The following is a 57,671-nucleotide window of genomic DNA, read 5'->3' as shown; positions in this document are numbered from 1 at the left end:
CTTCTTCGGCTCCAGATGCCAAGGCATCCACCGTTTGCTCTTAGAAACTTGAAATCACATGAGTTCGAATCGCGCACCCGAACCCGAAGGCCCGGATGCGAAATTGACCAGTGAAGACGCCAGCACAGGCACCCCGAAAGGCACCCACCTGGCGACTCACCTATTGTGAAACAGCCCGAAGGCTGCTTCTAAGATGCTCGCGTCCACTATGTAGTTCTCAACAGACGGCCAGAACCCCCACCCCACCAACCACCCGGTCGGCGTCATGAAGGCCTGAAGAGTCCAAACCGCCCCACCACGAACCCGCACCCGAAGATGCGACCCGCAGCAGGGGCTGCGCCCGGTCCCTCAGGACCCAACAGCGTGCACGTGCCCCGCCCGGCCGGCCCACACCGTTCCAACCCCCGAAGAGGCGTACTAGGTCCGAACCATTCAGACGAGCACCTATGTCAATGTTCCACCCATGAGCAGCCGACCAAGGACGTTCGCCTTGATGCCGGCATGCCTGGAACACCACCAGGGGTGTCCAGATGCTCCTTAGAAAGGAGGTGATCCAGCCGCACCTTCCGGTACGGCTACCTTGTTACGACTTAGTCCTAATCACCGATCCCACCTTCGACGGCTCCCTCCACAAGGGTTAGGCCACCGGCTTCGGGTGTTACCGACTTTCATGACTTGACGGGCGGTGTGTACAAGGCCCGGGAACGTATTCACCGCAGCGTTGCTGATCTGCGATTACTAGCGACTCCGACTTCATGAGGTCGAGTTGCAGACCTCAATCCGAACTGAGACCGGCTTTTTGGGATTCGCTCCGCCTTACGACATCGCAGCCCTTTGTACCGGCCATTGTAGCATGCGTGAAGCCCAAGACATAAGGGGCATGATGATTTGACGTCATCCCCACCTTCCTCCGAGTTGACCCCGGCAGTCTCACATGAGTCCCCACCATAACGTGCTGGCAACATGCGACGAGGGTTGCGCTCGTTGCGGGACTTAACCCAACATCTCACGACACGAGCTGACGACAACCATGCACCACCTGTATACGAGTGTCCAAAGAGTCCCGTATCTCTACGGTGTTCTCGTATATGTCAAGCCTTGGTAAGGTTCTTCGCGTTGCATCGAATTAATCCGCATGCTCCGCCGCTTGTGCGGGCCCCCGTCAATTCCTTTGAGTTTTAGCCTTGCGGCCGTACTCCCCAGGCGGGGCGCTTAATGCGTTAGCTACGACACGGAAACCGTGGAAAGGTCCCCACATCTAGCGCCCAACGTTTACGGCGTGGACTACCAGGGTATCTAATCCTGTTCGCTCCCCACGCTTTCGCTCCTCAGCGTCAGTAAGTGCCCAGAGACCTGCCTTCGCCATCGGTGTTCCTCCTGATATCTGCGCATTCCACCGCTACACCAGGAATTCCAGTCTCCCCTACACCACTCAAGTCTGCCCGTACCCACTGCAGGCCCGGAGTTGAGCCCCGGGATTTCACAGCAGACGCGACAAACCGCCTACGAGCTCTTTACGCCCAATAATTCCGGACAACGCTCGGACCCTACGTATTACCGCGGCTGCTGGCACGTAGTTAGCCGGTCCTTTTTCTGCAGGTACCGTCACCCCGAAAGGCTTCTTCCCTACTAAAAGCGGTTTACAACCCGAAGGCCGTCATCCCGCACGCGGCGTTGCTGCATCAGGCTTGCGCCCATTGTGCAATATTCCCCACTGCTGCCTCCCGTAGGAGTCTGGGCCGTGTCTCAGTCCCAGTGTGGCCGGTCACCCTCTCAGGCCGGCTACCCGTCGACGCCTTGGTGAGCCATTACCTCACCAACAAGCTGATAGGCCGCGAGTCCATCCCAAACCGAAAAACTTTCCACCCCACACCATGCGGTACAGGGTCCTATCCGGTATTAGCTCCGATTTCTCGGGGTTATCCCAGAGTCCAGGGCAGGTTACTCACGTGTTACTCACCCGTTCGCCACTAATCCCCCCCAGCAAGCTGGAAGTTCATCGTTCGACTTGCATGTGTTAAGCACGCCGCCAGCGTTCGTCCTGAGCCAGGATCAAACTCTCCAAAAAAAATGGTTCCCAACACCCCAAAGGGCATCAGGGAGTTCAAATCACTGACAGAGAAACAACTGACTCGAAAATCAAATTGTCCATCAATCAAAGGAAACCCATCCCCCACCCCCAAAAAGGGCAGGAAACACGGGGTTCAAAAAATTGGCATTGAACATAGTGCACGCTGTTGAGTTCTCAAGAAACGGACGCACCCGGGTCACGACCGCTTGACGCGGATCGATCAGCCGAGGCTGTTTCGTTGTCATCATCCGGGGATCCCGAGGGACCGAGCCGAACGCTTCGAACCAGGACGATCAGATCGTGAGGTTCGGGATCGTGCCGCTTGAGGAGGAGAAGCTCTTCGCCTCTCTCGCTCCTGTGGGGCAACGAATGAATACTTTACGGAGATCCCGGGGGCGCCGCAACTTGGCCCTGCATCCCGGGCGTGTCGCGCGTCATCCCGCCCATCCGGCGGGGTCCGACCCCAACGGATGCGGTGCCTCGCGCCACGCCATCGCGCCGCCCGGCGAGGCGATTGCGGGCAACGGGATCCGCTGCGATCCGGCGGCTCCCACGAGCGTCGTCGTGTGCCCGGCGCGCACCGCGTCGTCGATGCCGGCCGGCGACGGTTCTTCGCGCCGCGGCGTCGTGAGCAGCTCCGCGGCCGTCCGGCGCAGCGACATCCGCGCCAGCCAGGACCCGCCCTCCGCGCTGCGCCGGTGGAGCATCGTGGCCACGGCCGCGGCGACGAGGTAGCCCGTCGCATGGTCGAGCGCCTGGGCCGGCAACACCCCCGGTGATTCCGGGCCGCCTTCGACGAGCGCGATCCCGGATGCCGCCTGCACGAGGCTGTCGAATCCACCACGCTCCGCCGCGTCCCCGTCGAAGCCCCATGCCGAGAGCTGGGCGACGACGAGCCCCGGGTACTGCTCGAGCAGCGTGTCGGGGTCGAGTCCCAGTCGCGCGAGCGCGCTCGGCCGATAGCCGAGCACGAGCGCGTCGGCGGACGCGACGAGCTCATGGAGCCGCGCGGATCCGTGCTCGGTCCGGGCGTCCAGGATCGCGGTGCGCTTTCCCGGACCGGTGTCGAGGTGCTGCCAGCCGATCTCGGCGGGCGACGGCGGATCGATCCGGAGCACCTCCGCCCCGAGGAGCGCCAAGGTCCGGGTGGCCACGGGGCCCGCGATCACGCGCGTGAGGTCGAGCACGCGCACCCCGGCGAGCGGCAGCCCGAGACCGCGGCCGTGCGCGAGGCGACGCGTCGCGGCATCCCCCCGCCTGGTCACCTCGACGAGCGGCGCCGCGACCAGCGCGGCGTCGGCCGCCGGATCCTCGGGTGCGACCGCGACGCACATGCCGCCCGCCGCGGTCACGGCTCGTGCGAACTCGCCCGCATCCCACGCCGCGACCGCAGCATCGAGGATCGGCGGCGCCGCGGCATCCGCCTGGGAGAGCCCGAGCACGCGCCGCAGTGCCGCGGCATGGTGCGGATAGTTGCCGTGCGTGCGGACCCAGCCGTCCCGCGCGCGCCGGAATCCCGACAGCGGGGCCCACACGGCGGGCGCCTGGCCGTCGAACTCGACGACGCGCTCGCTCGTGAACGCGGTCGCGATGCGCGCGCCGTCGAGGCGCAGCGATCCGGGTTCGGCGGCGTGGGCCCAGCCGGCCAGGGTCGCGGCCGCGACGGATGCCGCAGCGAGCGATGACACGTCGAGCCGCGCGGGCAGCGGCACCTCGGGCAGCGCCGCGAGCCCGCGGAGCTCGCCGGGGTCACGGCCGAGCTCGGCCCACACGCGCGCGAGGAGACGGTCTCCCGCTCGCCCTCGCGCCACGGGGACCTACCGGACGAAGACGCCCGCGAGGGTCTTCTTGCCGCGGCGCAGCACGGCCATGCCGCCCGGCGGCACGCGGCCGTCGATCGTGGCGCCCTCGTCGTCGATCCGCACGTTGTCGAGCGAGACGCCGCCCTGCGCGATCGCCCGCCGGCCCTCGCTGAGGCTCGAGACGAGCCCGGTGTCGACGAGCAGTTGCACGATCGGGGCGCCGGGCGCGGCGTCGGTGTTCGGCAGCTCGCGCAGGGCGGCTTCGAGGGTGCCCTGGTCGAGCCCCGCGAGATCGCCCTGCCCGAACAGCGCCTGCGAGGCCGCGACGACGGCGGCCGTCGCATCCGCCCCATGCACCAGGGTGGTGACTTCGTGCGCCAGGACGCGCTGCGCCTCGCGCCGGAACGGCTCGGACTCGACCTTCGCCGCGAGCTCGTCGATGCGCTCGCGCGACAGGAACGTGAAGACCTTGAGCCGGTCGATCACGTCGGCGTCGTCGGTGTTCAGCCAGAACTGGTAGAAGCGGTACGGGCTGCACATCTCGGCATCGAGCCAGATCGCGTTGCCCTCGCTCTTGCCGAACTTGGTGCCGTCGGAGTTCGTGATGAGCGGTGTGCCGATCGCGTGCACGTGCCGGCCCTCGACGCGATGGATGAGGTCGGTGCCGCTCGTGAGGTTGCCCCACTGGTCGCTTCCGCCGGTCTGCAGCACGCACTCGTACTGGCGGTAGAGCTCGAGGAAGTCGAAGCCTTGCAGGATCTGGTAGCTGAACTCGGTGTAGCTGATGCCGACGTCGGAGTTCAGGCGTGAGGCCACCGCATCCTTCTTCAGCATGGTGCCGACGCGGTAGTGCTTGCCGATGTCGCGCAGGAAGTCGATCGCGGAGAGGTCGGCGGTCCAATCGAGGTTGTTGACCATGCGCACCGCATTGTCGCCCTCGGCGGAGAGGAATCGGCTGACCTGGGCGCGAAGCCGCTCGACCCACTCGGCGACGGTCTCCTTGGTGTTGAGCGTTCGCTCGGCGGTGGGTCGCGGGTCGCCGATGAGGCCAGTCGACCCGCCCACGAGCCCGAGCGGCTTGTGACCGGCGAGTTGGATGCGACGCAGCGTCAGGATCTGCACGAGGTTGCCGAGGTGCAGGCTGGGCGCGGTCGGGTCGAACCCGCAGTAGTACGTGATCGGCTCCCCCGCGAGCAGTTCCTTCAGGGCGGCCTCGTCGGTCGAGACGTGGACGAGCCCGCGCCAGCGGAGCTCCTCCCAGACGTCGTCGAACGTGGGGTCGTTCTGCTGTTCGGCGAGGATGGCGGGGTCGGACACGACAGCAAGGGTAGCAGCGGCCGTGGACCCGCCGTCCCGAAGGTATCCGGCTTGATCATCGCGCATGAAGGATTCATCCTTGATTTGTATTCGTGAAGGATGGTACCTTCAGCGTGACGTCGAAGGAGGGCACGTGTTCGTCATCACCGCCGACCAGGTCGGCAGCCGCACCGACATCGACCGATCCGCCGCGATGCAGGCCGACCTGCAGGAGCGATTCGGCGAACGCCTGCGACTGCCCGTCGACCAGACCGCCGGCGACGAGCTCCAAGCGCTGACCGAGCACGCCGACGCCGCCCTCGACCTCGTGCTCGCGCTCGGCCGCGACGGCCACTGGAGCACCGGGCTCGGCGTGGGCGAGGTGCGCACTCCCCTGCCCGACGCCGTCCGCAAGGCCGCTGGCGGGGCATTCATCGCCGCACGTGAGGCGGTCGATGCCGCCAAGCGCGCCGAGGGCAGGTTCGCGCTGCGTGCGGCGATCGATCCTGCGACGGCGACGGATGCCTCGGCGCCGGCGCTCGAGGCCGCCGAGCTCGAGCCGCTCGTCCGCCTGCTCCTGCTCGTGCGCGACCGTCGCAGCCCGCAGGGCTGGGAGGCGATCGACCTCGTCCGCGAGGTCGGCAGCCAGAAGCGCGCGGCCGAGACCCTGGGCATCTCCGACGCGGCGGTGAGCCAGCGCCTCAAGGCCGCGGTGTGGTCGATCGACGACGACGCCCGACCCGGCCTCGTGCGCCTGCTGGCCGATCTCGACCACGCGGCCGACCCCGCCGAGGCACGACTCGCCCGCACGGGACACGCGCGTGGTGACGGCGGCGATCGCTAGGCTCGATCGACGACGCCCGACCGATCCCGACGGTCGCGGACCCACCCCGAGGAGCGGAGACGACGTGAACCTGAACGATGCCATGTCGGCGTTCGGCTGGGCCGTGATCATCGGCTCGCTCGCGATCTCCGCCGTGTTCTCGGTGCTCGCCTATCACCGCCCTCGTCTGCCCTACCTGTACATCGCAGGCGGGGCCGTGGTCGTCGCGCTCGTCGCAGCGTCGACCGTGCGCGCCGACGTGCCCCCCGTCGCGGCGCCGCTCATCGCCCTGCTCGGGATGACCGTCGCGGTCTTCGGAGGCAGCCCCGCCGCGGCGACCGCGCTGCAGTTGGCGATGGGCGGCAGCGCGGCGCCCGGCGCGCACGGCGGCATCCTCGTGGCCGTGCGCTCAGACGAGCCGCGCGAGCCGGGCATCGCGCCGCCACGCCGCGAGGTGCTGCGGGGCGGACTGACGATCGGCATCCTCGAGCGCGTCGGCGGCGCGGGGTCGATCATCGCCGGCTTCCCCGAAGGCCTCGCCATCGTGGTGGCGATCAAGGGCGTCGGCCGGTTCACCGAGCTCGAGGCACCCGAGGCACGCGAGCGCTTCATCATCGGCACCTTCGCGAGCCTCACCTGGGCCTGCGCGGCCGCGCTGACGGTGCACATGGCGATCCGCTGACCGGTCTCGATGCATCGAACGCCGCGGTACCGGTCTCAGTGCGACTTCGGATGCCGCCGGTAGATCGAAACCCCCGCGTCACCCGGCAACCAGAACCGCCAGGGAAACGCCACCGCTCCCCCGGCACCGGCGATGCCCGTTCGCGGCCCAGTCTCGCGCGGCAGCGGCTCGACCGGCACCCGCAGCTCGAACGGCGGCGCCAGGAGGTCGCTGCCGTTGCGTGCGAGCGGCACGCCGAGCGCCTGTGCGAGCCGGGCCGGTCCGCGAGCGAGATCGCGCTCGGTCGACCGCGGTCGGCGCGAACGTGCGAGCTCGATCCCGTCGACGATCGTGCCCCCTCGCAGCAGCACGCCACCTGACGTGCCGGCGTGGTCGGCGACGATGTTCAGGCACGTGTGCATGCCGTACGTGAAGTAGGCGTACAGGTGACCGCCCTCGCCGAACATGACGGCGTTGCGCGCGGTCGGGCCGCGGAACGCGTGCGAGCCGGGATCCACGCCGACGCCGCGATACGCCTCGACCTCGGAGAGCCGCACGGCCACGCGTCCCTCGTCGGACTCGTACGCGAGCACGGCGCCGAGCAGCAGCGGCGCGAGCGCGACGGAGTCGCGGAGGAACCATGCGCGATCGGGGTGCACGAGCGTCGCGTCGTCCGCCCGCGCCATCCGCTCGCCCGTCGCCATCGTGCGCCGCCTCAGACGTCGCCGCCGGGCAGCGCCTGCACGAGGTGACGGACGCGGTCGGTCAGGGCCGCGAACTGCGCCTCGACGCGAGCGGGCGCGGTGCCGCCCACGCCGTCGCGGCTCGCGACGGAGCCCTCGATCGTCAGGACCTCGCGCACGTCGGGCGTGAGCTGCGGCGAGATCCCGGCGAGCGCCGCATCGTCGACCTCGTGCAGGTCGAGCGAATGCTCCTCGGCGTACCGCACGAGCTCGCCCGTGATCTCGTGCGCGTCGCGGAACGGCACGCGGCGCTTCACGAGCCACTCCGCGACATCCGTCGCCAGCGAGAAGCCGGCCGGGGCCAGCTCGGCCATCCGGTCGGCGTGGAAGGCGAGCGTCTCGATCATGCCGGTGAACGCGGGCAGGAGCACCTCGAGCGTCTCGACCGAGTCGAAGACGGGCTCCTTGTCCTCCTGTAGGTCGCGGTTGTATGCGAGCGGCAGGGCCTTGAGCGTGGCGAGCAGGCCCGTGAGGTTGCCGATGAGCCGGCCCGACTTGCCGCGCGCGAGCTCGGCGATGTCGGGGTTCTTCTTCTGCGGCATGATGGACGATCCGGTCGAGTAGCCGTCGTCGAGCGTGACGAAGCCGAACTCGCGCGTGTTCCAGAGGATGACCTCCTCGGCGATGCGCGAGAGGTCGATCCCGATCATCGCCGTGACGAACGCGAACTCGGCGACGACGTCGCGGCTCGCGGTGCCGTCGATGGAGTTCTCGGCCGGTGCGGCGAGCCCGAGGTGGCGGGCCACCGAGGCCGCATCGAGGCCGAGCGTCGAGCCGGCGAGCGCACCGCCCCCGTAGGGCGAGACATCCGCGCGCTTGAGCCAGTCGACGAGGCGCTCGAGGTCGCGCGAGAGCGCCCAGCCGTGCGCGAGCAGGTGGTGTGCGAGGAGCACGGGCTGGGCGTGCTGGAGGTGCGTGCGTCCGGGCATGATCGCGGTGCGGTGCTGGTCGGCCTGGGCCGTGAGCGCATCGATGAGGTGCACGAGCTGCCGGCCGATGGTCGCGGCGTGGTCCTTCAGGTAGAGGCGCACGAGCGTGGCGATCTGGTCGTTCCGGCTGCGGCCCGCGCGCAGCTTGCCCCCGAGCTCCGGGCCGACCTCGGCGATGAGCGCGGTCTCGAGGGCGCCGTGGACGTCCTCGTCGGAATCGGCGGCGACGAGGTCGCCCGACAGCACGCGCCCCTCGAGGGCATCGAGTCCGGTGAGCATGCGATCGAGCTCGTCGGACCCGAGGTAGCCGGCCGCGGCGAGCGCGCGAGCGTGCGCGCGCGACCCGGCCAGGTCGTAGGGAGCGAGCTGCCAGTCGAAGTGCGTGGACTTGGAGAGACGCTGCAGCTCGGGCGACGGGCCGCCCGCGAACCGTGCGCCCCAGAGCGAGCCTTCGTTGGTGCCGTGGCGGTCGTCGGTGCCGTTCGATCCGGCCATGCTCACGCGTCCTTCCTGGCGAGCAGCCACACGAGCAGGGCCTTCTGCGCGTGCAACCGGTTCTCTGCCTCGTCCCAGATGATCGACTGCGGCCCGTCGATGACGTCGGCGGCGACCTCGTAGCCGCGGTCGGCGGGCAGGCAGTGCAGGAACGCCGCGTCGGGCTTCGCGAGCGACATGAGCTCGGCGTCGACCTTGTACGCGCCGAATGTCGCGACGCGGTGCGCCTTCTCGTCCTCCTTGCCCATGGACACCCACGTGTCGGTCACGATCACGTCGGCGCCTGCCGCCGCCTCGGCCGGGTCGGTGTACAGGGTGACCGATCCGCCCGTTCCGGCCGCGATCCGGTCGGCGTCGGCGACGACGGATGCCGCGGGCGCGAACTCCTCGGGCGAGGCCACGCGCACGTGCATCCCGGCGGTCGCCCCCGCGAGCAGGTACGACTGCGCCATGTTCGAGGCGCCGTCGCCGAGGAACGCGACCGTGAGGCCCGCGAGGGTGCCCTTGTGCTCGCGGATCGTGAGCAGGTCGGCGAGCAGCTGGCACGGGTGGAAGTCGTCGGAGAGCGCGTTGACCACCGGGACCGTGGTGCCCGCGGCCATCTCGTCGAGGCCGGACTGCGCGTACGTGCGCCACACGATGGCCGACACCATCCGCTCGAGCACGCGCGCCGTGTCGGACGGGGTCTCCTTGCCGCCGAGCTGGCTCGATGCGGTCGAGATGATCAGCGGCGACCCGCCGAGGTCGGCGATGCCGACCGCGAACGAGACGCGCGTGCGCGTCGACGACTTGTCGAAGATCACGGCAACGGTCTGCGGACCGGCGAGCGGCGTCTGCGACCAGCGGTCGGCCTTGAGCTGCTCGGCCAAGTCGAGGATCTCGGCCTGCTCGGCCGGCGTGATGTCGTCGTCGCGGAGGAAGTGGCGGGTCATGTGGGCTTCCGTTCATGCGCGCCGCTGGCGCGCGGGCGGTCGGGTCAGTGGGCGGCGACGGCGACGGCCGCGAGCGCGCGTGAGAACCGCGCCTCGAACTCGTCGAGCTCGGCGTCGCCGATGTTGAGCGGGGGCGCGATCCGGATGGTCGCGTCGTTGGCGGCGTTCACGATGAGTCCGTGGTCGAGGGCCGCCGACGAGAGGGCCGCGGCGGCGGGCTCGGTGAGCGCGACGCCCAGCAGCAGGCCGCGTCCGCGGACCCCCGCGACGAGCGGTGAGCCGAGCCCGAGCACGCGTTCGCGCAGCTCGGCGCCACGACGCGCGGCGTTCTCGACGAGTCCGGCGCGCTCGATCTCGCCGAGCACGGCGTTCGAGACCGACGTGGCGAGCGGATTGCCGCCGAACGTCGAGCCGTGCTGGCCCTTCGCGTACAGGTCGGAGGCGTGGCCGAAGGTGACGAGCGCCCCGATCGGGAAGCCGCCGCCGATGCCCTTCGCGACGGTGATCGCATCGGGCAGGATCCCGGCGTGCTGGAAGGCGAACCATTCGCCCGTGCGGCCGGCGCCCGTCTGGATCTCGTCGACGACGAGCAGCGCCCCATGGCGACGGGTCAGCTCGCGCGCCGCCTGCAGGTACCCGTCGGGCAGGTCGAGCACCCCCGCCTCGCCCTTGATGGGCTCGACGATGAGGGCCGCGACGCCGTCGTCGAGCTCGGCCTCGAGCGCCGCGATCGTCGACGGGATGTGGTGCACGCCGCCGGGCAACGGCTCGAACGCCTCCCGCATGGCCGGCTTCCCGGTGAGCGCCAGTGAGCCCATCGTGCGGCCGTGGAACGCGTCGACGAGGGCGAGCACGCGCGAGCGCGCCCCGCCCGAGTTGTTGAGCCGGGCGAGCTTGAATGCGGCCTCGTTGGCCTCGGCACCGGAGTTGCCGAACCACACGCGACCCGCGTCGCCGGCGCCCGTGAGTCGCGCGAGCCGATCGGCGAGCTCGAGGGCCGGTTCCGTCGCGAAGTAGTTCGACACGTGCGCGAGGGTCGCGGCCTGGCGCGACACGGCCTCCACGAACACCGGGTGCGCGTGGCCGAGCGAGTTCACGGCGATTCCCGCCAGGAAGTCGAGGTAGCGCGTGCCCTCGTCATCCCAGACCCACGCGCCTTCGCCGCGCTCGAGCTTGCGCAGCGGCGTCCCGAGGGTGCGCATCATGCGGTGCTCGAAGCGATCGCGCCATCCGGTCACGCGATCACCTCCGCGGCATCCGTCGGGGCGGTCGCCGTCGGCACGACCTCGGTGCCGATGCCCTGCCGCGTGAAGACCTCGAGCAGGATCGAGTGCGGCACGCGCCCGTCGATGATCGCCGCCTTCGGCACGCCGCCGGCCACGGCCTCGAGGCACGCGGCCATCTTCGGGATCATGCCGGATTCCAGCGACGGCAGCAGGGCCTCGAGCTCGGCCGCGTCGATCTCGGAGACGAGCGAGTCGCGGTTCGGCCAGTCGCGATACAGCCCCGCGACGTCGGTGAGGATGACGAGCTTCGCGGCCCCGAGCGCGACCGCGAGCGACGCCGCGGCCGAGTCGGCGTTGACGTTGAGCGACTGACCCGGCTGGTCGAGGTCGGGTGCGATGGAGGACACGACCGGGATGCGGCCGGCATCCACCTGCGCGAGCACCGCCTCGGGCTCGACCACGACGACGTCGCCGACCAGGCCGAGGTCGACCTCCTCGCCGTCGACGACCGCGCCGCGACGGCGACCGCGGAACAGCCCGGCGTCCTCACCGGAGAGCCCGGCGGCCAGCGGCCCGTGCTCGTTGATCAGGCTCACGAGCTCGCGGTTGACCTGCCCCGACAGCACCATCCGCACCACGTCCATCGTCTCGGGAGTGGTCACGCGGTATCCGCCGCGGAACTCGCTCGGGATGCCGAGCCGCTCGAGCATCGAGGAGATCTGGGGCCCGCCGCCGTGCACGACCACGGGCCGGATGCCCGCGTACCGGAGGTACACCATGTCCTCGGCGAACGCGCGCTGGAGTTCGGGGCTCACCATCGCGTTGCCGCCGAACTTCACGACGATCGTCTCGCCGTGGAAGCGCTTCAACCACGGCAGCGACTCGATCAGCGTCTCGGCCTTGCGGGCGGCGGCAGCGGCATCCGTGCGGGCGTCGCCGTCGTGCGTCATCTGCTCCTCGCTCATGCTCAGCTCGAGTACGCGCTGTTCTCGTGCACGTAGTCGTGCGTGAGGTCGTTCGTCCAGATCGTGGCGGATGCCTCGCCCGCGTGCAGCTCGATGAGCACGTGGGTCGCCCGCGGTGCGAGGTCGACCTCGTCGCGCGGCCGATCGGGCCGTCCGGCGTGGCAGACGCGCACGCCGTTCATCGTGACGTCCACGAGGTACGGGTCGAACGGCGCCCGCGTGGTGCCGATCGCCGCGAGCACCCGGCCCCAGTTCGGGTCGTTGCCGAAGATCGCAGCCTTGAACAGGTTGTTGCGCGCGACCGAGCGCCCCACCTCGACGGCGTCCGCTTCCGTCGCCGCGCCGCGCACCTCGATCGCGATGTCGTGGCTCGCGCCCTCGGCGTCGCCCTGCAACTGGATCGCGAGGTCGCGGCACGCGGTCGTGAGCGCCTCGACGAACGTCGCGGCATCCGGCGTCACGCCCGAGGCACCCGATGCGAGCAGCGTGACCTGGTCGTTCGTCGACATGCAGCCGTCGGAGTCGAGCCGGTCGAACGTCACGCGGGTCGCCTCGCGGAGCGCGCCGTCGAGGTCTGCCGACGGCAGGTCGGCATCGGTCGTGAGCACGACGAGCATCGTGGCCAGGCCGGGTGCGAGCATGCCCGCGCCCTTGGCCATGCCGCCGATCCGCCATCCGTCGACCACGACCTGCGTCGTCTTCGGTCGCGAGTCGGTGGTCATGATCGCGCGGGCCGCGTCGGCGCCGGCTGCCTCATCGCTCGCGAGCCGGTTCGCCGCCGAGAGCACGCCCTCTTCGAGCACCTCGCCGTCGAGCTGGTCGCCGATGAGCCCGGTCGAGCAGACGAGCACGTCGCCGGCCGAGACGTGCAGCGCGGATGCCGCGGCCTCCGCCGTGCGGTGCGTGACCTGGAATCCCTCGGGGCCGGTGAAGCAGTTCGCGCCGCCCGAGTTCAGCACGACGGCCGATACCACGCCGTCCTCGACGGCCTGCTGGGACCACAGGATCGGGTTGGCCTTCGCGCGGTTGGACGTGAAGACCGCGGCACCCGCCTGACGCGGACCGCGGTTGACGACGAGCGCGAGGTCGAGCGCGCCGGTGCGCTTGATGCCGGCCGCGATGCCCGCGGCCTCGAACCCAGCCGGAGACGTGACGCTCACGGCGCGACCCCGTTCACGGGCAGGCCGGTCGCCTCGGCGAGGCCGAGCGCGATGTTCGCCGACTGGATGGCGGCACCGGCGGTGCCCTTCACCAGGTTGTCGACGGCCGCGACGACCACCACGCGGCCGGCGGCCTCGTCGACCGCGAGGCCCAGCAGGGCGGTGTTCGCACCGAGCACGTCGGCCGTGCGCGGGAACTGCCCGTCGGGCAGGAGCTGCACGAACCGCTCCCCCGCATAGGCGTCCTCCCAAGCGGCACGGACCGTCGCGGCATCCGTACCGGGCACGATGCGTGCGCTCGAGGTCGCGAGGATGCCCCGCGACATCGGCACGATCGTCGGGGTGAACGAGATGGTCGGCGCCGCCGCACCCGCCCAGCGGAGTGCCTGCTGGATCTCGGGGATGTGCCGATGCGTGCCGCCCACGGCATACGGGTTCGCCGAGCCGAGGATCTCGGAGCCGAGCAGGTGCGCCTTGAGCGCACGACCCGCGCCTGACGGGCCCACCGCGAGGACCGACACGATGTCGCGGTCCTCGATGACGCCGGCGCGGATGCCCGGTGCGAGCGACAGCGCCACGGTCGAGGCGTTGCATCCCGGCGCGGCGATGCGACGGGTCTTCGCCAGCCGCGTGCGCTGGGTGCCCGACATGCGCGGCAGCTCTGGCACGCCGTACTCCCACGTGCCGTGGAATTCGCCACCGTAGAAGTCGGCCCAGTCCTGTTCGGACTCGAGCCGGTGGTCGGCACCGCAGTCGATGACGAGGGTGTCCTCGCCGAGCTCGGCCGCGATCGCGCCCGACGCCCCGTGGGGCAGCGCGAGGAACACGACGTCGTGGCCGGCGAGCGTCTCGGTCGACGTCTCCTTGAGCGTGAGGTGCGTGTACCCGCGGAGGTGCGGCTGGACGGCGCTCAGGGGCTGGCCCGCGTTCGAGTGCGCGGTGACGGTGCGCACCTCGAACTCGGGATGGTCGGCGAGCAGGCGCAGCAGCTCGCCCCCGGCATAGCCGGACGCGCCGGACACGGCGACGGTGAACGTCATGGATTCCACCTTATGGGCTGATCGGTCGAGTGAGTCGGCTCCGGCGACGCCCAGGACGGCAGGCTCAGGCCGTCGCGGGAGTCGCCTGGATTCGGCGCTCGCCACGACGTCGGCGCACCACGACGACACGCGCGACGCGTGCGGTTCGGGGCTGCCGGGCGGTGGACATGCAAGCGACCCTATCGAGCCGTCGCGCCGACTCGCAAACCGGCGGCCACCGAGGCGTCACCCGATGTCGTCGCCGCGCGTACGCACCCAGGCTCGATCGACGAGATCCTCGAGCACGTGCCGGTCGACGGTCTCGAGCCGCCCGATCCAGAGGCACCCGGCGCCGATCTTGACCTTGCCGAGCCGGTCGATCAGTTCCTCGGCGCCCGGCGTCTGCAAGCCGTACAGCGAGATCGACGCCTTCCGCGGTGAGAACCCGACGACCATCCAGTCGCCCTCCCGACCGCTGGCGTACCGGTAATGATGCAGGCCGTAGCCCACGATCGACGGACCCCACATGACGGCATCGGTATCGGTGACGCGGTCGAACAGCTCGCGGAGCTCGAACCCGTCGGCGCGGCGCCCAGCGGGCTCCACGGCGGCGAGGAAGTCGGACACCGATTCGCCGGTCGGGACGGTCTTCGCTTCGGCCATGCCTCACGCTACCGCCGCGGGACGGGCGGCGTCACCCCTGCGACGACCTAGTCGCGGATGGCGGCGCCCGTGCGCTCGGCGGCCAGCGCGGCCCCCGCGAGCTTCGCCTCGCTCGCCTCGGCGGCGGTGAGCGTGCGGTCCGCGGCGCGGAAGCGCAGCGCGAACGTCAGGCTCTTCGCGCCCTCGGGCAGGCCCTGGCCGCGGTAGTCGTCGACGAGGCGGAGCTCCTCGAGCAGGTCGCCCGCACCCTCGCGCACCGCGTCGGCGACGCTCGCCGCCGGCACATCGGCGCCGACCACGAGCGAGAGGTCCTGCGTCGCGGCGGGCAGCGCACCGATCGGGCGGGCCTCGACCGACGGGTCGGTGAAGGCCAGGATCGCGTCGAGGTCGACCTCGGCGACGGCGACGACGCGCGGCAGGTCGGCCTCGGCCGTGAGACGCGGGTGCAGCTCGCCGGCGTAGCCGACGACCTGGTCGGCGACTCGGACCTCGGCCGTGCGGCCCGGGTGCAGCGCCTGATGCGCCCCCTGCGCGAACTCGACTTCGGCCCCCGCCGCCTGCGCGATGCGACGCACGGCGTCGAGTGCGTCGGCGATTCCGGCGGGTTCGGCCGCGCGACCGGGCTGCTTCGGGCTGAGGTCGCCTGCGAGCAGCACGGCGACGTGGCGAGGCTGCCGCGGGATCCCGGCGTTCAGCTCCTCGAGCACCGCGTCCGACGGGCGCTCCCACCCGATCGGCAGCGCCGCCGTGCCGTAGGCTCGGCCGGTCTCGGGCAGGAAGACGAGTCCGAGCTCGAACACGTCGAGGTCGGTCAGCCCGCGGGACAGGTTGCGCCGCGCGACACCGATGAGGCCGGGCAGCAGGGAGCGACGGAGGAACGGCGTGGAGGCGTCGAGCGCGTTCGCGAGCTTCACGCTCGCCACCGGCGACCCGTCGACCGAACCGTAGACGCCGTTCTCGTTTTCAGTCACGAACGGGAAGGCGAGCACCTCGGTCGCGCCGGCCGCCGCGAGCGCATCGGCCACGCCGCGACGCACGCGCTGCGAGCGCGTGAGGCCGCGCCCGGGCGGCGCCACGGGCAGGACCGACGCGATGCGGTCGTAGCCGAGCAGGCGCGCGACCTCCTCGGCGAGGTCGGCCTTGCCGGTCAGGTCGGGACGCCACGTGGGCGGGACCACCTCGAGGCCGCCGTCGACCCGCGTGACGCGCCCGCCGACCTCGGCGAGGGCGTCGTGCACCTCGTCGGCCGTGTACTCGACGCCGATGAGCTCGGTCACGTAGCCGTCGGGCAGCGGGATGGGCTCGCGCTCGGGCGCCTCGTGGATGAGCGAGCCGCCGGGCTCGGCGGTGCCGCCCGCGAGGTCGACGAGCAGCTGCGCGACACGGGCGGCCGCCGCGCCGGCGATGGCGGGGTCGACGCCGCGTTCGAAGCGCTTGGACGCCTCGCTCGGCAGCTTGTGACGGCGAGCGGTGCGGGCGATCGACACCGGGTCGAAGTTCGCGGCCTCGATCAGCACGTTGCGGGTGGCGTCGCCGATCTCGGTCTCGGCGCCGCCCATGACGCCCGCGAGGCCGATCGCCCCGCGGTCGTCGGTGATGAGCAGGTCTTCGGGGTCGAGCGTGCGCACCTTGCCGTCGAGGGTCTCGAGCGTCTCGCCGGGCTGCGCGCGCCGAACGACGATGCCGCCCTGCAGCGCGTCGAGGTCGTAGCCGTGGATGGGCTGGCCGAGCTCGAGCATGACGTAGTTCGTGATGTCGACGGGCAGCGAGAGCGAGCGGATGCCGGCGAGCTTGAGTCGCGCGATCATCCACGCCGGTGTGGGCCGGGTGGGGTCGATGTCGCGCACGATGCGCGTCGCGAAGACGCTCGCGCCGACGCGCCCGCGGATCGGCGCCGAGTCGTGGACGCGAACGGGGAACGCGTCGCTCGCAACATCCGCTGCCTCGACCTGACCCGCCGGATCGCGGAACACGGCCCCGGTCGCGTGCGCGTACTCGCGCGCGACGCCCCGGATCGAGAAGGCGTACCCGCGGTCGGGCGTGACGTTGATCTCGACCGCCGCGTCGTCGAGCCCGAGCAGCGCGATCGCGTCGGTGCCGACCGGCGCGTCGATGCCGAGCGTCGACAGCCGCAGGATGCCCTCGTGGTCCTCCCCCAGCCCGAGCTCGCGCGCCGAGGCGATCATGCCGTCGGACACGTGCCCGTAGGTCGTGCGCGCGGCGATCGGGAACGGGCCGGGCAGCACGGAGCCCGGCAGCGTCACCACGACCTTGTCGCCGACGAAGAAGTTGCGCGCACCGCACACGATGCCGTGCACGGCGTCGCCGCCGTCGGCGGCCGTCTCGCCCTCGGGCGCGACGCGCACCTGGCACCAGCGGATGGTCTTGCCGTTGGACTGCGGCTCCTCGACGAATTCGAGCACCTCGCCCACGACGATCGGGCCCTCGAGGTCGAACGTGTGCACGTCCTCCTCCTCGAGCCCGACGCGCACGAGCGCGGCGTGCACGTCCTCGAGGGACGTGCCCGGGGGCAGGTCGACGTACTCGGCGAGCCAGCTGAGCGGCACTCGCATCGTTAAACCACCATTCCGAACTGCTGTGAGAAGCGGATGTCGCCCTCGGCCATGTCGCGCATGTCCTGGACGTCGTTGCGGAGCATGAGACCCCGCTCGATGCCCATGCCGAACGCGAAGCCCGTGTACACCTCGGGGTCGATGCCCGCGGCGCGGAGCACGTTGGGGTGCACCATCCCGCAGCCGCCCCACTCGATCCAGCGCGCGCCGCCCTTGAACGTCGGGTGCCAGAAGTCGAGCTCGGCGCTCGGCTCGGTGAACGGGAAGAAGCTCGGGCGCAGGCGCACCTTGGCGTCGTCGCCGAAGATCGACTTCACGAAGTGGTCGAGCGTGCCCCGCAGGTGCGCCATCGTCAGGCCCTTGTCGACCGCGAGCCCCTCGAACTGCATGAAGACGGGCAGGTGCGTGGCGTCGAACTCGTCGGTGCGGTAGACGCGACCGGGCGCGAGCACGTAGATCGGCACCTCGCGGTCGAGCATCGAGCGCACCTGCACGGGGCTCGTGTGGGTCCGCAGCACGAGGTGCGCCTCGGGCGGGTCGACGAAGAAGGTGTCCTGCATCGCGCGCGCCGGGTGGTCGGCATCGAAGTTCAGCGCGTCGAAGTTGAACCACTCGCTCTCGACCTCGGGGCCCTCGGCGATCTCCCACCCCATGCCGGTGAAGACGTCGCACACGCGGTCTTGCAGCAGGGTGAGCGGATGGCGCGCGCCGGCCGTGAAGCGCGAGGGCAGCGCCGTGACATCCACCGCCTCGGCGGCGAGCTGCGCCTCGGCCTCGGCTTCGACGATCTCGGCCTCGCGCGCGGCGAACGCCTGGTTCACTCGGCCGCGCGCGGAGCCGACGAGCTTGCCGAGGGCGGCCTTCTGGTCGTTCGGCACGTTGCGCAGCGATGCGTTCAGCCGCGCGAGCGTCGACTTCTCGCCGGTGTGCTCGGCGCGCACGGCCTTCAGGGCCGCGGAGTCGCCGGCCGCGGCGATCGCCGTGAGGGCCGCCTCGACGGCGGCCTCGACGGCCGGTTCGGTGATCTGGAGGGGCTCGGACACGAAGAACGAGTCTAGTGGGCGAGCCGCGCTCGCTAGAACGACCCCTGTCCCATCTGCTTCGAGTCCGCGACGGCCCGAGCCATGAGCATCGCCTGGTCCTCGTCCTCAGGGCTCGGCGGCTTCTGCCCGGTGCGGCGGGCGGTGCGCTTGGCGACCCAGCGCGCGAACCACGACAGCGACAGGTTCATCGCGAGGTAGAGCACGAGCGTGACGACGAAGAACGAGAACAGGTAGTAGTTGCCGTAGAAGCTCGCGAGCTGGTTCATGTTGACCCGCAGGAGCTCGACGTAGCCGACGATGTAGCCGAGCGACGTGTCCTTCAGGAGCACCACGAGCTGGGCGATGATGATCGGCAGCATCTGGCGGAAGGCCTGCGGGAACTCGATGAGCATCTTCGACTGCATCGGGCGCATGCCGAGGCTGAGGCCGGCCTCGCGCTGGCCCTTGGGCAGCGCCGCCAGGCCGGCACGGAGCGCCTCGCCGATGAGCACGCCGTTGTAGAGCGAGAGCGCGGCGACGACCGCCCAGAACGACCCGGTGTTCAGCACGAGCAGGATGAACAGCATCATCAGCAGCACCGGCATGCCGCGGATGAACTCGAGCACGACGGCCGTCGGGATGCGGATCCACGGGTTGTGGGCGCTGCGGAGGAGCGAGAAGACCACGCCGAGGATGAGCGCGAGCACGGCCGCCGTGAGGGCGGCGCGGAGCGTGCCCCACACGCCGGCGACGAAGATGTACCGCCACACGGTCGGGTCGGCGAAGATGTCCCATCGCGACGGATCGAAGTAGCCGGGCAGGTCGCCGCGTGGCGCGTTGAGGGTGAGGAACATCCAGAACAGGCCGCCCGCGATAGCGAGGGCGCCGATGACGGACGCGATCAGGGAGCGTCGACGGGCCACCGGGCCCGGGGCGTCGAAGAGGACGCTCGATCCGGTCATCGCTGCACCACCCAACGTCGTTCGAGGCGCGCTGCCAGCAGGCCGAGCGGCACCGTGATGATCAGGTAGAAGGTCGCCACTCCGAGCAGGATCGGGATGACCGCATCACCGTTCGCATTGGAGAGGGTGCGCCCGACCGCGAACAGCTCGACGACGAAGAACCCGCCCGCGACCGACGTGTTCTTCGTGAGGGCGATGAACACGTTGATGAGCGGCGGGATGGTCATGCGGAAGGCCTGGGGCAGCACGATGAGGCCGACGGTCTGCGAGAACCCGAAGCCCACGCTTCGGGCTGCCTCGGCTTGGCCGACCGGCACGCCGTTGACTCCCGAGCGCAGCGCCTCGGCCACGAACGGCGACGTGTAGACGGACAGGCCGATCATCGCCGCGACCGCGTAGTCCAGTCGCGAGCCCAGCTGCGGCAGCACGAACGCGCAGAAGAACAGCACGAGCGTGAGCGGCGTGTTCCGTACCAGCTCGGTGTACACCGTCGCGAACCACCGCAGCGACCCCACCGGCGAGATGCGCATCGCGGCGATCAGCGTGCCGATCACGAGCGCCGCGATTCCCGAGACCACCAGGAGCAGCAGCGTCATGCCGAAGCCCCGGAAGTACATCGGGAGGTTTTCGATGACCGCGTCCACCTCGGTCCTTCCTGTCCATCCGGGTCGGTCACCGACCCGGCGGGTCCGGACGCCTCACGGCGCCCGGACCCCCGTGTCGATCAGTACCGGTCGACGGCCGGCGGATCGCGGAACTCGAGCACGGTGCCGGCGGTGGCGTCCCAGGCCTCCTCGTACGTGCCGTCCTCGTAGGACTCCTCGAGCACGTCGTTGATGAAGGTGCGGAACTCGTCATCGCCCTTCATGAGGCCGATGCCGTACGGCTCCTGCGTGAACGGCTCGCCCACGAGCTTGAACTCGCCCGGGTTCTGGTCGATCAGGCCCGCCAGGATGACGTTGTCGGTCGACACGGCGACCGCCGCACCGCTGCGAAGCGGCTCGAGGCAGTTGCTGTACGTGTCGGTCTCGATGACCTGCGCGCCGAGCTCGACGAGGTTCGCGGCCGGCGTCGAACCGGTGACCGAGCACACGGGCTGACCGACGAGGTCCTCCTCGCTCTCGATCGTGTCGTTGTCCTCGAGCACGAGGATCGACTGGCCCGCCTCGAAGTACGGACCGGCGAAGTCGACGACTTCCTTGCGCTTGTCGTTGATCGTGTACGTCGCGACGACGATGTCGACCTGCCCGTTCTCGATGAACGGCTCGCGGTTCGCCGACACGGTCTCGACCCACTCGATGTTCTCGGGCGCGATGCCGAGCTTGCCGGCGATGATCTTGCCGATCTCGACGTCGAAACCGACGGGCACGCCGTCGGGACCCACGAGGCCGAAGAGCGGCTGGTCGAACTTGGTGCCGATCGTGATGGCGCCCGCCTCGGCGAGGTCGGCCATCGTCGTGCCCTCTTCGAACTCGGGCGTCTCCTCGACGCTCGGCTCGGCCTCGTCAGCGCCCGGAGCGCCGGCGTCGCCGGCACATCCGCTGAACAGGAGCGCGGTCGCGGCGGCCGCGGCCACCAGGGCGATTCTGCTGCGTCTCATCTCTCGTGCCTCATCTCTCGTGAATCGTTCGGGTGCTCCGCGGCTCGTGGCCCCGGAGGTCTAGTGCTCGAGGATCTTCGACAGGAAGTCCTTCGCGCGATCGGACTCGGGGTGGTCGAAGAACTGCGCCGGGGTCGCCTCCTCGACGATGCGACCGTCGGCCATGAACAGCACGCGGTCGGCGGCCTTGCGGGCGAAGCCCATCTCGTGCGTGACGACGATCATGGTCATGCCCTGCTCGGCGAGGCCCACCATGACGTCGAGGACCTCGTTGATCATCTCGGGGTCGAGCGCGCTCGTGGGCTCGTCCATGAGGATGAGCTTCGGGTTCATCGCGAGCGACCGGGCGATCGCGACGCGCTGCTGCTGGCCGCCTGAGAGCTGGGCGGGCATCTTCTTGGCCTGATTCGCCACGCCGACGCGTTCGAGCAGCTCCATCGCCTTCGTCTCGGCGTCCTTGCGCGACATCCGCTTCACCCTGATCGGCGCGAGCGTGATGTTCTCGAGGACGGTCTTGTGCGCGAAGAGGTTGAACGACTGGAAGACCATGCCGACGTCGGCGCGGAGCTTCGCGAGCCCTGCCCCCTCTTCGGGCAGCTTCTCGCCGTCGATCGTGATGGTGCCGGAGTCGATGGTCTCGAGGCGGTTGATCGCACGGCACAGCGTGGACTTGCCCGAGCCGGACGGGCCGATCACGACGACCACCTCGCCGCGGTTGACCACGGTGTTGATGTCGTTGAGGACGTGGAGATCGCCGAAGTGCTTGTCGACGTGGTCGACGATCACGAGCGGTTCGCCGCGACGGACCGAGATGTTCGACGTTGCTGGTGCGGTGTCGGCCGGTGGCATACCCCCCAAACTAGGGCTCGGAGGCATCACTCGGCCACCGCCCATGCGGGGGGTTACCGTTTCGTGATTTCAGTCGCGCTGCGCGAACGCACTCTCGTAGAGGCAGACGGATGCCGCGGTCGCGAGGTTCATGGACTCGGCGTGCCCGTAGATCGGCACGGTGACGACGCGGTCGGCGAGCGCGAGCTTGTCGGCGGGCAGGCCGTGCGCCTCGTTGCCGAACAGCCACGCCGTCGGACGCGCGAGCACGCCGTCGCGTCGCGCCTCGAGCAGGTCCTCGCCCTTGACGTCGGCGGCGAGGATCGTCAGGCCCGCCTCGCGTGCCCGCGCGAGCACGTCCTCGAGCTCGGCGCCGACCGCGACCGGCAGGTGGAAGATCGAGCCGGTCGACGACCGCACGACCTTGGGGTTGTACAGGTCGACCGCCCGCCCGGTGAAGACGACCGCGTCGGCGCCCGCGGCATCGGCGGCGCGCACGATGGTGCCGGCGTTGCCGGGGTCGCGGACCTCCTCGAGGATCGCGACGAGGCGCGGCTTCGCGGCGAAGACGTCCTTCACGGCCGTCGGGAACTGGTGGCACACCGCGACGAAGCCCTGCGGCGTGACCGTGTCGGCCATCGCCTGCAGCACCTCTTCGGAGACGTACTCGACGTCGACCCCGGCGTCGATCGCCGTGTCGCCGATGTCGCTGTAGCGCTCGAGCGCCGTCGGCGTCGCGTACAGCTCGACGACGAGCTGCGGCCGGAAGGTGAGCGCCTCGGCGACCGCCTGCGGACCCTCGAGCAGGAACATGCCCGTCTCGACGCGCGCGGGCTTCTTCGCGAGCTTCGCGACGGCCCGTACGCGCGGCGACCTCGGGTTCTCGAGCATGGGCCAAGTCTATTGACGAGACGCGAAACGGCCCGGCACCCACTCGGGGTGCCGGGCCGTTCGTCGAAACGAAGGTTGCGGACTAGGCCGCGTTCTTCGGAGCGTTGACGTCGCTCGGGAGCGCCTGCTTGGCGGCCTCGACGAGACCGGCGAAGGCGGCCGGCTCGTTCACGGCGAGCTCGGCGAGGATGCGACGGTCGACCTCGATGCCCGCGAGGCCGAGGCCCTGGATGAGGCGGTTGTACGTGATGCCGTTCTGGCGGGCAGCGGCGTTGATCCGCTGGATCCAGAGGCGACGGAAGTCGCCCTTCTTCTTGCGGCGGTCGTTGTAGGAGTAGACCAGCGAGTGGGTGACCTGCTCCTTCGCCTTGCGGTAGAGGCGCGAACGCTGGCCGCGGTAACCCTCGGCACGCTCGAGGATGACCCGACGCTTCTTGTGCGCATTGACTGCGCGCTTCACTCTTGCCATGACTCTGTTACTTCCTTATCGGGTCGCGTCGCTCAGCGACCGAGCAGCTTCTTGATGACCTTGGTGTCGGGCGCCGAGGCGACCTTGTCCTGGTTCAGACGGCGGGTGCGCACCGAGGACTTGCCCTCGAGGTTGTGCCGCATACCGGCCTGCTGCTTCTTGATCTTGCCGCTGCCGGTGACCTTGAAGCGCTTCTTGGACCCGGAGTGGGTCTTCTGCTTCGGCATCTCGTGTATCTCCTTGGTTCTGCCGCCACCGGGGTGGCGGACGGGGGTGCTGGCCTTACGCCTCGGTGGCCTCGGCCGTCTCCGGCGAGTCGCCCTCGGCCTCGGCCGCCGGGCGCTGCTTCGCCGCAGCACGCTGTGCATTCGCCTCGGCCTTGGCCTCGGACTTGTTCTTCAGGGGAGCGATGACCATGACCATGTTGCGGCCGTCGATCGTGGGGTTGTGCTCGACCGTGCCGTACTCCGCCACATCTTCCGCGAAGCGCTGCAGCAGGCGCACGCCCATCTCGGGCCGCGACTGCTCGCGACCGCGGAACAGGATCATGGCCTTGACCTTGTCGCCGGACTTCAGGAAGCCGACGGCGCGCTTCATCTTGGTCTCGTAGTCGTGCTTGTCGATCTTGAGGCGGAAGCGAACCTCCTTGAGGATCGTGTTCGCCTGGTTGCGCCGGGCTTCCTTCGCCTTCTGCGCAGCCTCGTACTTGTACTTGCCGTAGTCCATGATCTTGACGACCGGCGGACGGGAGTTCGGCGCGACCTCGACGAGATCGAGGTCGGCCTCCTGCGCGAGCCGCAGTGCCACCTCGATCTTCACGACGCCGACCTGCTCTCCGCCAGGGCCCACGAGGCGGACCTCGGGGACGCGGATACGGTCATTGGTACGCGGATCGCTGATGCGTGTCTCCTCTACTCGAACTGTGTTCCCAGCTCATCGGGAGACGGATGCCGCCCGATGACGAGAGCGGAAATCCACGCGATGACACCCCGCGGAATTCTCACCGCGGGCTCATGCGGCACCCTTGCTACTCCCCCGCCGGAGCGGGGAAGCGGAGTGCGAACGACCCGGTAACCTTGATGAAGCGGTATGCGCGGGTGGGAGTCTCTCCACTTTCGTACCGGGGACTGGCCCCGGAGCCCGCAGTAGTCTAGCAGAGGAATCCCCCGGTGAGCGACACATCGCCCGAGCCCACGCGTGCGCCCGAGCACGCCGACCACACCGCCGCCGGCGAGGCCGAGCAGGCCGTCGCCGACGCGACCCGCGACATCGCCGAGGTGCCCGCGGTCGAGGTCATCACGACCGCGGCCGTGCACCTCATGAGCGCCGCCGCGGTGAAGGTCGGCCTCGCCGACGACCCCGACGAGCAGACCGACCTCGACGAGGCGCGCAAGCTCATCAACGCCCTCGCCGGACTCATCACCGCGGGTGCGCCCGAGATCAGCGACATGCACGCGCGTTCGCTGCGCGACGGGCTCCGCTCGCTCCAGCTGGCGTTCCGCGAGGCGTCGCTCATCCCCGACGAGCTCGGCAAGGGCCCGGGCGAGAAGTGGACCGGGCCCGTTTCGTAGTCCTCTCGCCTCAGGGCTGGCAGTGCGGGCACCAGTAGGTGTCGCGCAGCTCGACGTCGTTCCGGCCGAGGCGGGTGTGGCGGATGAGCGTGCCGCATCGGCGGCACGGCTCGTCGGCGCGTCCGTAGACCCAGAGTCGGCGTCCGGGTCGGGTGTCGCCCGTCGTCGTGCGCTCGAAGCGGTCGCGGTTGGCATGGATGACCCGCCGGGCTAGATCGACGGTCGCCGGGAGGTCGACCTCGCCGACGGGGCGGTCGGGCCGGATGCCGCGCAGGAAGCAGACCTCGTTGACGAGCACGTTGCCGAGCCCCGCGAGGTTCCGCTGGTCGCCGAGCGCCACGACGGCGGCCGTGTCGGGCGCGCCGGCGAGGCGACGTACGGCCTCCTCGGGATCCCAGTCGGGCCCGAGCAGGTCGGGGCCGAGGTAGCCGAGGCGCTCGCCCTCCTCGGCTGCGGGGAAGACCTCGACGAGTCCGAGGTCGAAGCCGATGGCCGTGACATCCGGGGTCTCGATGATCGCGCGGGCGCGATGTGCCGGTCGGGGCCACTTCTGGCCGGGGCGCAGCACCCGCCACTCCCCCTCCATCTTGAGGTGCGTGTGGAGCACCTGGTCGCCGATGCGCATCAGCAGGTGCTTGCCGCGGCTGCCCACCGAATGGATGGTCTCGCCCGCGAGGTCGACGGTCGCGTAGGCGGGCACGCGCAGGTCGCTGCGCGTCACGACGCGGCCCGCGAGTGCGGCGTCGAGGCGATTCGCGGCATGGAAGACGGTGTCGCCCTCGGGCATCGGGTCACGCCCTCGCGTCGAAGCGGAGCCCCTGGGGGGTCTCGCGGAAGCCGGCCGCGCGCAGCGGCAGCTCGAGCACCGAGCCGTACACGCCCACGCCGTTGACCGTCTCGACCCGGAACCTCGCCCCGCGCGCCCGGGCCAGCGACGCGGCGAGGGCCGTCGCGCCGGCGGCGAGGGCCGCATCGTCGTCGGTGAAGACGAGCGCGGTCCGGCCGCCCCGCTCGAGGTAGAACACCGCCTCGCCGTCGACGATCGCCACGAGTGCGCCGGCCTTGCGGGCCGGACGATGACCGAGCTCGGCAGTCGGCTCGGGCCAGTCGAGCGCGCCGCCGAACGGGTTCGCGGGATCGGTCGCGGCGAGCGCGACCGCACCACCCGCCGGTGCCTGGCGGAGCCGGTCGACCGCGGCGCTGGTGCCGAACTGCGCACCGCCCTGCCCGTCGATGAAGTAGCCGCGGCGCACCCGGCCGGTCTCCTCGAACCCCGCGAGCGTGCGGTAGGCGAGCGCGAAGCCGCCCAGGATGTCCTCTGCGACCACGGACCCGCGCGTCACGACGCCGTATCGCTCGAGCAGCGTCTCGCCGAGGGCGTGGGCGCGGGGCGTCGCGGCATCACTCGGGACGGGCAGGATGGACCAGCGGCCGGCGGCGCGGGGCGGCACCGCGCGCGTCGCGCGCACGCCGTCGGCCGCGACCGACGCGGCGAGCGCGCGTCGCGACAGCGACCGGCCGCGCAGGCGCGCTCGCGGCGTGGGCGCCTTCGTCTTGTGCGCACCGCCGCCCAGGAGCAGCCCTCGGACGGGGGCGAACGTGTCGTTGGTCACGAGTCCGGCCCAGGCGAGTCGCCACAGCGCCTCGAGCACCGGCGCCTCGTCAGTCGCGCCGACGGCGTCGACGAGCTGCCGGAAGAAGTAGGCGCCGCCGCCGCCGAGGGCGGCGAGCAGCTCGGTCTCGAGTGCGTCGAGCGGCTGGTCGACCGGCGCCGGCATCGTGAGCTTCGCGGTGTCGGCGAGGTGCAGGCTGACCCAGCCGTCGTCGCCCGAGAGCGACCCCTGCCCGACCCACAGCACCTCGCCGCTCGCGGTGAGCTCGTCGAGGAGGTCGGGCCGGTAGTCGCCGACGCGCGCGGGCAGCACGAACGACTCCCACGCGGAGGCCGGGATCCGCACGCCTTCGAGCTGCTCGATCACGGCGGCGACGCCGTCGACGCCGCGGAGCCGACCGCCGACGTGCTGCCAGTCGGGCAGGAACCGGGCGAACTCGCGCGGGGCGACGGGCTCGACCTCCTCGCGGAGGGCGGCGAGCGATCGACGCCGCAGTCGCCGGAGGACCTCGGGGTCGCACCATTCGGCGCCCGACCCGTGCGGCAGGAACGCGCCCTCGACGAGCCTGCGTTCACCCGCGAGCCGGCCGAGGGCGGCGTGCGCGACCGCCACGCCGATCCCGAAGCGGTCGGCCACGGCGTGCGTGGTGAACGGCCCGTGCGTGCGCGCGTAGCGGCTCACCAGGTCGCCGAGCGGATCGCGCACGGCCTCGCCGAACGCTTCGGGAAGCCCGGGCGGGACGGGCACGCCGAGCGCGTCGCGCAGTCGGCTCACGTCTTCGACGGCGACGACCCATTCGGATGCCGCGAAGCGGACCCGGGCGGCGCGGCGGGCGGCGACGAGGCCGTCGACGGCGGCCGCGGCATCGGTCAGCTCGTCGACGCGTTCGGCCACCTCGGCCCCGGTGAGCGGCCCGAGTTCGCGCAGGAGGTCGGCGACCCCTTCGTCGCCCTTCGCGCGCCGGTCGGGATGCGTGCGCTGCAGCATCCGCTCGGTCTCGTCGACGATGCCCGGATCGAGCAGCTCGCGCAGCTCGACCGTGCCGAGCAGCTCTGCCAGGAGTCCGGGGTCGAGCGAGAGCGCCGCGGCGCGACGCTCGGCGAGCGGCGCATCGCCCTCGTACATGAACGCGCCGACGTAGCCGAAGAGCAGGCTCGCCGCGAACGGGCTGGCCGTCTCGGTCGTCACATCGACGAATCGCACCCGGCGCGCGCGGATGCGCTCGGCGATCGCCGTGAGGGCGGGGAGGTCGTACACGTCTTGCAGGCACTCGCGCACCGCCTCGAGCACGATGGGGAAATCCGGGAAGTCGCGTGCGACCTCGAGCAGCTGCGACGCCTTCTGCCGCTGCTGCCATAGCGGCGACCGCTTGCCGGGGTTCTGTCGCGGCAGCAGCAGCGCCCGCGCCGCGCACTCGCGGAACCGCGAGGCGAACAGTGCCGAGTCGCCGACCCGCTCGGTGGCGAGTTGGGCGAGCTCGGCCGGGTCGAACTCGAACAGCTCACTGCCAGGCGGCTCGTCGGCGGTGTCGGGCAGGCGCAGCACGATGCCGTCGTCGCTCGCCACGGCGTGCGACTCGATGCCGAACCGCTCCTGCACGCGCGCGTCGACGGCGAGTGCCCACGGCGCGTGCACGCGCATGCCGTAGGGCGAGTGCAGCACGACGCGCCAGTCGCCGAGCTCGTCGCGGAAGCGCTCGACGACCAGGTTCACCGCGTCGGGCACGACGCGCGTGGCGTCGCGCTGGTCGGCGATGAAGCGCACGAGGTTGGCGCCCGCACGCTCGTCGAGGCCCGCCGCCTCGCATCGATCGAGGGCGGCGGATGGCTCGGCGCCCGCCAACTCGCCGATGAACCCGCCGATCGCCTCGCCGAGCTCGGCGGGCCGGCCGATCCCGTCGCCTTTCCAGAACGGCAGGCGCCCGGGTTCGCCGACCGCCGGGGAGACGAGCACGCGGTCGTGCGTGATCTCCTGGATGCGCCAGCTCGTGGCGCCGAGCGCGAACACGTCGCCGACGCGCGACTCGTACACCATCTCTTCGTCGAGCTCGCCCACGCGTCGGCCGGGCCCGGCCTCGCCGATCATGAACACGCCGAACAGCCCGCGGTCGGGGATCGTGCCGCCGCTCGTCACCGCGAGCCGCTGGGCGCCTCGACGCCCCGTGATGGTGCCGGCGTCGCGGTCCCAGACGAGGCGCGGTCGCAGCTCGCCGAAGCGGTCGGACGGGTAGCGCCCGGCGAGGAGGTCGAGGGTCGCGTCGAACGCCGAGCGCGGCAGGGTGTGGAACGGGGCCGCGCGGCGCACGACGTCGAACCAGTGCTCGACCTCCCACTCGTCGACCGCGGCCGCCGCGACGGTCTGCTGGGCGAGCACGTCGAGCGGGTTGGTCGCGATGCGCATGGGCTCGATGCCGCCGGCGATCATGCGCTCGGCGACGACGGCCGAGTGCAGCAGGTCGGCCCGGTGCTTCGGGAACATCACGCCCTTCGACACTTCGCCCACCTGGTGGCCGGCGCGGCCGATGCGCTGCAGGCCGCTCGCGACCGACGGCGGCGATTCGACCTGCATGACGAGGTCGACCGCGCCCATGTCGATGCCGAGCTCGAGGCTCGAGGTGGCGACCACGCACTTCAGGCGACCCGCCTTGAGGTCGGCCTCGACGAGCGCGCGCTCCTCCTTGCTCACGGAGCCGTGGTGGGATCGCGCGATGATCGGCTCGGCTCCCGCGGTGATGCCGGAGGCGCCCGGCAGTTCCGCCGGCGGGCGGCGCACCCCGATCGGCAGCGATGCCGACCCGTCGGAGGCCTCGCGTGCGGGACGCCGCGCGACCGCATCGACCGCGGCCGCGGCGACGAGCGCCGCGGCATCGCGATCGCCCTCGACCTCGGCCTCGTCGGGTGCGGTGCGCTCGGCCCACAGCTCGTTGAGCCGGGCCGTGAGCCGCTCGGCGAGCCGGCGGGAGTTCGCGAACACGATGGTCGACCGGTGCGCGAGCACCTCGTCGAGGATCGCCTCTTCGACGTGCGGCCAGACCGAGCCGCCCGGTTCGCCCGAGAGGTCGGCCAGGTCCTCGACGGGCACCGTGACCGTGAGATCGAACTTCTTGCCCGAGGGCGGCGCGACGATCGACACCGGACGCGTGCCCGACAGGAACCGCGCGACCTCTTCGTGGGGGCGCACGGTCGCCGACAGGCCGATGCGCTGGACGGGGTTCCGGGTCAGCTCGTCGAGCCGTTCGAGCGAGAGCGCGAGGTGCGCGCCGCGCTTGGTGCCCGCGAGCGCGTGGATCTCGTCGACGATGACCGTCTCGACGCCGGCCAGGGTCTCGCGGGCCTGCGACGTGAGCATGAGGAAGAGCGACTCGGGCGTCGTGATGAGGATGTCGGGAGGTCGCTTCACGAGCGCGCGCCGGTCGGTGGACGAGGTGTCGCCGGAGCGGACGCCGACCGTGACCTCTGGCACCTCGACGCCGATCGCCGCGGCGGTGCGGCCGATGCCGACCAGCGGTGCCCGGAGGTTCCGCTCGACGTCGACGCCGAGCGCCTTGAGCGGCGAGAGGTAGACGACCCGAGTCGTGCGCGGAGCCGTCTCGACGACCTCGCCGGTCGCCGCGTCGGCGATGGGGGTCGGGCCGTGGTGCAGGCGGTCGATCGCCGAGAGGAACGCCGCGAGCGTCTTGCCCGACCCGGTGGGGGCGACCACGAGCGCGTGCTCGCCCTGCGAGATCGCCCGCCACGCCGCATCCTGCACGGGAGTGGGCTCGCGGAACGACTCGGTGAACCACGCCCGCGTCGCGGGCGCGAATGATTCGAGCGCCCCGGTCATCCCTCCATCCAAGCGGATGCCACCGACATCGTCACCGGGTCGCGTCGCGCCTCGACCGGCAGTGCGCCCGCGTCACGCGCCGCCCGAGCGCACCGCGGCGAGCGCGCGCTCGACCGCGGCGACCGTGCGGCGCGCCTGCGCGGCATCCGTGCCCCAGTTGCTGACCGAGAAGCGCACGACGGCGCGATCGTGCCAGCGCGACGTCATCGCGAGCACCTCGCCGTCGGCCCACAGGCGCGCGCTCAGCGCCTCGGTCGCCGCATCGTCCTCGAGCGCGACGCACACCTGCGTGAACACCACGTCGTTCAGCACCTCGACGCCGGGGAGCGCGCCGACGCCCTCCGCGATGATGCGAGCCGAGTCCACGAGCCGGTCGATGAGGGCGGCGACCCCCTCGCGCCCCAGGTGCCGCAGCACGGCCCACGTCGGGACCCCGCGAGCGCGACGGGAGAGCTCGAGCACCTTGTCGTGCGGATCGGCGACGACGCCGTCGGCCTGCAGGTAGCTCGCGTGCATGCTGAGCGCGTTCGTCATCGCGCTCACGTCCCGCACGATGGCGATGCCGCAGTCGTACGGCACGCTGAGCGTCTTGTGCGCGTCGGTCGACCACGACTCCGCGTGCTCGAGCCCCTTCACGAGGTGCCGGAGCCGCGGCGACGCGGCCGCCCACAGGCCGAACGCACCGTCCACGTGCACCCACGCGCCGGCCTCGTGCGCGACGCCGATCGCCGCTCCGAGGTCGTCGAACGCGCCGGAGTGGATGTTGCCCGCCTGCAGCAGCACGATCGCCGGACCCTCGCCCGATGCGAGTTCATCCCGCAGCGCATCGACGCGGATGCGCCCCTGCGCATCGCTCGGCACGACCGTCGGCTCGCCGAGGCCCGTGTACCGGCCCGCCAGGTCGACCGTGCCGTGCCGCTCCTCGCCGACGATGAACCGCACGCGAGGCCCACCGGCCAGCCCGTGCCGCGCGCTGTCCCAGCCGACGCGTCGCAGCACCTCGTCACGAGCGGCGGCGAGGCTCACGGCCTGCGCGGTCGTCGCGCCCGTCGTGAACCCCACGCCGCTTCCCACCGGCAGGCCCAGCATGTCGACGAGCCAGGCGCCCGCGATCTCCTCCGCCGCGATGACGCCCGGCATGACCGAGCGCAACACGGTGTTCTGGTCCCACGTCGACACGAGCCAGTCGGCGGCGAGCGCGACGGGCTGCGTGCCGCCGATGACCCAGCCGTAGAACCGCGGCGACCCCATCGCCATGAGCCCGGGCTCGATGCGCTGGGCGAGCCGCTCGATCACGGCGTCCGCGGGCTCGCCCCGCTCGGGAAGGTCGCGGCCGAGGGCCTCGAGCATCTCGTCGATCGTCGCGCGCGGTGGGATCCGACGCTCGGGCAGCGCCTCGAGCCATCCGCCGGCGTAGCGCCGCGCGAGGTCGAGCAGGGCCTCGTCGTGCGGCCGGAGGGCCGCATCCGGGACGGCGTCGTCAGGCCGCTCGAGCATCTTCCACCTGCATTCCGCGCGCCGGCGCGCATCCCGATCCTGCGCTCGTCCGGCCGGCGTCGTCAATGCGCGGCGACGACCTCACGGCGCACAGGTCACGTCGGCCGGCGGCACCGTGCCGTCGACGAGGTACTGCTCGACCGCGGCATCCACGCACGCGTTGCCCTTGTTGAACGCCGTGTGGCCGTCGCCCTCTCGGGTCACGAGGACCCCGCTCTCGAGCTGCGTCGCGACGGTCACGGCCCACTCGTACGGGGTCGACGGGTCGTTCGTCGTGCCGAGGACGAGGATCGGCGCGGCGCCGCTCGCGGCGATGGCGGCACGAGGCTGCTCGGGATGGTACGGCCAGGACAGGCACGAGAGATCGCCGTAGGTCAGGAACACGCCGAGGTAGGGAGCAGCGTCGTTCAGCTGCCGCGCCTGCTCCTTCATGACCTCGACGTTGTTCTGCGCCGGGTAGTCGATGCAAGTGATCGCGCGGAGCGACTCGGCGAGGTTGTTGGTGTACGCACCCTCGGCATTCCGTCCGTAGTAGCCGTCGACCACTGACAGCGCGAACTCGGCCTGTCCCGACACGACCGTCGCGAAGACCTGGTCGAGCACGGGCCATGCCTCGCGGTCGTAGAGCGGTGCGGCGATCGCGATGAGCAACGTGTCGGAGGTGAGCGGCCGCCCGTCCGTGGAGGGGATCGGCGTCTTGCCCAGCGTCTCGAGCAGTTCGCGGATGATCGTCAGCGCGTCGTCGGCCGTGCCGGCGAACGGGCAGGTCGCGGCCGGCATGCACGTGGCGAGGTACGAGCGCAGCGCCGTCTCGAGGCCCTTGGCCTGGGCGAGGGCGATCTCGGGCTGTCCGAGCGTCGGGTCGATGGGACCGTCGAGGACGAGTCGGCCGACCTTGTCGGGGAAGGTGCCGGCGTACACCGTGCCGAGGTACGCACCGTACGAGTAGCCCAGGTAGTCGAGCTCCTTCTCACCGAGCGCGGCCCGGAGCATGTCGAGGTCGCGTGCGGCGCTCAGCGTGTCCACGTGGCCCAGCAGGGCACCGCTCTCGCGTGCGCACGCCTGGCCGAAGGCGTGCGTCTGCTCGTTCTGGTTCGTCAGCCAGGTGTTGGTGCCCCGCACGGCGTTCGGGACGCCGAAGATCAGGCGGTCGAGTCCTTCGTCGTCGTAGCAGTCGACCGCCGATGAACGCCCCACGCCGCGAGGATCGAACCCCACGATGTCGTATCGCTCCTGGAGCGCCGCGGTGACCGTCAGGTCGAGCGAGCTGGCGACCGCGTCGAACCCCGATACCCCCGGCCCGCCGGGATTGACCAGCAGTGAACCGAGACGGTCGGATGCCGCGGGCTTCCGGATGAGCGCGAGCTGGATGTCGCCTTCGGTCGGTGCGTCCCAGTCCAGCGGCGCCTGCGCCGTCGCGCACTGGAAGTCGCCGCAGTCCTCCCAGCGGAGCACCTGCCCGTAGTACGGCTCCAACGCCGCATCGACCTTCTCGCCGGTCGGTTCGGATTCCTCGACCGTCGGGAAGAACACGGACAGGCCGCAGCCGCTCACGGCCAGGGCGATGCCGGCGATGCCCGTGGCCGCGAGCACCACGCCCCTCTGCGCCCGCCTCATCGGACCCAGTATCACTGCCCATCCGCCACATCGAGTACCCCCGTTCTGGGGTACTCGATCCCACCTGCCGCCTGTCCCCCGGTGGTCAGTCCGGAAACGCTGCCGATACGCGATTCACGTGCGATTTGTACCCCGAATCGGGGAGCGCAACCCCCTTGCCGCCCCTCCGGCGCCGCGGGATAGTAGACGGGTCGTGGCACGACTCGAACGGCGGCGTCGCCGATGCCACGCGAGGGGGGCGAGTCCGTGGACTCATACGCACTCGGAATCGACATCGGAACGACCTACACCGCCGCCGCGATCGCCCGGCCGGCGGCAGGCGGCACGCCGGTGAGCGAACCACTGGAACTCGGGACGCGCAAGGCCGCGGTGCCCAGCGTGGTGTACCTCGGCGACGACGGGACCGTGATCGTCGGGGAACCTGCGGAACGTCGCGCGATCGACCGGCCCGAGCGCGTCATCCGGGAATTCAAGCGTCGGATCGGCGACGAGACGCCGATCATCGTCGGCGATCTCGTGCTGGCTCCCGAGGACCTCTTCGCGCTGGTCGCTCGATGGGTCGTCGACCGAGCCGAAGCACAGGCGGGCGGGCCGCCCGCAGCGATCGCCATGTCGCATCCGGCCTCGTGGGCCGGTCACCGCCTCGACCTGATCCGCACGGCGCTCGCGGGCGTCGGGCTCGCGGATGTCGCGCTCGTCAGCGAACCGGAGGCGGCCGGCCTGCACTACCTCGCCCAGCACGATCTCGATACGTCGCGGACGCTCGCCGTCTACGACCTGGGCGGCGGAACCTTCGATGTCGCGCTGCTCCGCCGCGACGAGGCGGGCGAGCTCGAGGTGATCGGCACGCCGCGCGGGATCGACCGCCTGGGCGGATCCGATTTCGACCAGCTCGTCTTCGACCACGTGCGATCGCAGGCCGATGAAGCGTTCGCCCGTGCCGACGAGGCGGATGCGGACCTGGCCGTCGCCCTCGCCCGCGTGCGGAGCGACTGCACCGATGCGAAGGAATCGCTCTCGTTCGACACCGACACGACCGTCCCCGTCATGCTTCCGGGCGCGCACGCGCGCGTGCGGCTCGTCCGCTCGGAGTTCGAGCAGATGATCGAACCGGGCCTGCGTCGCACGCTCGACACGCTGCGCGCCTCGCTCGAGGACGCCGACGTGGACCGCGAGGACGTGGCGGCCGTGCTGCTCATCGGCGGCTCGTCGCGGATCCCCGCCGTCACGCAGCTCATCTCCGCCGACCTCGAGCTGCCGCTCGTGATCGACGCCGACCCGAAGGCGACCATCAGCCTCGGCGCGGCCGTGGCGGCGGCCCGGGTGCTCGAGCCGGCCGGCGTGGTCCGAGCCGCACCCGAGGACGAGCTCGTCGCGGGGGCATCGGTGGTCGGCGCGGCGTCCCGACCGGGGACCGACGACGATCCGCCGGTCATGGACGCATCGAACGGCTCGACCGCTCGGATGTCGCTCGGCCTGCGCGCGACGATCCTCGCCGGGGTGGCGGCCGCACTGCTCGCGGTCGTGGTGCCGATCACGCCGCTCGGCGCCGGCGGCAGCCCCGATGAGGCCGCCGATGGAGCCGAGGCTCTGGATGCCGCCGGCGCGACGCTGGACGGCCGCTATGTCACGGGCGGCCCGATCGCGCAGAACGCGCCCGATCTCCCGCCACCCGCCGACGACCCGTTCACGCGGACCGACGAGTCGGAGGCCGACGCCGCGCCCGGGCCGCTGAAGGTCGGTCGATCCGCGGCGAACGAACCCACGAGCGGCAGCGCCGCGCCCGCGCCGGTCGACACGACGGATTCCTCGGCGGTGGCGGAACCGGAGACGCCGGGCTCGGTCGATCCCTCGCCGGAGCCGTCGCCGGAGCCCTCACCCGAACCGTCGCCCGAGCCCACTCCCTCGCCCGACCCGGTACCCGAGCCGACTCCAGATCCGGTGACCGACCCGACACCCTCACCGGATCCGGTCCCTGAGCCCGCGCCCGAACCCGAGCCTGTCCCCGAGCCCGAGCCCACGACGGCACCGGAACCCTCGCCCGAGCCGGCACCGGAGCCGTCGCCGGAGCCCACGGATCCGGCGACCCCATGATGCATCGGGACTCTCCGGCCGCTGCACGGCCGGACCCGGATGCCGACGCGCCCGGATCGAACACGACGAGCGCCCCGCGCGCGCTCGGACCGGACGCCGTGCGTGCACGGGCGTCCGCGCTGCTCGGCGACGCGTCCGACGTCGATCTCGCTTACGTGCGTGAACTGACCGGCGGCCACTCCCGGCTGGTGGACCTCGTGCTGATCCAGCTCCGCGACGACGGCGCGGCGCTCGATCGCGACGCGGACCTCCCCGACGCGATCGTCGTCCGAGTGGCTGAGGGGCTGGAGACGCTCGACCCGGATGTGCGCGAGTTCCTCCTCGCGCAGGCGGTCGGATTCTCCGCGGCCGCCTCCGCCCTCGCGACCGCGCCACGCTTCGCCGCCACCGACACGCGCGCGCTCCTCGCATCCGCGCGTGCACACGGGCTCGCGGCATCCGACGGCTCGTTGCCGCCGATCGTCCGGCTCGCCGTCCTGCGGACCGCCCTGCCCGATGAGGCGTGGACGCTGCGACGCGAGCTCGTCGACGCGGTCGAGGCCTCGGGCGAGCCGCTCTCCGGCATCGCGGACCTGCTCGCGCGGGACGGCTACTCGGACCCTCGTGTCGCCGGGGCGCTGGAGGCCCGCGCCGATTCGGCGCTTCCCACCGCTCCGCGGACGGCGACGCAACTCTACGAACTCGCGATCGCCGCGGGAGCCGATGCATCCGGGCTCGACGCGCGACGCGCCACCGCGGCGTGGGCGATCGGAGACATCCGGACCGCCGAACGACTCGTGGACGGCCTGCTGAGGCAAGCCGACGGCGCGGACCTCTGCCGCGCCGTGCCCGTGGCCGCGGCCGTGTGGGCGCGAGAGGGACTGCTCGAGCGCAGTGCGTCCGCCTACGAGCGGCTGGCGGGAGCGGAGTGTGCGCTCGGACCGCTCGCCGCCACGTGCCTCGCCCTGGTGGGCGATGTCGAACGGTCGCGATCCGTCAGGCTGCGCACCGACCCGGTCCCCTACCCCGCGTCATCGCACGTGGCGACGGAACTCGCCGCAGACGGGGTCGTCGCAGCCATCGAGGGCGACGGCGACCGCGCGCTCGCCCTCCTGCTGCGCGCGTCGAGCGTGATGACCGATTCGGCCGAGATCGTCCCGTTGCCCGAGGCACCCGCGGTGCTGGCGGCGCTCGTGGCATCGAACCTGGGTGAGGTCGGCATCGCCGACGAGGTCGTCGAGACCGCCATCGACGGTGGGCAGGGCGGCCCCGCCTTCCGGGCGCGACTGCTGCTCACCCGTGCGCTCGTGGCGCTGCGCGCCGACCGTCCACTCCACGCGCGCGCCCATCTCGACGCCGCCGAGGCGGATTTCGCGACCTGTCCGCCGGGCCTTCGGGATGAGCTGCTCGCCGCGGCCGTGCGGGTCGCGCTCGCCCGCCACCAGGGCGAGATCCCGCTGCTCATGCGCGCCTGGCAGGCTGCGCGACCGGCGATCGCGTCGATGCAGGTGGATGTCACGACCCTGCCGGTCCTCGCCGAGCTCGCCGTCGCCGCCGCGCGGGTCGGCGAGATGCCGCTCGTGCAGCCGCACCTCCAGGCGGCATGGGGGCTGCTGGACCGCATGGGACATCCCGCATCCTGGTCCACGGCGCTCCATTGGGCGGAGATCGGCGCCGCGCTGCTGCGGAACGAGCCGACCGCCGTCGAGCAGCACGCCGCAGCACTCGAGGCGATCGACGGGAGCCGCACTGCCGGGCGTCTCGCGCGGGCAGGCCGGACCTGGGCTGCCGCACTCGCCGGCGAGGTCACGGTGGACGCCGTCGAACGCGCCGTCGAGGACCTCATGGCTGCCGGGTATCCCTGGGACGCGGGTCGGCTCGCCGGCCACGCCGCAGCTCGCGCGGCCGAGCACCGCGACACGTTGCACCTGCTCGCCCTCGCGCGCAGCCTGCATGCGGACGAATCGGACGAACCGATGGACCGGCCGGATGCACCGGCGGCGCAGGCGGATCGATCCGGCGCGACAGGGCCCGCCGCCGGGGACGGCATCCGCCTGAGCGCGCGCGAACGCGAGGTGGCCCGCCTCGTCCTCGCAGGCAAGACGTACGCCGAGATCGGTGCTGCGATCTTCATCTCGCCGCGCACCGCGGAGCACCACATCGCGCGGATCCGGCGCCGCCTGGGTGCCTCGAACCGGTCCGACCTCATGGCGAGGCTGCGATTGGAGCTCGAGGACGACTGAGCGGGGCCCCCGCACCATCCGCATCGCACGCCGGCCGACGGCGGATCCCCTATCGGGCCCCCGTAGGGAGGGGGATTCCCCCCGATGCACTTCCTCCACCCCGCGGAGCACGCTGGCAAGCGGGGGGCCGGCGTGGGATCGGCCATCGACCTCACTGAAGAGGAGCAAGGATCATGGCGAACATCACCACGGCACTGCTGGACTTCCTCATGGGCCTGCTGCGCAGCCCTGAGGCGAGCGCGGAATTCGCGGCCGACCCGGACACGGCGCTCACGAACGCCGGCCTGAACGGCATCTGCGCGGCCGACGTCGACGCAGTGCTCCCGGTCGCGCTCGACTTCGCGCCGGTCGGCGACCGCGAGTACAACACCGGTGGCAACAGCATCGACAGCAGCGCGTCCGGCTCAGTCGGCGGCGGCTGGGGCGGTTCCGGCGGCGGCTGGGGCGGCCACGGCAAGGACGACGACGACGACTGGGGCGGCAAGGGCAAGGACGACTGGGGCGGGCACCACGGCGACAAGGGCGACCACGACGTCGCCGTCCAGAAGCTGCTCAACATCGTGAACAACTACTCGTACATCGACGACCGCGACATCATCCAGGACCAGTCGGTCAACCAGACCATCGTGGCCGGCGGCGACGTCACGCAGTCGTTCGACAACGAGGCCAACGCCATGGGCGACGGCAACATCGTCGCCGGCGGCAGCGTCGCAGTGGGCAACACCGAGTTCGACCTGGACGTCGACATCGACGACTCGTTCAACGAGGAGACCGAGGTCGAGATCGAGGACTCGTTCAACGACAACTCCGACAACTCGACCAACGACAATTCCGACAACTCGACCAACGTGGCGGTCTCGGACTCGTTCAACGACAACTCCGACAACTCGACGAACGTGGCCATCGAGGACTCCTTCCAGGACAACTCGGTCGAGATCGAGGACTCCTTCCAGGACAACTCGACCGAGGTCGACATCGAGGACTCGTTCAACGAGACCGACACCGACGTGGACGTGGACGTCGACATCGAGGACTCCTTCAACGAGGACAACTCGGTCGACAACTCCACCGACAACTCCACCGAAGTCGACATCGAGGACTCCTTCCAGGACAACTCCACCGACAACTCCACCGAAGTCGACATCGAGGACTCCTTCCAGGACAACTCCACCGACGTCGATGTCGATGTCGAGGACTCGTTCCAGGCGAATGACAACAACGTCGCCGTCGACTCGTTCAACGACAACACCGTCGTCAACGATTCGCTCAACGACAACAACGTCGCCGTCGACTCGTTCGACGACAACGTCGAGATCGAGGACTCGCTCAACGACAACAACGTCGAGACCGGCCCCGGCGACCAGACCGACGTGGACGTCGAGATCGAGGACGTCACCCTCTGATACACAGCAGGCACCAGACCGGCCCGGCGCGGATCTCCTCCGCGCCGGGTCGGTTCGTCCTGCCATCTGGTTGGATGAGAGACGCATGATGGAGGGGGCTTCCGGATGCAGCAACTGATCGGACTGATGCAGCAGGGCATCGCACTCGCAGGAAGCGGTGACCGGGCCGATCTGCGCCGGCGCCTCGAGCAGGCGCTCGAGCGCCTGCAGGCGCCGGACATCCGGGTCATCGTCGTGGGCGAGTTCAAGCAGGGCAAGAGCCAGCTCGTCAACGCCGTGGTCAACGCGCCGGTGTGTCCGGTCGACGACGACATCGCGACGGCGGTGCCGACCACCGTCCGGTACGGCGAGCGCGCCGCGGCCTCGGTCGTCTCGACGACCGCGATCGGCGGCACGATCGAGTCGGATGGCCGGTCGCAGCGCACCGACGTGCCGATCGCCGAGCTCGCCCGGTACGTGTCCGAACGCGGCGGCCGGGGTCCCGACGGTGACGTCTCGGGCGCCGAGGTCGTCCTTCCGCGGAAGCTGCTGAAGAGCGGGCTCACGCTGATCGACTCGCCTGGCGTGGGCGGGCTGAACTCGGCGCACGCCTTGACGACCCTCGCCGCCCTGCCATCGGCCCACGCCATGCTGTTCGTCTCGGACGCCTCGCAGGAGTACACCGAGCCCGAGATCCAGTTCCTGCGCCACGCCATGCGCATCTCGCCGAACGTCGCGTGCGTCCTGTCGAAGATCGACCTGTACCCGCAATGGCGGCGCATCGAGGAGCTCGACCGGTCCCACCTCGAGGCGATCGACGCGGACATCCCGATGTTCCCCGTCTCGTCGACCCTGCGACTGGCCGCCATCGAGGCGTCCGATCACGAACTGAACACGGAGTCGGGATTCGCCACGCTCATCGCGTACCTCCGGAGGGACGTCGTCGGGCAGGCCGAGCTGCTGCAGCGACGAGCGGCCGCCGCCGACCTGGTGTCGGCCATCGACCACCTGCGACTCGCGATCGACTCCGAGCTCGACGCGCTGCTGAACCCCGAGAAGACGCCCGAGCTGCTCGCGCGCCTCGAGGCCACCAGGACCCGCGCCGACGAGCTGCGCCGCAACTCCTCGCGGTGGCAGGTCACGCTCAACGACGGCGCCACCGACCTCATCGCCGACATGGAGCACGACCTGCGCGACCGGCTCCGCACCATCCAGCGCGAGGCCGAGGACGCGATCGACGAGGGCGACCCGGGCCCCGTCTGGAACGAGCTCGTCGAGTGGTTCGAGCAGCGCGTCTCCTCGGCCGTCACCGACACGTTCGTCTGGACGCAGGAGCGCGCCCAGTGGCTCGCGGCGAAGGTCGCCCGGCACTTCACCGAGGAGGAGATCGCACTCCCGCGCATCCACGTCGACGACACCCACGGCGTGCTCGACCCGGTCGACGACATGTCCAAGCTCGACTCCGGGCGGATGGGGGCGATGCAGAAGTTCTACGTCGGCCTGCGGGGATCCTACGGCGGCGTGCTGATGGTCGGCATCATGACCGGGATCGTCGGCATGTCGATCATCAACCCGCTCTCGCTCGCCGCCGGCGCCGTCATCGGCCGCAAGGCCTACAAGGAGGACCAGGAGAACCGGTTGCAGCGCCGACGGTCCGAGGCGAAGACGCTGATCCGGCGCCAGGTCGACGAGATCATCTTCCAGGTCGGCAAGCAGTTGCGCGACCGGCTCAGGCTGGTCCAGCGGGTCACGCGCGATCACTTCACCGCGATCGCCGACGAGCACCACCGCTCGCTCGCCGACTCCGTGATCGCGGCGCAGAAGGCCGCCAACACGTTCGCCAGCGATCGCGACCGCCGAGTGCAGGAGCTCAAGCGCGACCTGCAGCGGGTCGATGCGCTCTCGGCGAAGGTCGTCGCGATCGACGGCATCGGCACCCCGCCCGTCGAGCCCGGATCCGGCCGGTCCGGCGCCGCGTCGGCGATCGGCGGCGACCCGGCGTGAGCGCGCGCCTCCTCCAGCAGACACGCGATCTCCTCGAGGCCGCCGCCGACCACTACGCCGGCGACGCGCTCGCACTCGAGCGCATCCGCGGCATGCGCGATCGGCTCGAGGAGCCGCTCCGCGTCGCGATCGCGGGCATGGTCAAGGCCGGCAAGTCCACCTTGCTGAACGCCATCATCGGCGAGGAGGTCGCTCCGACCGATGCCGGCGAGTGCACCAGGGTCATCATCTGGTACCGCCACGGCGCGACGCCGCGCATCACGATGCAGCTCCGCGACGGCGAGTCGCAGTCGCTGCCCATCCGGCGGATCGACGGCCGCCTCCAGATCGAGCTCGGCGAAGCGACCCCCGACGAGATCGAGCGCATCGTCGTCGAGTGGCCGTCGAGCCGGCTGCGGGACGTCACGCTGATCGACACGCCCGGCATCGGCTCGCTCTCGACCGACATCTCGGCGCGATCCGCGAGCTTCCTCGCGCCCGAGACGTCCGCGTCCTCCGCCGACGCGATCGTCTACCTCACCCGCCACATGCACTCGGCCGACCTCGGGTTCCTCTCGGCGTTCCACGATCCCGCCGTGACGCCGTCCCGAACGGTGAACGCGATCGCCGTGCTGTCGCGCGCCGACGAGATCGGGGCTGGGCGCATTGACGCGCTGCTGTCCGCGCGCGGCATCGCCGAGCGGTACCGGAACGATGGGACCCTGCGCTCGCTCGCGCTCGACGTGGTCCCGATCGCCGGACTGCTCGCCCAGTCCGCCCGGACGCTCCGCGAGCACGAGTTCGATGCGCTCCTCCGGCTGGCGCGGCTCGGGCGCACCGCCCGGGAGCGGATGCTCGTGTCGGTGGATCGATTCGTCCGCACCGACGCGCTCCCGGACATTCCGCCCGAGGAGCGCACACGACTGCTCGAACGCTTCGGCATGTTCGGGCTGCGGATGGCGGCGGCGTCCATCAGGGCCGGGCATGAGGACGCCTCCGCACTCGCAGACGAGCTGTACCGGCGTTCCGGCATGGACGAGCTGGTCCACCTCGTCGGCGGCCAGTTCCGCTCGCGCGCCGACGTGCTCAAGTCCAGTTCCGTGCTGACCGCCCTGCGAGCGCTGATCGTCGAGCGCCCGCCGTCGGCCGCCGGGTTCCTCGCCGGCGCGATCGAGCGCCTCGAGGCGAACGCGCACGAACTGCGCGAGCTCGCCGTGCTCGCCGCCGCTCGCACGAGCGGCATCGGCCTGCCGCGGGAGCAGTCCGAGGACGCCGAGCGCCTCATCGGCGGTTCCGGGACTGACCTCCCTTCGCGATTGGGACTCGACGCGGACGCCTCCGCCGAGGAACTGCACGGCGCGGCCACCGAGGCCCTGAGGCGCTGGCGCGCCCTGGCCGGCAGTCCCCTGCTCGATCGGGCCGCGGCCGAGGCCTGCGACGTGGTCGTGCGCACCTGCGAGTCGCTCGTCGTGGCCGCCGGGCCCGAGTCAGTCGGTCGGCGTGGTGTGCGTCTCGCCCTTCGTGCGGAACCAGCGATGGGCGGAGGGCAGCAGCGGGAAGACCCACGCGATGACCGCGAGGGCGAACCCGCCGAGCACGAGCGCCTCGACGAGGAGGCCGAACTCGGCCACGGTGAGGAACGCGAGGGCGGCCGTCGCCGCGACGGCGTGCACGACGAGGACCGGGATCTGGACCCAGCGCGCGCCCCCGCGCCGGTTGACCAGGAACGCTAGGAGCACGGCCTCCAGCGCGATCACGATGCCGAGCGCGGCGATCGAGGCCCAGTAGATGCCGTCGACGAGCGAGCCGATCGAGGCCGCGTCGTAGTTGGGAGCGACGCGCAGCAGCGTCTCCTCGAGCTCGGCCTCGATCGCGTCGCGGCCGAGGAACGCGACGAGCATCGCCCCGGCGTTCAGGGCGAAGCTCAGGAACCAGAAGATGCGCGCGGTTGGGATGGGCCACGGCGGCGGCACCGGCTTGCGAACGGGCGGCCGGCGCCGGTCGGACATCGCCGGCCGCTCGGGCGGCGGCGGGACCTGGTCGTCCTCGTCGAGCGCGTCGGTCGGTCGCGGGCCGGCATTCCCCGCGGAGGCGTCGGTCATGCCAGCAGACTATGCCAGCCTCAGCGCCCGGCTGCGTCCGACGCGTCGGCGACGAGCCGCACGGTGAGCGAATCCACTCCCGTCGCGATCGCGTCCTCCTCGGACCAGCGGCGGGCGAGCCGGGCCGTGGTGGCGTCGAGCTCGCCGCGCGTGAGCCCGGCGACGAGCCGCAGCCGCACGACGAGTTCGGGTCCCGCGAGTCGCGCGTCGGGGTCGCCGGCCTCGAGGTCGACGCCGAGCACCGCGAGCTCACCCGCCACGGAGCGCTCGAATGCGTCGCGCACGGCGTCGGACTCGTACGCCGGGCGCCACGCGACCTGTTGCGCGACCGACCACACCGCCGGGCGTCGCAGTACGAACTCGGTCTCCGACGCCGGATCCAGGACCACGAGCTCCGTGCCGTCGTCCGCTGCGGCGAGCGCGACGCGCACGCCGTCGGCGGGCACCGGTCGCGCCGCGGGATTCCACCGCGACATGGCTTCGACGGAACCGAAGACCGGCAGCACGCGACGACCGTCGGGTCCCTCGACCGTCACGATCGAGAGCTCCTGGCTCTTGTCGACGGCGTGGCCGTGCGCGCCCAGCTCCGTGCCGCCGTCGCCGAGCTCGGCGAGCAGCGGGATCAGCAGGCGCGAGCGCCCGAAGGCCGCGACGACGTCGGCCTGTCCGCCGTCACCCGAGCGGAACCGGGCGAGGGCAGCGCCCAGCTCGGCCGGCATGCGTCCGTCGTCGGCGGCGTGCGGGTTCGCCTGGAACGACCGTCCTCCCCACGGTCGGCCCGCGGAGTCGGCGGCGGGGTCAGTGGGATGCGACATCCAGCGCCTCGGGCAGCGTGAACGCGCCCGCGTAGAGGGCCTTGCCGATGATGGCGCCCTCGAGGCCCTGCGGCACGAGTTCGCGCAGCGCGGCGATGTCGTCGAGGTTCGAGACGCCGCCCGACGCGATGACGGGCCGGTGGGTGCGATCCATGATCTGCCGGAGCAGGTCGAGGTTGGGCCCCTGGAGCGTGCCGTCCTTGGTGACGTCGGTCACGACGTAGCGGGCGGCGCCGGCCTCCTCGAGCCGGTCCATGACCTGCCACAGGTCGCCGCCGTCCTTGGTCCAGCCGCGCGCGGCGAGCGTGGTGCCCCGCACGTCGAGCCCGATCGCGATGGCCTCGCCGTACTGGGCGATGACAGAGGCCGCCCACTCGGGGTTCTCGAGCGCGGCCGTGCCGAGGTTGATGCGCTTGGCGCCGATCTCGAGCGCGTGCTCGAGCGACGCGTCGTCGCGGATGCCGCCTGACAGCTCGACGTTGACGCCGCGCACCTGGCGGATGACCTTCTTGAGCACGCCGGCGTTCGAGCCCCGCCCGAACGCGGCATCGAGGTCCACGAGGTGGATCCACTCGGCGCCCTGGTCGGCCCAGTCGCCCGCCGCGTCGACGGGGTCGCCGTAGCTCGTCTCGGTGCCCGCCTCGCCCTGGGTCAGGCGGACGGCCTTGCCGCCGGCGACGTCGACCGCGGGAAGCAGCACCAGGCGGGGGGTCTTACTGAACTCACTCATCACTGTCCTCGAATCGGATGCCGCGACCGCGGCTTCGGCACAGTCACAGCATCCTAGTCCGCACGGTGCCGGTCGCGACGAACCAGGGGTCGACCGGCGTCACCCGAGCGAGCGGATCCAGTTCGACAGGAGTCGGATGCCGGCCTCCGCCGACTTCTCGGGGTGGAACTGCGTCGCCGACAGCGGCCCGTTCTCGACGGCGGCCAGGAACCGTCCGCCGTGCTCGGCCCACGTGAGCGCGGGCTGCGGGAACGGCGGCATCACGTCGAGGTGCCAGTCCTGCGCCGCGTACGAGTGGACGAAGTAGAACCGCTCGTCCTCGATGCCCTCGAACAGCACCGACCCGGGATCGGGTTCGACGGTGTTCCATCCCATGTGCGGGAGCACGTCGCTCGGCAGCGCGCGCACGATGCCGGGCCATTCGCCGAGTCCCTCGGTGTCGACACCGCGCTCCACGCCGCGCTCGAACAGCACCTGCATGCCCACGCAGATGCCGAGCACGGGCCGGCCGCCCGCGAGACGCCGGTCGATGATCTCGTCGCCGCGAACGGACTTCAGTTGGTCCACCACGGCCTTGAACGCGCCGACGCCCGGCACCACGAGTCCGTCGGCCTCCATCGCGACGCGGCGATCGGCGGTCAGCTCGACCTCGGCCCCGGCGCGCTCGACGGCCTTCGCGGCCGAGTGGACGTTGCCCGACCCGTAGTCGAGCACGGCCACGCGACGCACCGCCGTCACAGGGCGCCCTTCGTCGACGGGATGCCGGTGACCAGCGGGTCGTACGCCTTCGCCTGCCGGAACGCGCGGGCGAACGCCTTGAACTCGGCCTCGGCGATGTGGTGGGGATCGCGTCCGCCCAGCACGTTCACGTGCACCGTCAGCCCGGCGTTGTAGGTGATGGCCTCGAACACGTGACGCACCATCGACCCGGTGAAGTGCCCGCCGATGAGGTGGAACTCGAAGCCCGCGGGCTCACCGCCGTGCACGAGGTACGGCCGCCCGGAGATGTCGACGACGGCCTGTGCGAGCGCCTCGTCGAGCGGCACGAGCGCATCGCCGTACCTCGAGATCCCACGCTTGTCGCCGAGCGCCTCGCGGATCGCCCGGCCGAGCGCGATCCCGACGTCCTCCACCGTGTGGTGCACGTCGATCTCGATGTCGCCCTTCGCGCGGACGGTCAGGTCGGTCAGCGAGTGCTTCGCGAACGCGGTGAGGAGGTGGTCGTAGAACGGCACGGTCGTCTCGATGTCGCTCGTGCCGGAGCCGTCGAGGTCGATCGAGAGGTCGATGCTCGACTCGCTGGTCTCGCGCTGCACGCGCGCAATACGCGCGGGGCGATCGGTGGTCATGCGGTCATCCTATTCGGGCGGTTCGTCGGCATCCTGGGCGGGTCACGCGCCGGCGGCGGTGCGGGCGGGCGCGAACGCCGCCATCGCCTCGAGGAACGCGGTGGTCTCGGCCTCGGTGCCCGCGGTGACGCGCAGGCATCCCGGCAGCCCGATCTCGCGGATCAGGATGCCGCGCTCGAGCAGCGCCTCGAAGACCGCGTGCGGGTCGTCGACGCCCCCGAACAGCACGAAGTTCGCGCCGCTGCGGTACGGCCGGTAGCCGAGCGCGCCGAGCTCGCGCACGATGCGCTCACGCTGCGAACGGATCTCGTCGACCATCGCGAGCATCTCGTCGGCGTGCGCGAGCGCGCCGAGCGCGGCGGCCTGCGTGAGCGCCGAGAGGTGGTACGGCAGGCGGACGAGGCGAAGCGCGTCGATCACGGCCGGGTCGGCGGCGAGGTAGCCGACACGCGCCCCCGCGAACGCGAACGCCTTGCTCATGGTGCGCGAGACGAGCAGGCGCGGCCGGCCCTCGAGCAACGTCAGCGCGCTCGGCGTGCCCGGGTCGGCGAACTCGACGTACGCCTCGTCGACGACGACCACACCCCGCGCCGCGTCGGCGACCGCGGCGATCGTGTCGAGCGACAGGGGGGTGCCCGTGGGATTGTTCGGCGCGCAGAGCAGCACCACGTCGGGATCGTGCCGTTCGACGGCGGCCACGGCCGTGTCGGGGCCCAGCTCGAAGTCGGCGTCGCGCTCGGCCGTGATCCATTCCGTGCCCGTGCCGCCCGCGAGCAGCCCGTACATGGAGTAGGTCGGCGCGAACCCGAGCGCGCGGCGGCCGGGGCCGCCGAAGGCCTGCAGGATGTGCTGGAGCACCTCGTTCGAGCCGTTCGCCGCCCAGAGCTGCTCGGGGACGAGCCCGTGTCCGAGGTAACCGGCGAGCGCCGTGCGGAGCTGCGTGAACTCGCGGTCGGGATAGCGGTTGAGGCCGATGATCGCGGCGGCGACGCGGGCGACGATGTCGTGCGCGACATCCTCGGGGATCGGATGCGTGTTCTCGTTGACGTTGAGCGCCACCGGCACGACCTTCTGGGGCGCACCGTACGGGGACTTGCCCCGGAGGTCGTCGCGGAGGGGCAGATCGTCGAGACTCGTCACCGATCAATGCTATCCGCGGCCGACCGCACGTTTCGGCGACGACGACGGCGGATGACGCTACTCGACGACCGGCAGGGCGAGCCGCTGGCCCGGCTGCACGACCGCGTCGCGCAACCCGTTCAAGCGCATGATCTCGTGGATCACCTCGCGCGGGTCGGCGCTCGGTGCGATCGATTCGGCGATGCCCCAGAGCGTGTCGCCGCCACCGACGACGATCGTGTCGAGCACGGCCGTGCGGCCGTCGTCGATGCCGGCCATGGCTCCTCCGGAGGCGAGCGACCCGATCAGTACGCCGATGACGATCGGCATCGCCGCGAGCACGGTGAAGACGACGCGACCACGCCGCGTGAGCCGGAGGCGGGTGCGCGGGAGCGCCGGTCGGCTGGCCTCGGGCACGCTCGGGCTCGCGAGGCTGGATCCCATCAGCGAGGTTCCCAGCAGCACTGCACTCATTCCGCACCTCCTTGGTGAGCCCGCATCCGGCCCTCGGCCGGGAAGGCCGGATGCGAAGCTGTGTTCCGAATATATCTTCGAACATTCGCCGCTGCAAGGACCGGAAGCGGGAGTTTCCGGCGCCGATTCCGCGACACACTCGAACGGATGTTTGTCGCGCGTGCGCGAGGCGGATACAGTTTCGAATGTCCGAGGACAGTCGAACACCGACCACCGACATCACGATCAGGCCGACGGCGGCCGAGACGAGAGGCGACACCGTGAGCATCGACATCGATCAGGCACGCGGAGCCGGCGGCCGGTCCCGTCGGCGCAAGACGCTGAGCGCGAAGCAGCTCTCGATCCTCGAGGTGATCCGGCGATCGGTCTCCGAGCGCGGCTACCCGCCGAGCATGCGCGAGATCGGCGACGCCGTCGGACTCTCCTCGCTCTCGAGCGTGACCCACCAGCTCAACCAGCTCGAGCTCGCGGGCTACCTCCGGCGCGACCCCAACCGGCCCCGCGCGCTCGAGGTGCTCATCGACGTGCCGGGCACCGAGCCTCGTGCGTCGAGCGCCGAGCCGGCGCCCGTGGGCGATGCCGCCATGGTGCCCCTGGTGGGGCGCATCGCGGCGGGTGTCCCGATCACCGCCGAGCAGCAGATCGAAGAGGTCTTCCCGCTCCCCCGCCAGCTCGTCGGCAAGGGCGAGCTCTTCATCCTCAAGGTCGTCGGCGACTCCATGATCGACGCCGCGATCTGCGACGGCGACTGGGTCGTGGTGCGATCCCAGCCGACCGCCGAGAACGGCGAGATCGTCGCCGCCATGCTCGACGGCGAGGCCACGGTCAAGGTGTTCCGCCAGCGCGACGGCCACACGTGGCTGCTCCCCCGCAACACCGCGTTCGAGCCCATCCTCGGCGACGAGGCCGACGTACTCGGCAAGGTCGTCGCGGTCCTCCGCACGGTCTGACGCACCGGCCACGCCGGCCCGAGACGACGAGGGGCGGATGCCGCGACCTCGCGTCGCGACATCCGCCCCTCGTTCAGCGCGAGGTCAGCCCGCGGTCGCGACCACCGCGGCCCCGGTACGCACGGCCTGCGTCGCCTCGACGATGTTCGCGAGCGAGGCGACGGTCTCGTCGTAGCCGCGCGTCTTCAGGCCGCAGTCGGGGTTCACCCAGAGTCGGCCGGCCGGGATCTCGCCGACCGCACGCTCGAGCAGCGCCTGCACCTCCTCGACGCTCGGCACGCGCGGCGAGTGGATGTCGTAGACGCCGGGGCCAACGCCGTGGTCGAAGCCGCTGGCCGACAGGTCGTCGACGACCTCCATGCGGCTGCGCGCCGCCTCGATCGAGGTGACGTCGGCGTCGAGCTCGCGGATGGCGTCGATGACGACGCCGAACTCCGAGTAGCAGAGGTGCGTGTGCACCTGCGTCGCGGAGGCCGCACCGCCCGTCGCGAGGCGGAACGACCCGACCGACCAGTCGAGGTATGCGGGCTGGTCGGCGCGCTTGAGCGGCAGCAACTCGCGCAGGGCCGGCTCGTCGACCTGGATGACGCGGATACCGGCCTGCTCGAGGTCGGAGATCTCGTCTCGCAGCGCGAGCGCGACCTGGCGCGCGGTGTCGCCCAGCGGCTGGTCGTCGCGCACGAACGACCACGCGAGGATCGTGACCGGGCCGGTGAGCATGCCCTTCACGGGCTTGTCCGACAGCGACTGCGCGTACTCCGACCACTCGACCGTCATCGGCGCCGGGCGCGACACGTCGCCCCAGAGGATCGACGGACGCGTGCAGCGCGAGCCGTACGACTGCACCCAGCCGTGCTGCGTGACCGCGAAGCCGTCGAGCAGCTCGGCGAAGTACTGCACCATGTCGTTGCGCTCGGGCTCGCCGTGCACGAGCACGTCGAGGCCCAGCTCCTCCTGCAGGCGGATGACGCGCGCGATCTCCTCGCGCATGAGCTCGCGGTACTCGGCGTCGGTGAGCTCGCCCTTGACGAGGCGCGCGCGGGCGCGACGGATGTCGGCGGTCTGCGGGAACGAGCCGATCGTCGTGGTCGGCAGCGCGGGGAGGTCGAGGTCCTCCTGCGCGGTGACGCGCGCATCGTAGTCCGCGCGCGAGAACGCCGCCGCGTCGAGGCCGGCGAGGCGGTCTCGGACCGCCGCGACGCGGACGCCGGGAGCGGCGGCGCGATCGGCGAGGGCAGCGGATGCCGCGTCGAGCTCGGTCGCGATGGCCTCGCGGCCCTCGGCGAGCCCGCGCGCCAGCACGGCGACCTGCGCGACCTTCTGGTCGGCGAACGCGAGCCAGCTCACGAGCCGCGCGTCGAGCGCCGACTCGTCGTCCACGTCGTGCGGCACGTGGAGCAGCGACGTCGACGTCGACACCGCGACGTCGCCCGAGAACGAGCGGAGCGCCTCGGCGTGCGCGAAAGCGCGCTCGAGGTCGCCGCGCCAGATGTTGTGGCCGTCGATCACGCCGGCGACGAGGGTCTTGGCGGCGAGCGCCTCCTCGGTCACGGGGTCGAACTGCTCGGGTGCGGCGCCGCGCACCAGGTCGAGCCCGAGCGCCTCGACGGGCGTCGCCGCGAGCGCGGGCAGCGCATCGTCGAGCGAGCCGTACGGTGCAGCCACGAAGATCGCGGGACGGCGCTCGGCGGCGCCGAGCACGTCGTACGTGGTGCCGACGGCGTCGAGCACGCGCTCGCGCGGCTCGTCGATGCTCTCGCTCACGAGGGCCGGCTCGTCGAGCTGCACCCACTCCGCGCCGGCATCGCGCAGGGCCGCGAGCAACTCGGCGTACACGGGCACGAGGTCCGCCAGGCGGTCGATCGGGCGGAAGCCCTCGGGCGCGCCATCCGCCGCCTTGGCCAGCAGGAGGAGGGTGACCGGGCCGACGAGGACCGGGCGCGTGACGAAGCCGGCCTCGCGCGCCTCGCGCACCTGCGTGACGAGCGCGTCGGCGTGGGGTGCGAACGCGGTGTCTGGCCCGATCTCCGGCACGAGGTAGTGGTAGTTGGAGTCGAACCACTTGGTCATCTCGAGCGGGGCGTCGGCGCCCTCGCCGCGCGCGACCGTGAAGTACCCGGCGAGGTCGAGCCGGCCGTCGGCGTCGAGCAGCCGAGCGAAGCGGGTCGGGATCGCGCCGACCGCGACCGCGGCATCGAGCACCTGGTCGTAGTACGAGAAGCTCTCGGGGATCGCCGAGTCGGTGCGCCCGAGGCCGAGCGAGGCGAGGCGTTCGCGCGTGTCGGCGCGCAGCTGGGCGGCGGTGCGCTCGAGCTCGTCGGCGTCGATGCGGCCGGCCCAGAACGCCTCCACGGCGTGCTTGAGCTCGCGGCGACGCCCGATGCGCGGGTAGCCGAGGATCGTTCCGGCGGGGAAGGCAGATGCGGTCATCGTGTTCTCGTGTTCCTCTCGGTGCCCGCGTGGGCGGGGATGGTGCGCAGGCCGAGCCGGTCCAGGACGGCGAGCACGGCCTCGTGGCGGTTGAAGGTGTACAGGTGGAGTCCGGGTGCGCCGGGGAGCACCTCGGCGGCGAGCGCCGCGGCGAAGTCGACGCCGAGGTCGAACAGCGCATCGGCGTCGGGCTCGATCTCGAGCGGGATCGCGAGCTCGCTCGGCGCCGGGACGCCGGTGAGCTGCTCGAGGCGCGCGAGGCGCGCAGGCGTCGTCACGGGCATGATGCCCGGAAGGATGGGGATCGACACCCCGCCCGCCCGTGCGCGCTCGACGAAACCGAGGTAGTCGTCGGCGTGCCAGAACAGCTGGGTGATCGCGAGGTTGGCGCCCGCGACCTCCTTCGCGAGCAGCACGTCGACGTCCTGGCCGATTCCGCGCGAACGGGGGTGACCGCTGGGGAACGCCGCGACCGCGACGCGCTCCGGCCGCGGCCGTTCGCGGATCCGGGTCGCGCCCGGGATGCCCGGGATTCCGGCCTGCCCGTAGGGCTCGCGCTCCTCCTGCACCCGGTGGATGAGCTGCACGAGCTCGGCGGCGCTGCGAAGGTCGCCGATGCCCGCCTCCGCGTCGGCGCCCTCGGGCGGATCCCCGCGGAGCGCGAGGAAGCTCGTGATCCCCGCGTCCAGGAACTCGCGCACGAGGCGGTTGGCCTCGGCATGGCTCGAGCCGACGCACGTGAGGTGCGCCATCGGTTCGACGTCAGTGTGCTCGAGCATGTAGCGGAGCACCGTGAGCGATCGCTCGCGCGACGATCCTCCGGCGCCGAAGGTCACCGAGATGAACGCCGGGTCGACCTCGGCGAGCCGGTCGATCGTCCGCCCGAGCGCGAGCGCGGCGGCATCCGTCCGGGGCGGGAACAGCTCGAACGAGATCGGCGGCCTCGGCCGAACGACGTCGCCGTCGGGCGCGCTTCCGGTCATGGTGCTCCTGGGGGCGGATGCCACGACGGGACGCCCGGGCACGGCACGCCGCGCCCGGCCGGCCGTCACGGCAGGCGGGTCTCGCGGGCGGGTGCCGGGCTCGGCGGTCGCTCCAGGCGGGCGGCATCCGGCCGCTCGCCACGATCAGGTGCGACGATACGCGGCGGGTGCGCCATCCGGAACGACGTTTACGCCGGATGACGGGACCGGCCGACCGGGTCCTGTCTGCTAGGCGACCGCGGCCGCCTGGAACTCTCGCAGCTGCGCGGCCTGCTCGGGCGAGGCGAGCGCGCGGATGCGGGTGCCGTCCTCGACGTAGTCGGTCGAGAGCACGCGTCCGGACTCGTGCAGCGCCGAGATGACGTCGCCGCGGTCGTACGGCACGAGCAGGTCGACCTCGATCGCGGGGTCGGGCAGCATGCGTGTGATCGCATCGAGCACCACGGCGATTCCCGCGCCGGTGCGAGCCGACGCGAACACGGCGTTCGGCTCGAGGCCCTGGAGCACGAGCCGGTCCTCGGGTGTGATGAGGTCGGCCTTGTTGAACACCACCAGCTCGGGCACGTCGCGTGCGCCCACCTCGCCGATCACGTCGCGTACGGTCGCGATCTGCGACGCGGGGTCGGGGTGCGCCGCGTCCACGACGTGGACGATCAGGTCGGCGTCGCCGACCTCTTCGAGCGTCGACCGGAACGCCTCGACGAGCTGGTGCGGCAGGTTGCGCACGAAGCCGACCGTGTCGGCGATCGTGTAGACGCGCCCGTCGGGCGTGGTGTTCCGGCGCACGGTGGCGTCGAGCGTGGCGAACAGCGCGTTCTCGACGAGCACGCCCGCGCCCGTGATGCGGTTGAGCAGGCTCGACTTGCCCGCGTTCGTGTACCCGGCGATCGCCACCGACGGCACCGCGTTGCGCTTGCGATTCGCGCGCTTGGCGTCTCGCGCGGGCTTCATGCCCACGATCTGCTTGCGGAGCCTCGCCATGCGCGAGTGGATGCGCCGCCGGTCCAGCTCGATCTTCGTCTCACCGGGGCCTCTCGAGCCCATGCCCGCGCCGGCGCCGCCGACCTGGCCACCGGCCTGGCGCGACATCGACTCACCCCAGCCGCGGAGGCGCGGGAGGAGGTACTCGAGCTGCGCGAGCTCGACCTGCGCCTTGCCCTCGCGGCTCTTGGCGTGCTGGCTGAAGATGTCGAGGATCACCGCGGTGCGGTCGATGACCTTGACCTTGACCGCATCCTCGAGCGCACGCCGCTGGCTGGGCGCCAGCTCGGTGTCGGCGACGACGGTGTCGGCGCCGAGCGCCGCGACGATGTGGCGGAGCTCCTCGGTCTTGCCGCGACCCAGGTAGGTCGACGGATCGGGATGCGGCCGGCGCTGGAGCACGCCGTCGAGCACGCGGGCCCCGGCGGTCTCGGCGAGGGCCGCGAGCTCGCGCAGCGAGTTCTCGGCGTCCTCGAGCGAGCCCTGCGGGTAGACGCCGATGAGCACGACGTTCTCGAGGCGCAGCTGCCGGTACTCGACCTCGGTGACGTCCTCGAGCTCGGTCGACAGCCCGCCGACGCGCCGGAGCGCCGCGCGCGCCTCGCGGTCGTACTGCTCGCCGTCGAAGCCGCCGCCGTCGGCCTCGAGGCCGTCGCGCTGGATCGACGCGGCCTCGGACGCGCCGAACCGGGACACGCCCGCGCGCACGTCCGCGCTCCGGAGTACTCGCGCGACCGCGTCGTCGTGGGTCTCGTGTTCCGCGTCGTTCATCTCGTCCAGCCTACTTCCGTTCTGCGATAGGTTCCCCTGTATGCCGCAGGAGCACTACTTCTCGTCGAAGCCCGCCGACGACGACGCGCTCCGCACGGTGACCGTGCGCCTGGCGGGCCGCGAGCTCGACGTGCTCACCGCGGGCGGCGTGTTCAGCCCGGCCCACGTCGACCTCGGCACCCGGGTGCTCCTCGACGGAGTGCCCGAACCGCCCGCCTCCGGGCACCTGCTCGATCTCGGCTCCGGGTGGGGGCCGATCGCGCTCACCCTGGGTCTCGACGCGCCCGAGGCCACGGTGTGGGCCGTCGACGTGAACGAGCGGGCACTCGACCTCGTGCGCCGCAACGCCGTGCGTCTCGGCCTCGGTCAGGTCAACGCCGCACTGCCCGGCGATGTTCCCGACGACGTGCGGTTCGCCGCGATCTGGTCGAATCCGCCGATCCGCATCGGCAAGGCCGAGCTGCACGCGCTGCTGCGGCGCTGGCTGCCGCGCCTCGAGCCGGGCGCGACGGCGTGGCTCGTGGTGCAGAAGAACCTCGGCGCCGACTCGCTCCAGCGGTGGCTGGTCGATGACCTCGGCGACGGATGGCGCGTCGAGCGCGCGTCGTCGGCCAAGGGATTCCGCCTGCTGGCCGTCACCCGCGAGCGCTGAACCCGGCGCCTGCTCAGGCGAGGCTGAGCACGCCGTCGAAGACGAGTTCGGCCGGCCCCGAGAGCAGCACGTGCTCGCCGTCGGGCTCGGTCCGCATCCGGACGCCGACGACCCCGCCCGGTACCTGCACGATCCACTCGTCAGGCGCTCCCTCGCCGGCCCAGTAGCGCACGGCCAGCGCCGACGCCACCGCGCCCGTGCCGCACGAGAGCGTCTCGCCCGAGCCGCGCTCGTGCACGCGCATGCGGATGCGGCCGCGGCCGGCCTCGACGAGCGGCTCGGCGGGGACGACGAACTCGACGTTCGCACCCGCCTGCGGCTCGGGTTCGAGGATGGGAAGGTACGCCAGGTCGAGACCCTCGAGCTCGTCGTCGTCGGCGAGCGCGACGACGACGTGCGGGTTGCCGACGTCGATGCCGAGTCCGGGTCGCGCGGCATGCAGGTTCTTGGCGCGCACGAGCGGCTCGCCGCCGTCGAGCCGCCAGACGCCGAGGTCGGCCTCGAAGTTGCCGTTGCCGAGCTCGCGCACCCGGCGGACACCCGCGCGCGTGCCGATCGCGATCCACTCGCCGTCGGCCAGCTCGACGAGGCCCTGGTCGATCAGGTACCGCGTGAACACGCGGATGCCGTTGCCGCACATCTCCGACGGGCTGCCGTCGGCGTTCCAGTAGTCCATGAACCACATGGCATCCGGGTCCTCGGCGATCGCGGCCGCGCCATCGACCAGTCGATCGGATCGGACGGCGCGGATGAGCCCGTCGCCGCCGACGCCGAAGTGCCGGTCGCACACCGCCGCGATCTGCGTCGGCGTGAGCTGCACGTCGCCTTCGGGGTCGCTGAAGAGCACGAAGTCGTTGCCCGTGCCGTGGCCCTTGGTGAAGCGCAGATCGAACGCCATCCCACCAGTCTAGGGACGACGCGGGGTCGCTCCGGACGCGGCGACGTCAGTCGAGCGCGGCCTGTCGCGCGACCTCGGCCGTCACCGCCGCGCGATCGTCGGCGTCGACGACGGATGCCGCGGCGTACCGCTTGAACCAGCCGACCTGACGTCTCGCGTACGTGCGCGTCAGCGCTTGCGTCTCGGCGATCGCATCGGCTTCGGCCATGCGCCCGCGCACCTGGGCGAGCCCCTGCGCGTAGCCGATGGCCTTGCGTGCGGTGACGCCGCGCTCCAGTCCCGCTGGGATGAGGGTGCGCACCTCGTCGACCAGCCCGTCCCGCCACATCGCCGTGGTGCGGGTATCGAGCCGTTCGACGAGGACGGCTCGCTCGGACCGGAGGTGCACGATGCGGTGCGGACGCCAAGGAACCGGCTCGTCGGGCAGTCTGGCGGCCTTGGGTTCGCCGGTGACCTCGATGACCTCGAGCGCACGGACGATACGGCGCCCGTTCTGCGGGTCGACGCTCGCGGCCGTCTCGGGGTCGAGCTCGCGCAGGCGGCGGTGCAGCATGCCCGGCCCGACCCGTTCGAGCTCGCCCTCGAGGCGCGCGCGGATCGCGGCATCCGTACCGGGGAACCGGAGGGCGTGGATGACGCTCGACACGTACAGGCCCGACCCGCCCGTCAGCAGCGCGACGCCGCCGCGTGCCACGATCCCGTCGACGGCACGCCGCGCGTCGACCTGGTAGGTCGCGACGGATGCCTCGTCGGTGACGTCGAGCACGTCGAGCAGGTGGTGCGGCACGCCCTCGCGTTCGGCGGGTGCGAGCTTGGCGGTGCCGATGTCCATGCCGCGGTACAGCTGCATGGCGTCGGCGTTCACGACCTCGGCGGCCCGGCCGGTCGCGGTGATCGCGTGCGCGAGGTCGAGCGCGAATCGCGACTTGCCCGTGCCGGTCGCCCCGACGATCGCGATCAGCGTCACGTCAGCGCTGGCCGTCGCTCGGGTCGTAGATCGGCATGGTTCCCACACCGGGCACGGTGAGCGGCTCGGAGCGGACGCGCAGGCTGGGCAGGCCGAGCGAGACGCGGCCGGGCGCTGAGCTCGTCGCCCCGGGGGCGGCGGGCACGCCGCAGCTCTCGGCCTGCGCGCGGTCCCAGGCGTCGCCGGCGCGCGTGCGTCGGATGCGCAGGGGTGCACCGTCGGCCGAATCCGCGAGCAGGTGGAAGGGAGCGGCGTGCGTGATCGCGACGGACACGACGTCGCCCGGACGCGGCAGCTCGGACCCCTGCGGCACCTCGAAGTGCACGAGCCGGCTGTCCTCCGCCCGACCGCTCAAGCGGTGGGTCTCGGCGTCCTTCTTGCCCTCGCCGGTGGAGACGAGCACCTCGACGGCGGTGCCGACGAGCGCCTGGTTCTCCTCCCACGAGATGCGCTCCTGCAGCGCGATGAGGCGGTCGTAGCGCTCCTGCACGACCTCCTTCGGCACCTGCTCCTCCATCGTGGCCGCGGGCGTGCCAGGGCGGATGGAGTACTGGAACGTGAACGCGGACGCGAAGCGCGCGGCCTCGACGACGCGGAGGGTCTCCTGGAAGTCCTCCTCGGTCTCGCCGGGGAAGCCGACGATGATGTCGGTCGAGATCGCGGCGTTCGGGATGCGCGCGCGCACGCGATCGAGGATGCCCAGGAACTTCTCGGAGCGGTACGAGCGGCGCATGGCCTTGAGGACGCGGTCGGAGCCCGACTGCAGCGGCATGTGCAGCTGCGGCATGACGTTCGGCGTGTCGGCCATGGCGTCGATGACGTCGTCGGTGAACGCCGCGGGATGCGGGCTCGTGAAGCGGATGCGCTCGAGGCCCTCGATCTGCCCGGCGGCGCGGAGCAGCTTGCCGAAGGCCTGCCGGTCGCCGAGTTCGACGCCGTAGGAGTTGACGTTCTGGCCGAGCAGGGTCACCTCGACGGCGCCGTCGTCGACGAGGGCCTGGATCTCGGCGAGGATCTCGCCGGGTCGGCGGTCCTTCTCCTTGCCGCGGAGCGCGGGCACGATGCAGAAGGTGCACGTGTTGTTGCAGCCGACGGAGATCGACACCCAGCCCGAGTAGGTCGAGTCGCGCTTGGTGGGCAGCGTCGACGGGAAGACCTCGAGCGCGTCGAGGATCTCGAGCTGCGCCTCGTCGTTGTGCCGGGCACGTTCGAGCAGGCTCGGCAGCGACCCCATGTTGTGCGTGCCGAAGACGACGTCGACCCACGGCGCCTTCTCGAGGATGACGTTCTTGTCCTTCTGGGCGAGGCACCCGCCGACGGCGATCTGCATGCCCGCATGGCGCCGCTTGACGCCGGCGAGGTGGCCGAGGTTGCCGTAGAGCTTGTTGTCGGCGTTCTCGCGCACGGCGCACGTGTTGATGACGACGACGTCGGGCTCGGCGCCGTTCGCCGGGACGTATCCGGCGGCCTCGAGCGAGCCGCTCAGGCGCTCGGAGTCGTGCACGTTCATCTGGCA

General features: G+C 71.4%; 46 protein-coding genes and 2 rRNA genes (2 of these 48 cut by a window edge). 10 read left to right on the top strand and 38 right to left on the bottom strand.

The window, feature by feature from the left end; genetic code table 11:
- From ACFQ58_RS17735 to tyrS, 4 genes are all read right to left on the bottom strand, one after another.
- Positions 1 to 54, bottom strand: a 23S ribosomal RNA gene (locus ACFQ58_RS17735) (its annotated part extends 1,172 nt beyond the left edge of the window); the annotation flags it as partial.
- 487 nt (positions 55 to 541) lie between these two features.
- A 16S ribosomal RNA gene (locus tag ACFQ58_RS17730) occupies positions 542 to 2,068 on the bottom strand.
- Between the two features lie 437 nt (positions 2,069 to 2,505).
- Positions 2,506 to 3,843: a CoA transferase gene (locus tag ACFQ58_RS17725; RefSeq protein ID WP_376952532.1), complete on the bottom strand. Its 1,338-nt coding sequence runs from the start codon at positions 3,841 to 3,843 to the stop codon at positions 2,506 to 2,508.
- A 45-nt stretch (positions 3,844 to 3,888) separates the two neighbouring features.
- A complete protein-coding gene (gene tyrS / locus ACFQ58_RS17720; RefSeq protein WP_376952531.1) occupies positions 3,889 to 5,190 on the bottom strand; it encodes a tyrosine--tRNA ligase in 1,302 nt (433 codons plus the stop codon).
- A gap of 133 nt (positions 5,191 to 5,323) precedes the next feature.
- Here tyrS and ACFQ58_RS17715 point away from each other — a divergent pair, with 133 nt between their 5' ends.
- Positions 5,324 to 6,013 (top strand): DNA-binding protein, encoded by a 690-nt coding sequence (locus ACFQ58_RS17715; protein WP_376952530.1) that lies wholly within the window; start codon positions 5,324 to 5,326, stop codon positions 6,011 to 6,013.
- A 64-nt stretch (positions 6,014 to 6,077) separates the two neighbouring features.
- Entirely contained in the window at positions 6,078 to 6,674 is a 597-nt protein-coding gene (locus ACFQ58_RS17710) for a hypothetical protein (protein WP_376952529.1), read from the top strand.
- Positions 6,675 to 6,709: 35 nt separating this feature from the next.
- Here the strand turns inward: ACFQ58_RS17710 and ACFQ58_RS17705 are convergent, their stop codons facing one another.
- The 18 genes from ACFQ58_RS17705 to infC all read right to left on the bottom strand — a co-directional run bounded on the left by ACFQ58_RS17705 (position 6,710) and on the right by infC (position 24,030).
- A complete protein-coding gene (locus ACFQ58_RS17705; protein WP_376952528.1) occupies positions 6,710 to 7,357 on the bottom strand; it encodes a DNA-3-methyladenine glycosylase in 648 nt (215 codons plus the stop codon).
- 11 nt (positions 7,358 to 7,368) lie between these two features.
- Positions 7,369 to 8,820: an argininosuccinate lyase gene (gene argH, locus ACFQ58_RS17700; protein ID WP_376952526.1), complete on the bottom strand. Its 1,452-nt coding sequence runs from the start codon at positions 8,818 to 8,820 to the stop codon at positions 7,369 to 7,371.
- Positions 8,821 to 8,822: 2 nt separating this feature from the next.
- Positions 8,823 to 9,752, bottom strand: a complete 930-nt coding sequence (argF, locus tag ACFQ58_RS17695) for an ornithine carbamoyltransferase (RefSeq protein WP_376952524.1) — start codon at positions 9,750 to 9,752, stop codon at positions 8,823 to 8,825.
- Positions 9,753 to 9,796: 44 nt separating this feature from the next.
- Complete coding sequence (locus tag ACFQ58_RS17690) at positions 9,797 to 10,990, bottom strand: acetylornithine transaminase (RefSeq protein WP_376952522.1); 1,194 nt, start codon at positions 10,988 to 10,990, stop codon at positions 9,797 to 9,799.
- A complete protein-coding gene (argB, locus tag ACFQ58_RS17685) occupies positions 10,987 to 11,928 on the bottom strand; it encodes an acetylglutamate kinase (RefSeq protein WP_376952538.1) in 942 nt (313 codons plus the stop codon). The genes ACFQ58_RS17690 and argB overlap by 4 nt, the downstream gene beginning before the upstream one ends.
- A gap of 17 nt (positions 11,929 to 11,945) precedes the next feature.
- On the bottom strand, positions 11,946 to 13,103 hold the full coding sequence (gene argJ / locus ACFQ58_RS17680; RefSeq protein ID WP_376952520.1) for a bifunctional glutamate N-acetyltransferase/amino-acid acetyltransferase ArgJ: 1,158 nt from the start codon (positions 13,101 to 13,103) through the stop codon (positions 11,946 to 11,948).
- Entirely contained in the window at positions 13,100 to 14,143 is a 1,044-nt protein-coding gene (gene argC / locus ACFQ58_RS17675; RefSeq protein WP_376952518.1) for an N-acetyl-gamma-glutamyl-phosphate reductase, read from the bottom strand. Before argC ends, argJ begins: the two co-directional genes overlap by 4 nt.
- 225 nt (positions 14,144 to 14,368) lie before the next feature.
- Positions 14,369 to 14,785 (bottom strand): DUF1801 domain-containing protein, encoded by a 417-nt coding sequence (locus ACFQ58_RS17670; RefSeq protein WP_376952516.1) that lies wholly within the window; start codon positions 14,783 to 14,785, stop codon positions 14,369 to 14,371.
- 47 nt (positions 14,786 to 14,832) lie between these two features.
- On the bottom strand, positions 14,833 to 17,358 hold the full coding sequence (gene pheT, locus ACFQ58_RS17665; protein ID WP_376952514.1) for a phenylalanine--tRNA ligase subunit beta: 2,526 nt from the start codon (positions 17,356 to 17,358) through the stop codon (positions 14,833 to 14,835).
- A gap of 2 nt (positions 17,359 to 17,360) precedes the next feature.
- Positions 17,361 to 18,401: a phenylalanine--tRNA ligase subunit alpha gene (pheS, locus tag ACFQ58_RS17660; protein WP_376952512.1), complete on the bottom strand. Its 1,041-nt coding sequence runs from the start codon at positions 18,399 to 18,401 to the stop codon at positions 17,361 to 17,363.
- A gap of 32 nt (positions 18,402 to 18,433) precedes the next feature.
- Positions 18,434 to 19,342, bottom strand: coding sequence for an amino acid ABC transporter permease (locus ACFQ58_RS17655; protein ID WP_376952510.1), 909 nt, complete (start codon positions 19,340 to 19,342; stop codon positions 18,434 to 18,436).
- On the bottom strand, positions 19,339 to 19,986 hold the full coding sequence (locus tag ACFQ58_RS17650) for an amino acid ABC transporter permease (RefSeq protein WP_376952508.1): 648 nt from the start codon (positions 19,984 to 19,986) through the stop codon (positions 19,339 to 19,341). Before ACFQ58_RS17650 ends, ACFQ58_RS17655 begins: the two co-directional genes overlap by 4 nt.
- A gap of 80 nt (positions 19,987 to 20,066) precedes the next feature.
- Positions 20,067 to 20,942 (bottom strand): glutamate ABC transporter substrate-binding protein, encoded by an 876-nt coding sequence (locus ACFQ58_RS17645; protein ID WP_376952506.1) that lies wholly within the window; start codon positions 20,940 to 20,942, stop codon positions 20,067 to 20,069.
- A 60-nt stretch (positions 20,943 to 21,002) separates the two neighbouring features.
- A complete protein-coding gene (locus ACFQ58_RS17640; RefSeq protein WP_376952504.1) occupies positions 21,003 to 21,791 on the bottom strand; it encodes an amino acid ABC transporter ATP-binding protein in 789 nt (262 codons plus the stop codon).
- A 69-nt stretch (positions 21,792 to 21,860) separates the two neighbouring features.
- Positions 21,861 to 22,661, bottom strand: coding sequence for a TrmH family RNA methyltransferase (locus tag ACFQ58_RS17635; protein ID WP_376952502.1), 801 nt, complete (start codon positions 22,659 to 22,661; stop codon positions 21,861 to 21,863).
- A gap of 82 nt (positions 22,662 to 22,743) precedes the next feature.
- Positions 22,744 to 23,130, bottom strand: a complete 387-nt coding sequence (gene rplT, locus ACFQ58_RS17630; RefSeq protein WP_092670536.1) for a 50S ribosomal protein L20 — start codon at positions 23,128 to 23,130, stop codon at positions 22,744 to 22,746.
- A 32-nt stretch (positions 23,131 to 23,162) separates the two neighbouring features.
- Positions 23,163 to 23,357 carry a 50S ribosomal protein L35 gene (gene rpmI, locus ACFQ58_RS17625; RefSeq protein ID WP_067949205.1) on the bottom strand — a complete coding sequence of 65 codons (195 nt, stop codon included), beginning with the start codon at positions 23,355 to 23,357 and terminating at the stop codon, positions 23,163 to 23,165.
- A 55-nt stretch (positions 23,358 to 23,412) separates the two neighbouring features.
- Positions 23,413 to 24,030: a translation initiation factor IF-3 gene (gene infC / locus ACFQ58_RS17620; RefSeq protein ID WP_376952537.1), complete on the bottom strand. Its 618-nt coding sequence runs from the start codon at positions 24,028 to 24,030 to the stop codon at positions 23,413 to 23,415.
- A gap of 269 nt (positions 24,031 to 24,299) precedes the next feature.
- Between infC and ACFQ58_RS17615 the strand changes: the two genes are divergently transcribed.
- Entirely contained in the window at positions 24,300 to 24,701 is a 402-nt protein-coding gene (locus tag ACFQ58_RS17615; RefSeq protein ID WP_376952500.1) for a DUF1844 domain-containing protein, read from the top strand.
- Positions 24,702 to 24,711: 10 nt separating this feature from the next.
- On the opposite strand, the gene ACFQ58_RS17610 is transcribed toward ACFQ58_RS17615, so the two are convergent.
- The 4 genes from ACFQ58_RS17610 to ACFQ58_RS17595 form a co-directional block, all read right to left on the bottom strand.
- Positions 24,712 to 25,488, bottom strand: coding sequence for a DNA-formamidopyrimidine glycosylase family protein (locus ACFQ58_RS17610; RefSeq protein WP_376952498.1), 777 nt, complete (start codon positions 25,486 to 25,488; stop codon positions 24,712 to 24,714).
- A gap of 4 nt (positions 25,489 to 25,492) precedes the next feature.
- Positions 25,493 to 30,139, bottom strand: coding sequence for a DEAD/DEAH box helicase (locus ACFQ58_RS17605; RefSeq protein ID WP_376952496.1), 4,647 nt, complete (start codon positions 30,137 to 30,139; stop codon positions 25,493 to 25,495).
- A gap of 72 nt (positions 30,140 to 30,211) precedes the next feature.
- A complete protein-coding gene (locus ACFQ58_RS17600) occupies positions 30,212 to 31,636 on the bottom strand; it encodes a pyridoxal phosphate-dependent decarboxylase family protein (RefSeq protein ID WP_376952494.1) in 1,425 nt (474 codons plus the stop codon).
- 81 nt (positions 31,637 to 31,717) lie between these two features.
- Positions 31,718 to 33,253: an alpha/beta hydrolase gene (locus ACFQ58_RS17595; protein ID WP_376952492.1), complete on the bottom strand. Its 1,536-nt coding sequence runs from the start codon at positions 33,251 to 33,253 to the stop codon at positions 31,718 to 31,720.
- Between the two features lie 246 nt (positions 33,254 to 33,499).
- On the opposite strand from ACFQ58_RS17595, the gene ACFQ58_RS17590 reads away from it, so the two are divergent.
- The 5 genes from ACFQ58_RS17590 to ACFQ58_RS17570 all read left to right on the top strand — a co-directional run bounded on the left by ACFQ58_RS17590 (position 33,500) and on the right by ACFQ58_RS17570 (position 42,667).
- Positions 33,500 to 35,347, top strand: coding sequence for an Hsp70 family protein (locus ACFQ58_RS17590; protein WP_376952490.1), 1,848 nt, complete (start codon positions 33,500 to 33,502; stop codon positions 35,345 to 35,347).
- A 98-nt stretch (positions 35,348 to 35,445) separates the two neighbouring features.
- A complete protein-coding gene (locus ACFQ58_RS17585; protein WP_376952488.1) occupies positions 35,446 to 37,569 on the top strand; it encodes a LuxR C-terminal-related transcriptional regulator in 2,124 nt (707 codons plus the stop codon).
- Between the two features lie 173 nt (positions 37,570 to 37,742).
- Positions 37,743 to 38,972: an IniB N-terminal domain-containing protein gene (locus tag ACFQ58_RS17580; protein WP_376952486.1), complete on the top strand. Its 1,230-nt coding sequence runs from the start codon at positions 37,743 to 37,745 to the stop codon at positions 38,970 to 38,972.
- Between the two features lie 105 nt (positions 38,973 to 39,077).
- Positions 39,078 to 40,955, top strand: coding sequence for a dynamin family protein (locus tag ACFQ58_RS17575; RefSeq protein WP_376952484.1), 1,878 nt, complete (start codon positions 39,078 to 39,080; stop codon positions 40,953 to 40,955).
- Positions 40,952 to 42,667, top strand: coding sequence for a dynamin family protein (locus ACFQ58_RS17570; RefSeq protein ID WP_376952482.1), 1,716 nt, complete (start codon positions 40,952 to 40,954; stop codon positions 42,665 to 42,667). The genes ACFQ58_RS17575 and ACFQ58_RS17570 overlap by 4 nt, the downstream gene beginning before the upstream one ends.
- 389 nt (positions 42,668 to 43,056) lie before the next feature.
- Here ACFQ58_RS17570 and ACFQ58_RS17565 read toward each other — a convergent pair whose 3' ends face one another.
- From ACFQ58_RS17565 to ACFQ58_RS17540, 6 genes are all read right to left on the bottom strand, one after another.
- Positions 43,057 to 43,851 (bottom strand): SseB family protein, encoded by a 795-nt coding sequence (locus tag ACFQ58_RS17565; RefSeq protein ID WP_376952481.1) that lies wholly within the window; start codon positions 43,849 to 43,851, stop codon positions 43,057 to 43,059.
- Complete coding sequence (priA, locus tag ACFQ58_RS17560; RefSeq protein ID WP_376952480.1) at positions 43,835 to 44,581, bottom strand: bifunctional 1-(5-phosphoribosyl)-5-((5-phosphoribosylamino)methylideneamino)imidazole-4-carboxamide isomerase/phosphoribosylanthranilate isomerase PriA; 747 nt, start codon at positions 44,579 to 44,581, stop codon at positions 43,835 to 43,837. The genes ACFQ58_RS17565 and priA overlap by 17 nt, the downstream gene beginning before the upstream one ends.
- 99 nt (positions 44,582 to 44,680) lie before the next feature.
- Complete coding sequence (gene hisH, locus ACFQ58_RS17555) at positions 44,681 to 45,319, bottom strand: imidazole glycerol phosphate synthase subunit HisH (RefSeq protein WP_376952478.1); 639 nt, start codon at positions 45,317 to 45,319, stop codon at positions 44,681 to 44,683.
- Positions 45,316 to 45,930, bottom strand: coding sequence for an imidazoleglycerol-phosphate dehydratase HisB (gene hisB / locus ACFQ58_RS17550; protein ID WP_376952477.1), 615 nt, complete (start codon positions 45,928 to 45,930; stop codon positions 45,316 to 45,318). The genes hisH and hisB overlap by 4 nt, the downstream gene beginning before the upstream one ends.
- 42 nt (positions 45,931 to 45,972) lie before the next feature.
- Positions 45,973 to 47,070 (bottom strand): histidinol-phosphate transaminase, encoded by a 1,098-nt coding sequence (locus ACFQ58_RS17545; RefSeq protein ID WP_376952476.1) that lies wholly within the window; start codon positions 47,068 to 47,070, stop codon positions 45,973 to 45,975.
- 57 nt (positions 47,071 to 47,127) lie between these two features.
- Positions 47,128 to 47,523, bottom strand: coding sequence for a LysM peptidoglycan-binding domain-containing protein (locus ACFQ58_RS17540; protein WP_376952475.1), 396 nt, complete (start codon positions 47,521 to 47,523; stop codon positions 47,128 to 47,130).
- Positions 47,524 to 47,783: 260 nt separating this feature from the next.
- On the opposite strand from ACFQ58_RS17540, the gene lexA reads away from it, so the two are divergent.
- Positions 47,784 to 48,473 carry a transcriptional repressor LexA gene (gene lexA, locus ACFQ58_RS17535; protein ID WP_376952473.1) on the top strand — a complete coding sequence of 230 codons (690 nt, stop codon included), beginning with the start codon at positions 47,784 to 47,786 and terminating at the stop codon, positions 48,471 to 48,473.
- Between the two features lie 84 nt (positions 48,474 to 48,557).
- Here the strand turns inward: lexA and metE are convergent, their stop codons facing one another.
- The 3 genes from metE to hflX form a co-directional block, all read right to left on the bottom strand.
- Positions 48,558 to 50,903 carry a 5-methyltetrahydropteroyltriglutamate--homocysteine S-methyltransferase gene (gene metE / locus ACFQ58_RS17530; RefSeq protein WP_376952472.1) on the bottom strand — a complete coding sequence of 782 codons (2,346 nt, stop codon included), beginning with the start codon at positions 50,901 to 50,903 and terminating at the stop codon, positions 48,558 to 48,560.
- The gene (locus ACFQ58_RS17525; protein ID WP_376952471.1) at positions 50,900 to 51,886 is read right to left on the bottom strand and encodes a methylenetetrahydrofolate reductase; all 987 of its coding nucleotides are present in this window, start codon (positions 51,884 to 51,886) and stop codon (positions 50,900 to 50,902) included. The genes metE and ACFQ58_RS17525 overlap by 4 nt, the downstream gene beginning before the upstream one ends.
- A gap of 228 nt (positions 51,887 to 52,114) precedes the next feature.
- Positions 52,115 to 53,638 (bottom strand): GTPase HflX, encoded by a 1,524-nt coding sequence (gene hflX / locus ACFQ58_RS17520; protein ID WP_376952469.1) that lies wholly within the window; start codon positions 53,636 to 53,638, stop codon positions 52,115 to 52,117.
- Positions 53,639 to 53,678: 40 nt separating this feature from the next.
- Between hflX and ACFQ58_RS17515 the strand changes: the two genes are divergently transcribed.
- Positions 53,679 to 54,290, top strand: a complete 612-nt coding sequence (locus tag ACFQ58_RS17515; protein WP_376952468.1) for a class I SAM-dependent methyltransferase — start codon at positions 53,679 to 53,681, stop codon at positions 54,288 to 54,290.
- A 13-nt stretch (positions 54,291 to 54,303) separates the two neighbouring features.
- Here ACFQ58_RS17515 and dapF read toward each other — a convergent pair whose 3' ends face one another.
- The 3 genes in view from dapF to miaB are tightly spaced (at most 46 nt apart) and all read right to left on the bottom strand, a layout consistent with a single transcriptional unit that may run on beyond the window.
- Positions 54,304 to 55,188: a diaminopimelate epimerase gene (gene dapF / locus ACFQ58_RS17510; RefSeq protein ID WP_376952467.1), complete on the bottom strand. Its 885-nt coding sequence runs from the start codon at positions 55,186 to 55,188 to the stop codon at positions 54,304 to 54,306.
- 46 nt (positions 55,189 to 55,234) lie between these two features.
- Complete coding sequence (gene miaA, locus ACFQ58_RS17505; RefSeq protein ID WP_376952466.1) at positions 55,235 to 56,155, bottom strand: tRNA (adenosine(37)-N6)-dimethylallyltransferase MiaA; 921 nt, start codon at positions 56,153 to 56,155, stop codon at positions 55,235 to 55,237.
- A 1-nt stretch (position 56,156) separates the two neighbouring features.
- Positions 56,157 to 57,671, bottom strand: partial view of a tRNA (N6-isopentenyl adenosine(37)-C2)-methylthiotransferase MiaB gene (gene miaB / locus ACFQ58_RS17500; protein ID WP_376952465.1) — the 3' portion only. 90 nt of this gene lie beyond the right edge of the window; the window shows 1,515 of its 1,605 coding nt (coding positions 91–1,605); its start codon lies beyond the right edge, outside the window; its stop codon occupies positions 56,157 to 56,159.

Source organism: Agromyces sp. NPDC056523 (genome assembly GCF_042794545.1).
GTDB lineage: Bacteria > Actinomycetota > Actinomycetes > Actinomycetales > Microbacteriaceae > Agromyces.
Note: the sequence above shows the minus strand (reverse complement) of the source record. Positions and strands in the feature narration are given on the sequence as shown.

Excerpts from the sequence above, each read along its gene's own strand:
- ACFQ58_RS17705 (WP_376952528.1), bottom strand. The coding sequence starts at position 7,357 with ATGGCGACGGGCGAGCGGATGGCGCGGGCGGACGACGCGACGCTCGTG.
- argH (WP_376952526.1), bottom strand. The coding sequence starts at position 8,820 with ATGGCCGGATCGAACGGCACCGACGACCGCCACGGCACCAACGAAGGC.
- argF (WP_376952524.1), bottom strand. The coding sequence starts at position 9,752 with ATGACCCGCCACTTCCTCCGCGACGACGACATCACGCCGGCCGAGCAG.
- argB (WP_376952538.1), bottom strand. The coding sequence starts at position 11,928 with ATGACGCACGACGGCGACGCCCGCACGGATGCCGCTGCCGCCGCCCGC.
- argC (WP_376952518.1), bottom strand. The coding sequence starts at position 14,143 with ATGACGTTCACCGTCGCCGTGTCCGGCGCGTCCGGCTATGCCGGGGGC.
- ACFQ58_RS17670 (WP_376952516.1), bottom strand. The coding sequence starts at position 14,785 with ATGGCCGAAGCGAAGACCGTCCCGACCGGCGAATCGGTGTCCGACTTC.
- pheT (WP_376952514.1), bottom strand. The coding sequence starts at position 17,358 with ATGCGAGTGCCGCTCAGCTGGCTCGCCGAGTACGTCGACCTGCCCCCG.
- ACFQ58_RS17655 (WP_376952510.1), bottom strand. The coding sequence starts at position 19,342 with ATGACCGGATCGAGCGTCCTCTTCGACGCCCCGGGCCCGGTGGCCCGT.
- ACFQ58_RS17645 (WP_376952506.1), bottom strand. The coding sequence starts at position 20,942 with ATGAGACGCAGCAGAATCGCCCTGGTGGCCGCGGCCGCCGCGACCGCG.
- ACFQ58_RS17640 (WP_376952504.1), bottom strand. The coding sequence starts at position 21,791 with ATGCCACCGGCCGACACCGCACCAGCAACGTCGAACATCTCGGTCCGT.
- ACFQ58_RS17635 (WP_376952502.1), bottom strand. The coding sequence starts at position 22,661 with ATGCTCGAGAACCCGAGGTCGCCGCGCGTACGGGCCGTCGCGAAGCTC.
- rplT (WP_092670536.1), bottom strand. The coding sequence starts at position 23,130 with ATGGCAAGAGTGAAGCGCGCAGTCAATGCGCACAAGAAGCGTCGGGTC.
- rpmI (WP_067949205.1), bottom strand. The coding sequence starts at position 23,357 with ATGCCGAAGCAGAAGACCCACTCCGGGTCCAAGAAGCGCTTCAAGGTC.
- ACFQ58_RS17610 (WP_376952498.1), bottom strand. The coding sequence starts at position 25,488 with ATGCCCGAGGGCGACACCGTCTTCCATGCCGCGAATCGCCTCGACGCC.
- ACFQ58_RS17605 (WP_376952496.1), bottom strand. The coding sequence starts at position 30,139 with ATGACCGGGGCGCTCGAATCATTCGCGCCCGCGACGCGGGCGTGGTTC.
- ACFQ58_RS17600 (WP_376952494.1), bottom strand. The coding sequence starts at position 31,636 with ATGCTCGAGCGGCCTGACGACGCCGTCCCGGATGCGGCCCTCCGGCCG.
- ACFQ58_RS17595 (WP_376952492.1), bottom strand. The coding sequence starts at position 33,253 with ATGAGGCGGGCGCAGAGGGGCGTGGTGCTCGCGGCCACGGGCATCGCC.
- ACFQ58_RS17580 (WP_376952486.1), top strand. The coding sequence starts at position 37,743 with ATGGCGAACATCACCACGGCACTGCTGGACTTCCTCATGGGCCTGCTG.
- ACFQ58_RS17575 (WP_376952484.1), top strand. The coding sequence starts at position 39,078 with ATGCAGCAACTGATCGGACTGATGCAGCAGGGCATCGCACTCGCAGGA.
- ACFQ58_RS17565 (WP_376952481.1), bottom strand. The coding sequence starts at position 43,851 with ATGTCGCATCCCACTGACCCCGCCGCCGACTCCGCGGGCCGACCGTGG.
- priA (WP_376952480.1), bottom strand. The coding sequence starts at position 44,581 with ATGAGTGAGTTCAGTAAGACCCCCCGCCTGGTGCTGCTTCCCGCGGTC.
- hisB (WP_376952477.1), bottom strand. The coding sequence starts at position 45,930 with ATGACCACCGATCGCCCCGCGCGTATTGCGCGCGTGCAGCGCGAGACC.
- ACFQ58_RS17540 (WP_376952475.1), bottom strand. The coding sequence starts at position 47,523 with ATGAGTGCAGTGCTGCTGGGAACCTCGCTGATGGGATCCAGCCTCGCG.
- metE (WP_376952472.1), bottom strand. The coding sequence starts at position 50,903 with ATGACCGCATCTGCCTTCCCCGCCGGAACGATCCTCGGCTACCCGCGC.
- ACFQ58_RS17525 (WP_376952471.1), bottom strand. The coding sequence starts at position 51,886 with ATGACCGGAAGCGCGCCCGACGGCGACGTCGTTCGGCCGAGGCCGCCG.
- hflX (WP_376952469.1), bottom strand. The coding sequence starts at position 53,638 with ATGAACGACGCGGAACACGAGACCCACGACGACGCGGTCGCGCGAGTA.
- ACFQ58_RS17515 (WP_376952468.1), top strand. The coding sequence starts at position 53,679 with ATGCCGCAGGAGCACTACTTCTCGTCGAAGCCCGCCGACGACGACGCG.
- dapF (WP_376952467.1), bottom strand. The coding sequence starts at position 55,188 with ATGGCGTTCGATCTGCGCTTCACCAAGGGCCACGGCACGGGCAACGAC.